The 55,512-nt window shown below is 60.9% G+C and carries 58 protein-coding genes, 1 tRNA gene and 1 pseudogene (1 of these 60 only partly in view); 34 read left to right on the top strand and 26 right to left on the bottom strand.

The features are described from left to right. From AWB82_RS23640 to AWB82_RS23630, 3 genes are all read left to right on the top strand, one after another. Positions 1-703: the 3' portion of a shikimate dehydrogenase family protein gene (locus AWB82_RS23640; RefSeq protein ID WP_086971529.1), read on the top strand. The gene continues 134 nt to the left of window position 1, outside the view; the window shows 703 of its 837 coding nt (coding positions 135-837); its start codon lies off the left edge, out of view; the stop codon is at positions 701-703. A 124-nt stretch (positions 704-827) separates the two neighbouring features. Continuing rightward, positions 828-2,753, top strand: a complete 1,926-nt coding sequence (locus AWB82_RS23635) for a potassium transporter Kup (protein WP_086971528.1) — start codon at positions 828-830, stop codon at positions 2,751-2,753. 96 nt (positions 2,754-2,849) lie between these two features. Then, positions 2,850-4,850 carry an acyl CoA:acetate/3-ketoacid CoA transferase gene (locus AWB82_RS23630; protein WP_086971526.1) on the top strand — a complete coding sequence of 667 codons (2,001 nt, stop codon included), beginning with the start codon at positions 2,850-2,852 and terminating at the stop codon, positions 4,848-4,850. A gap of 34 nt (positions 4,851-4,884) precedes the next feature. On the opposite strand, the gene AWB82_RS23625 is transcribed toward AWB82_RS23630, so the two are convergent. After that, on the bottom strand, positions 4,885-6,393 hold the full coding sequence (locus AWB82_RS23625) for an amino acid permease (protein ID WP_086971524.1): 1,509 nt from the start codon (positions 6,391-6,393) through the stop codon (positions 4,885-4,887). A 430-nt stretch (positions 6,394-6,823) separates the two neighbouring features. On the opposite strand from AWB82_RS23625, the gene AWB82_RS23620 reads away from it, so the two are divergent. Further along, positions 6,824-7,480: a peroxiredoxin gene (locus AWB82_RS23620; protein ID WP_086971521.1), complete on the top strand. Its 657-nt coding sequence runs from the start codon at positions 6,824-6,826 to the stop codon at positions 7,478-7,480. 70 nt (positions 7,481-7,550) lie between these two features. On the opposite strand, the gene AWB82_RS23615 is transcribed toward AWB82_RS23620, so the two are convergent. Next, positions 7,551-8,024, bottom strand: coding sequence for a ferritin-like domain-containing protein (locus tag AWB82_RS23615; protein WP_086971518.1), 474 nt, complete (start codon positions 8,022-8,024; stop codon positions 7,551-7,553). A gap of 213 nt (positions 8,025-8,237) precedes the next feature. Beyond that, positions 8,238-8,948: a FadR/GntR family transcriptional regulator gene (locus tag AWB82_RS23610; RefSeq protein ID WP_086971516.1), complete on the bottom strand. Its 711-nt coding sequence runs from the start codon at positions 8,946-8,948 to the stop codon at positions 8,238-8,240. A 477-nt stretch (positions 8,949-9,425) separates the two neighbouring features. On the opposite strand from AWB82_RS23610, the gene AWB82_RS23605 reads away from it, so the two are divergent. The 3 genes from AWB82_RS23605 to AWB82_RS23595 all read left to right on the top strand — a co-directional run bounded on the left by AWB82_RS23605 (position 9,426) and on the right by AWB82_RS23595 (position 11,235). After that, positions 9,426-10,319 carry a ketopantoate reductase family protein gene (locus tag AWB82_RS23605; protein WP_086971514.1) on the top strand — a complete coding sequence of 298 codons (894 nt, stop codon included), beginning with the start codon at positions 9,426-9,428 and terminating at the stop codon, positions 10,317-10,319. A 102-nt stretch (positions 10,320-10,421) separates the two neighbouring features. Further along, entirely contained in the window at positions 10,422-10,754 is a 333-nt protein-coding gene (locus tag AWB82_RS23600) for a DUF4148 domain-containing protein (protein WP_086971512.1), read from the top strand. A 103-nt stretch (positions 10,755-10,857) separates the two neighbouring features. Continuing rightward, the gene (locus AWB82_RS23595; protein WP_086971511.1) at positions 10,858-11,235 is read left to right on the top strand and encodes a DUF427 domain-containing protein; all 378 of its coding nucleotides are present in this window, start codon (positions 10,858-10,860) and stop codon (positions 11,233-11,235) included. A 3-nt stretch (positions 11,236-11,238) separates the two neighbouring features. Here the strand turns inward: AWB82_RS23595 and AWB82_RS23590 are convergent, their stop codons facing one another. Next, entirely contained in the window at positions 11,239-12,078 is an 840-nt protein-coding gene (locus tag AWB82_RS23590) for a LysR family transcriptional regulator ArgP (RefSeq protein ID WP_086971572.1), read from the bottom strand. Between AWB82_RS23590 and AWB82_RS23585 the strand changes: the two genes are divergently transcribed. Beyond that, on the top strand, positions 12,031-12,303 hold the full coding sequence (locus tag AWB82_RS23585; RefSeq protein WP_407643037.1) for a hypothetical protein: 273 nt from the start codon (positions 12,031-12,033) through the stop codon (positions 12,301-12,303). The genes AWB82_RS23590 and AWB82_RS23585 overlap by 48 nt on opposite strands. On the opposite strand, the gene msrA is transcribed toward AWB82_RS23585, so the two are convergent. Genes msrA through msrB form a run of 3 tightly spaced genes read right to left on the bottom strand, consistent with a single transcriptional unit; the run spans position 12,267 to position 15,368 of the window. Continuing rightward, the gene (gene msrA / locus AWB82_RS23580) at positions 12,267-12,980 is read right to left on the bottom strand and encodes a peptide-methionine (S)-S-oxide reductase MsrA (RefSeq protein ID WP_235023412.1); all 714 of its coding nucleotides are present in this window, start codon (positions 12,978-12,980) and stop codon (positions 12,267-12,269) included. The genes AWB82_RS23585 and msrA overlap by 37 nt on opposite strands. A 23-nt stretch (positions 12,981-13,003) precedes the next feature. Next, on the bottom strand, positions 13,004-14,815 hold the full coding sequence (locus AWB82_RS23575) for a cytochrome c biogenesis protein DipZ (RefSeq protein WP_086971509.1): 1,812 nt from the start codon (positions 14,813-14,815) through the stop codon (positions 13,004-13,006). A 40-nt stretch (positions 14,816-14,855) separates the two neighbouring features. Next, the gene (gene msrB, locus AWB82_RS23570) at positions 14,856-15,368 is read right to left on the bottom strand and encodes a peptide-methionine (R)-S-oxide reductase MsrB (protein WP_086971507.1); all 513 of its coding nucleotides are present in this window, start codon (positions 15,366-15,368) and stop codon (positions 14,856-14,858) included. A 185-nt stretch (positions 15,369-15,553) separates the two neighbouring features. Here msrB and AWB82_RS23565 point away from each other — a divergent pair, with 185 nt between their 5' ends. From AWB82_RS23565 to AWB82_RS23555, 3 genes are all read left to right on the top strand, one after another. After that, positions 15,554-16,285 carry a response regulator transcription factor gene (locus AWB82_RS23565; protein ID WP_086971505.1) on the top strand — a complete coding sequence of 244 codons (732 nt, stop codon included), beginning with the start codon at positions 15,554-15,556 and terminating at the stop codon, positions 16,283-16,285. Beyond that, positions 16,282-17,811 carry a sensor histidine kinase gene (locus AWB82_RS23560; RefSeq protein ID WP_086971503.1) on the top strand — a complete coding sequence of 510 codons (1,530 nt, stop codon included), beginning with the start codon at positions 16,282-16,284 and terminating at the stop codon, positions 17,809-17,811. Before AWB82_RS23565 ends, AWB82_RS23560 begins: the two co-directional genes overlap by 4 nt. Positions 17,812-18,816: 1,005 nt before the next feature. Continuing rightward, positions 18,817-19,212, top strand: a complete 396-nt coding sequence (locus tag AWB82_RS23555; RefSeq protein ID WP_086971568.1) for a hypothetical protein — start codon at positions 18,817-18,819, stop codon at positions 19,210-19,212. A 1-nt stretch (position 19,213) separates the two neighbouring features. Here the strand turns inward: AWB82_RS23555 and AWB82_RS23550 are convergent, their stop codons facing one another. Next, positions 19,214-20,131, bottom strand: coding sequence for a LysR substrate-binding domain-containing protein (locus AWB82_RS23550; protein ID WP_086971501.1), 918 nt, complete (start codon positions 20,129-20,131; stop codon positions 19,214-19,216). Between the two features lie 120 nt (positions 20,132-20,251). Here AWB82_RS23550 and AWB82_RS23545 point away from each other — a divergent pair, with 120 nt between their 5' ends. Further along, positions 20,252-21,565, top strand: a complete 1,314-nt coding sequence (locus AWB82_RS23545; RefSeq protein WP_086971500.1) for an MFS transporter — start codon at positions 20,252-20,254, stop codon at positions 21,563-21,565. Positions 21,566-21,642: 77 nt separating this feature from the next. On the opposite strand, the gene AWB82_RS23540 is transcribed toward AWB82_RS23545, so the two are convergent. Next, the gene (locus AWB82_RS23540) at positions 21,643-22,335 is read right to left on the bottom strand and encodes a GntR family transcriptional regulator (protein WP_086971498.1); all 693 of its coding nucleotides are present in this window, start codon (positions 22,333-22,335) and stop codon (positions 21,643-21,645) included. 222 nt (positions 22,336-22,557) lie between these two features. Between AWB82_RS23540 and AWB82_RS23535 the strand changes: the two genes are divergently transcribed. The 5 genes from AWB82_RS23535 (at position 22,558) to AWB82_RS23515 (ending at position 28,547) form a co-directional block, all read left to right on the top strand. Then, a complete protein-coding gene (locus AWB82_RS23535) occupies positions 22,558-24,102 on the top strand; it encodes a Rieske 2Fe-2S domain-containing protein (protein ID WP_086971497.1) in 1,545 nt (514 codons plus the stop codon). Positions 24,103-24,167: 65 nt separating this feature from the next. Then, on the top strand, positions 24,168-25,166 hold the full coding sequence (locus tag AWB82_RS23530; protein WP_086971495.1) for a PDR/VanB family oxidoreductase: 999 nt from the start codon (positions 24,168-24,170) through the stop codon (positions 25,164-25,166). Positions 25,167-25,463: 297 nt separating this feature from the next. Further along, on the top strand, positions 25,464-27,269 hold the full coding sequence (locus tag AWB82_RS23525) for an alpha/beta fold hydrolase (RefSeq protein ID WP_086971493.1): 1,806 nt from the start codon (positions 25,464-25,466) through the stop codon (positions 27,267-27,269). A gap of 183 nt (positions 27,270-27,452) precedes the next feature. Further along, positions 27,453-27,878, top strand: coding sequence for an organic hydroperoxide resistance protein (locus AWB82_RS23520; RefSeq protein ID WP_035501996.1), 426 nt, complete (start codon positions 27,453-27,455; stop codon positions 27,876-27,878). Between the two features lie 267 nt (positions 27,879-28,145). Then, the gene (locus AWB82_RS23515; RefSeq protein WP_235023411.1) at positions 28,146-28,547 is read left to right on the top strand and encodes a VOC family protein; all 402 of its coding nucleotides are present in this window, start codon (positions 28,146-28,148) and stop codon (positions 28,545-28,547) included. Positions 28,548-28,613: 66 nt separating this feature from the next. On the opposite strand, the gene AWB82_RS23510 is transcribed toward AWB82_RS23515, so the two are convergent. Next, entirely contained in the window at positions 28,614-29,111 is a 498-nt protein-coding gene (locus AWB82_RS23510; protein WP_086971491.1) for an H-NS family nucleoid-associated regulatory protein, read from the bottom strand. 413 nt (positions 29,112-29,524) lie between these two features. Between AWB82_RS23510 and AWB82_RS38050 the strand changes: the two genes are divergently transcribed. Then, positions 29,525-29,665, top strand: a complete 141-nt coding sequence (locus AWB82_RS38050; RefSeq protein WP_200818194.1) for a hypothetical protein — start codon at positions 29,525-29,527, stop codon at positions 29,663-29,665. Here AWB82_RS38050 and AWB82_RS36810 read toward each other — a convergent pair. Genes AWB82_RS36810 through AWB82_RS23495 form a run of 4 tightly spaced genes read right to left on the bottom strand, consistent with a single transcriptional unit; the run spans position 29,625 to position 32,089 of the window. Then, entirely contained in the window at positions 29,625-29,807 is a 183-nt protein-coding gene (locus AWB82_RS36810; protein WP_235023410.1) for a helix-turn-helix domain-containing protein, read from the bottom strand. The two genes, AWB82_RS38050 and AWB82_RS36810, sit on opposite strands and share 41 nt — an antisense overlap. Positions 29,808-29,853: 46 nt before the next feature. Continuing rightward, positions 29,854-30,192 (bottom strand): hydroxyisourate hydrolase, encoded by a 339-nt coding sequence (uraH, locus tag AWB82_RS23505; protein WP_086971489.1) that lies wholly within the window; start codon positions 30,190-30,192, stop codon positions 29,854-29,856. A gap of 39 nt (positions 30,193-30,231) precedes the next feature. Next, entirely contained in the window at positions 30,232-30,747 is a 516-nt protein-coding gene (locus AWB82_RS23500) for a hydroxyisourate hydrolase (protein WP_086971487.1), read from the bottom strand. 1 nt (position 30,748) lies between these two features. Continuing rightward, positions 30,749-32,089: an MFS transporter gene (locus tag AWB82_RS23495; RefSeq protein WP_086971485.1), complete on the bottom strand. Its 1,341-nt coding sequence runs from the start codon at positions 32,087-32,089 to the stop codon at positions 30,749-30,751. Positions 32,090-32,377: 288 nt separating this feature from the next. On the opposite strand from AWB82_RS23495, the gene AWB82_RS23490 reads away from it, so the two are divergent. Continuing rightward, positions 32,378-33,325: a LysR family transcriptional regulator gene (locus AWB82_RS23490; protein ID WP_086971484.1), complete on the top strand. Its 948-nt coding sequence runs from the start codon at positions 32,378-32,380 to the stop codon at positions 33,323-33,325. A 110-nt stretch (positions 33,326-33,435) separates the two neighbouring features. Beyond that, the gene (gene uraD, locus AWB82_RS23485) at positions 33,436-33,960 is read left to right on the top strand and encodes a 2-oxo-4-hydroxy-4-carboxy-5-ureidoimidazoline decarboxylase (protein ID WP_086971482.1); all 525 of its coding nucleotides are present in this window, start codon (positions 33,436-33,438) and stop codon (positions 33,958-33,960) included. A gap of 10 nt (positions 33,961-33,970) precedes the next feature. On the opposite strand, the gene AWB82_RS23480 is transcribed toward uraD, so the two are convergent. Together AWB82_RS23480 and hpaC are read right to left on the bottom strand one after the other, a co-directional pair. Further along, a complete protein-coding gene (locus tag AWB82_RS23480; RefSeq protein WP_235023409.1) occupies positions 33,971-34,396 on the bottom strand; it encodes a YybH family protein in 426 nt (141 codons plus the stop codon). A 204-nt stretch (positions 34,397-34,600) separates the two neighbouring features. Then, positions 34,601-35,137 carry a 4-hydroxyphenylacetate 3-monooxygenase, reductase component gene (gene hpaC / locus AWB82_RS23475; protein WP_086971480.1) on the bottom strand — a complete coding sequence of 179 codons (537 nt, stop codon included), beginning with the start codon at positions 35,135-35,137 and terminating at the stop codon, positions 34,601-34,603. A gap of 291 nt (positions 35,138-35,428) precedes the next feature. Here hpaC and AWB82_RS23470 point away from each other — a divergent pair, with 291 nt between their 5' ends. After that, complete coding sequence (locus AWB82_RS23470) at positions 35,429-36,061, top strand: response regulator transcription factor (RefSeq protein WP_086971479.1); 633 nt, start codon at positions 35,429-35,431, stop codon at positions 36,059-36,061. An 8-nt stretch (positions 36,062-36,069) separates the two neighbouring features. Here the strand turns inward: AWB82_RS23470 and AWB82_RS23465 are convergent, their stop codons facing one another. The 5 genes and pseudogenes from AWB82_RS23465 to AWB82_RS23445 form a co-directional block, all read right to left on the bottom strand. Next, positions 36,070-36,813 carry an SDR family NAD(P)-dependent oxidoreductase gene (locus AWB82_RS23465; protein WP_086971477.1) on the bottom strand — a complete coding sequence of 248 codons (744 nt, stop codon included), beginning with the start codon at positions 36,811-36,813 and terminating at the stop codon, positions 36,070-36,072. Between the two features lie 12 nt (positions 36,814-36,825). Next, a pseudogene (locus tag AWB82_RS23460) lies at positions 36,826-37,963 on the bottom strand (amidase). Beyond that, a complete protein-coding gene (locus AWB82_RS23455) occupies positions 37,960-38,478 on the bottom strand; it encodes a nuclear transport factor 2 family protein (protein WP_086971475.1) in 519 nt (172 codons plus the stop codon). Before AWB82_RS23455 ends, AWB82_RS23460 begins: the two are co-directional and overlap by 4 nt. A gap of 4 nt (positions 38,479-38,482) precedes the next feature. After that, on the bottom strand, positions 38,483-38,860 hold the full coding sequence (locus tag AWB82_RS23450; RefSeq protein WP_086971474.1) for a hypothetical protein: 378 nt from the start codon (positions 38,858-38,860) through the stop codon (positions 38,483-38,485). Positions 38,861-38,896: 36 nt separating this feature from the next. Next, positions 38,897-40,072 (bottom strand): acyl-CoA dehydrogenase family protein, encoded by a 1,176-nt coding sequence (locus AWB82_RS23445; protein WP_086971472.1) that lies wholly within the window; start codon positions 40,070-40,072, stop codon positions 38,897-38,899. Positions 40,073-40,296: 224 nt separating this feature from the next. Between AWB82_RS23445 and AWB82_RS23440 the strand changes: the two genes are divergently transcribed. Further along, positions 40,297-41,766, top strand: a complete 1,470-nt coding sequence (locus AWB82_RS23440; protein WP_086971470.1) for a sensor histidine kinase — start codon at positions 40,297-40,299, stop codon at positions 41,764-41,766. 14 nt (positions 41,767-41,780) lie between these two features. Here AWB82_RS23440 and AWB82_RS23435 read toward each other — a convergent pair whose 3' ends face one another. Then, positions 41,781-42,281 (bottom strand): aromatic-ring-hydroxylating dioxygenase subunit beta, encoded by a 501-nt coding sequence (locus tag AWB82_RS23435; protein ID WP_086971467.1) that lies wholly within the window; start codon positions 42,279-42,281, stop codon positions 41,781-41,783. Further along, entirely contained in the window at positions 42,278-43,561 is a 1,284-nt protein-coding gene (locus AWB82_RS23430; RefSeq protein WP_086971466.1) for an aromatic ring-hydroxylating oxygenase subunit alpha, read from the bottom strand. The genes AWB82_RS23435 and AWB82_RS23430 overlap by 4 nt, the downstream gene beginning before the upstream one ends. Positions 43,562-43,721: 160 nt before the next feature. Here AWB82_RS23430 and AWB82_RS23425 point away from each other — a divergent pair, with 160 nt between their 5' ends. Next, positions 43,722-44,642 carry a LysR family transcriptional regulator gene (locus AWB82_RS23425; protein ID WP_086971464.1) on the top strand — a complete coding sequence of 307 codons (921 nt, stop codon included), beginning with the start codon at positions 43,722-43,724 and terminating at the stop codon, positions 44,640-44,642. Between the two features lie 2 nt (positions 44,643-44,644). Here AWB82_RS23425 and AWB82_RS23420 read toward each other — a convergent pair whose 3' ends face one another. Next, positions 44,645-45,613, bottom strand: a complete 969-nt coding sequence (locus AWB82_RS23420) for a PDR/VanB family oxidoreductase (RefSeq protein ID WP_086971462.1) — start codon at positions 45,611-45,613, stop codon at positions 44,645-44,647. Positions 45,614-46,128: 515 nt separating this feature from the next. Here AWB82_RS23420 and AWB82_RS23415 point away from each other — a divergent pair. The 11 genes from AWB82_RS23415 to AWB82_RS23365 all read left to right on the top strand — a co-directional run bounded on the left by AWB82_RS23415 (position 46,129) and on the right by AWB82_RS23365 (position 55,108). Further along, positions 46,129-47,070 carry a helix-turn-helix domain-containing protein gene (locus AWB82_RS23415; RefSeq protein WP_086971461.1) on the top strand — a complete coding sequence of 314 codons (942 nt, stop codon included), beginning with the start codon at positions 46,129-46,131 and terminating at the stop codon, positions 47,068-47,070. Positions 47,071-47,323: 253 nt separating this feature from the next. Continuing rightward, positions 47,324-48,454, top strand: a complete 1,131-nt coding sequence (locus AWB82_RS23410; RefSeq protein WP_235023408.1) for an amine dehydrogenase large subunit — start codon at positions 47,324-47,326, stop codon at positions 48,452-48,454. Positions 48,455-48,463: 9 nt separating this feature from the next. Beyond that, positions 48,464-49,021 carry a MauE/DoxX family redox-associated membrane protein gene (locus tag AWB82_RS23405; protein WP_086971457.1) on the top strand — a complete coding sequence of 186 codons (558 nt, stop codon included), beginning with the start codon at positions 48,464-48,466 and terminating at the stop codon, positions 49,019-49,021. Beyond that, positions 49,018-49,662, top strand: coding sequence for a methylamine dehydrogenase accessory protein MauD (mauD, locus tag AWB82_RS23400; protein WP_086971455.1), 645 nt, complete (start codon positions 49,018-49,020; stop codon positions 49,660-49,662). Before AWB82_RS23405 ends, mauD begins: the two co-directional genes overlap by 4 nt. A 39-nt stretch (positions 49,663-49,701) precedes the next feature. Beyond that, positions 49,702-50,223, top strand: a complete 522-nt coding sequence (locus AWB82_RS23395; protein ID WP_086971453.1) for a methylamine dehydrogenase light chain — start codon at positions 49,702-49,704, stop codon at positions 50,221-50,223. Then, entirely contained in the window at positions 50,220-50,705 is a 486-nt protein-coding gene (locus tag AWB82_RS23390) for a c-type cytochrome (protein ID WP_086971451.1), read from the top strand. Before AWB82_RS23395 ends, AWB82_RS23390 begins: the two co-directional genes overlap by 4 nt. Beyond that, complete coding sequence (locus AWB82_RS23385; RefSeq protein ID WP_086971450.1) at positions 50,702-51,160, top strand: c-type cytochrome; 459 nt, start codon at positions 50,702-50,704, stop codon at positions 51,158-51,160. The genes AWB82_RS23390 and AWB82_RS23385 overlap by 4 nt, the downstream gene beginning before the upstream one ends. 11 nt (positions 51,161-51,171) lie before the next feature. After that, positions 51,172-52,677 carry an aldehyde dehydrogenase family protein gene (locus AWB82_RS23380; RefSeq protein ID WP_086971448.1) on the top strand — a complete coding sequence of 502 codons (1,506 nt, stop codon included), beginning with the start codon at positions 51,172-51,174 and terminating at the stop codon, positions 52,675-52,677. 10 nt (positions 52,678-52,687) lie between these two features. Further along, entirely contained in the window at positions 52,688-53,902 is a 1,215-nt protein-coding gene (locus AWB82_RS23375; protein WP_200818192.1) for a porin, read from the top strand. 108 nt (positions 53,903-54,010) lie between these two features. Beyond that, the gene (locus AWB82_RS23370) at positions 54,011-54,751 is read left to right on the top strand and encodes a DUF429 domain-containing protein (RefSeq protein WP_086971446.1); all 741 of its coding nucleotides are present in this window, start codon (positions 54,011-54,013) and stop codon (positions 54,749-54,751) included. Between the two features lie 138 nt (positions 54,752-54,889). Then, entirely contained in the window at positions 54,890-55,108 is a 219-nt protein-coding gene (locus tag AWB82_RS23365; RefSeq protein ID WP_033536141.1) for a hypothetical protein, read from the top strand. Positions 55,109-55,191: 83 nt separating this feature from the next. Here the strand turns inward: AWB82_RS23365 and AWB82_RS23360 are convergent. Both AWB82_RS23360 and AWB82_RS38470 read right to left on the bottom strand, forming a co-directional pair. Next, a tRNA-Val gene (locus AWB82_RS23360) sits at positions 55,192-55,268 on the bottom strand. Continuing rightward, positions 55,233-55,512: hypothetical protein (locus tag AWB82_RS38470; protein ID WP_235023407.1), on the bottom strand; the 280-nt coding region annotated here is incomplete at its 5' end. The genes AWB82_RS23360 and AWB82_RS38470, both read right to left, overlap by 36 nt.

The raw sequence follows: 55,512 nt of genomic DNA, 5'->3' as shown, positions 1-55,512 counted from the left end.
CGAGGATTACGTCGCGTTCCTGCCGCATCTGTTCAAACTCACCAACACCCGCGGCGCGCTCGTCACGATGCCGCACAAGATCACGACCGTCGGCCTGATGGACGAAGTGAGTCCGACCGCGCGCATCGCCGGAGCGTGCAACGCGATACTGAAGCGCGAAGACGGCACGCTCGTCGGCGATCAGTTCGACGGCGCGGGCTTCGTGCGCGGCGTCGAGCGCAAAGGCCGCAAGCTCGCGGGCGCGCGCGTGCTCGTGCTCGGCAGCGGCGGCGTCGGCTCGCCGATCGCGGCATCGCTCGCCGCGGCGGGCGTCGCGGAACTCGCGGTCTTCGATACGAACACGGCTTCGGTGGAAGGGCTCGCGTCGCGTTTGCGCGAGCACTATTCCAGGCTCGTAGTAAGAACGGATACGAAAGATCCCGACGGCTTCGATGTGATCGTGAACGCGACGCCACTCGGCATGAAGGAGACCGACCCGTTGCCGTTCGATATCGGCCGCATTGCGCCGAACACGTTCGTCGGCGAAGTGGTGATGAAGTCGGAGTACACGCCGCTCTTGCGCGCGGCGAAGGACAAGGGCTGCGCCGTGCAGGTCGGCACGGACATGCTGTTCGAAATGATCCCGGCTTATCTGGAGTTCTTCGGCTACGGCACCGCTACCGCCGACGATCTGCGCGCGGTCGCGCAGATCAAGTACGCATAAGAGAGCTTGCGCGCACATAAGCGCGCTTCGTTCCTATACTTTTATCGACACAGCAACGCAGACGCTCATCCTCTGACAAATAGGCCGCTTCAATGCGCGGCCTGGAAAAACGCAGGGAGGAATCATGGGATCGACTGCACCCGGCTTTCCGGCCGATAACAACCACGCGCCGGAACCGCACGGCCATCCGGCGATGCTGGGGCTTTCGCTCGCGGCGCTCGGCGTCGTCTACGGCGATATCGGCACGAGCCCGCTCTACACGCTCAAGACCGTGTTCGATCCGTCGACTGGCCTGCCGTTGCAGCCCGCGAACGTCATCGGCATCGTGTCGCTGATCTTCTGGTCGCTCACGATCATCGTCTCGCTCAAGTACGTGACGCTGATCCTGCGCGCCAACAATCACGGCGAAGGCGGCATCATGGCGTTGCTCGCGCTGGCGGCGTCGTCGGTGGAATCGAAGAAGCGGCTGAAGCACGTGCTCTTGCTCGTCGGTGTGATGGGCGCGGCGCTCTTTTACGGCGATGGCGTCATCACGCCGGCCATTTCCGTGCTGAGCGCGGTCGAAGGCCTCGAAGTGGCCGCGCCCGGCCTTCAACCTTATGTCGTGCCCGTGACGCTCGTCGCGCTGGTCGCGCTCTTCGTGATGCAGAAGCACGGCACATCGGGCATCGGCGCGGTGTTCGGGCCCGTGATGGTGTTGTGGTTCATCGTGCTGGCCGTGTCGGGTCTCGTCAACATCAAGGATTCGCCGCAGATTCTCGCGGCGCTCAATCCGCTTGAGGGGCTCGAATTCTGCCTGCGGCACCGCTGGCTCGCCTTCGTTGCGCTGGGCGCGGTCGTGCTGTCGCTGACGGGCGCCGAGGCGCTCTATGCCGACATGGGGCACTTCGGCTCGCGGCCGATCCGCCTCACGTGGTTTGCGATCGTCTTTCCCGCGCTCGCGCTCAACTATCTCGGCCAGGGCGCGCTCCTGATCGCGGATCCCGCCGCGCTGCAAAACCCGTTCTACCGCCTTTTTCCGTCGTGGATGCTCTATCCGATGGTCGTGCTCTCGACCATCGCGACGGTCATCGCGTCGCAGGCCGTGATCTCCGGCACCTATTCGATGACCAAGCAGGCTATGCAACTCGGCTTTCTGCCGCGCATGAGCGTCGTGTACACATCGGCGAGAGAGATCGGGCAGATCTATGTGCCGGGCATCAACTGGACGCTCCTGCTCGCGGTGGTGGCCGCCGTGATCGGCTTCGGCTCGTCGACCGCGCTCGGCTCCGCATACGGCATCGCCGTCACGGGCACGATGCTCATCACCACGATGCTGACCTTCTTCGTGATCCGCTACGCGTGGCGTTACAACTGGGCGCTGTGTATCTTCTCGACGGCGTTCTTCTTCGTGATCGACGCGCTGTTCTTCTCGGCGAATTGCCTGAAGATTGCGGAAGGCGGCTGGTTCCCGGTGGCGATCGGCCTCGTGATGTTCACGATCATGGCGACGTGGGGACGCGGCGCGCAGATGATGGTCCAGGAAGCACGCGTGCGCGCCGGAGCGATGCCGCTCAAGCCCTTCCTCGCGAACCTGCTCGCGCGTGCGCCGGCGCGCGTGGAAGGCACCGCGATCTTTATGTCGAACGATCCCAGCGGCGTGCCGCATTCATTGCTCAACAATCTTATGCATAACCGCGTCTTGCACGAACACACGGTCTTTCTCACGGTCGCGACCGAGCCGGTTCCGTGGATCGACGAAGCGCGCCGCGTGTCGCTGGAGTCGCTCGGCAACGGCTGCTTTCAGGTGACGGTGAACTACGGTTTCAAGGACGAGGTCGATCTTCCCGCCGCGCTGGAAAAGTGCCGCGGAGCGGGACTCAAGTTCGATCGCGCGACGATTTCGTATTTCATGTCGCGCGCGACCGTCGTGCCGACGCCCGGCGCCGGCATGGCCTTATGGCGCGAACGGCTCTTCGCGATCATGCTGCACAATGTGGGCAACGTCGCGGCTTATTTGCGATTACCGGCCGATCGCGTGATCGAGCTCGGCGCGCGTGTCGAAATATGACGGCGCAAATGAGCTGATATACGTGCATTCGAAGCAAGCAGGCGGCAATAAATCGCGCGAGACTCACCATAAGAAATGCGGCAGACAGGAGACGCCATGACCGCCAGCAGCACGCCGACTCGCCATCCGTTTCCATCGACCGCGCGCCTCGTCGAGCGCGGCAAGATTTCGTCCGCGCGCGAAGCCGTGCGCCTCATTCGCTCGGGTGACACGATCGCGACGAGCGGCTTCGTCGGCATCGGCTTTGCGGAGGAAGTGGCGATCGCGCTCGAAGAACGCTTCGTCGAAGGCGACGATCCTATCGCGGATCTCACGCTCGTGTATGCGGCGGGTCAGGGCGACGGCCGCGGCAAGGGCCTCAATCATCTGGCGCGCGAAGGTCTGATCAAACGCGTGATCGGCGGGCATTGGGGACTCGTGCCGGGCCTGCAGAAGATGGCGATAGAGGATCGCATCGAAGCCTATAACCTGCCGCAAGGCGTGATCTCGCAACTCTTTCGCGATATCGCCGCGCATCGGCCCGGGCAGCTCTCGACGGTCGGACTCGGCACGTTCGTCGATCCACGCAACGGCGGCGGCAAGCTCAATGCGCGCACGACTGAAGATCTCGTGCGGGTCATGCCCATCGACGGCACGGATTATCTCTACTACAAGACCTTTCCGATCGATGTCGCGATCGTGCGCGGCACCACCGCCGATCTCAACGGCAACGTCACGATGGAAAAGGAAGCGCTGACGCTCGAAGCGTTGTCCATCGCGATGGCCGCGCGCAATTCGGGCGGCATCGTGATCGTGCAGGTCGAGCGGCTCGCGGAATCGAACACGCTCAACTCGCGCCAAGTAAAGATTCCCGGCGTGATGGTGGATTGCGTCGTGCTCGCGAAACCCGACAATCACTGGCAGACCTTCGGCGAGCAATACAGCGCGGCATTTTCGAGCGAGTTGCGCGTGGCCGCAAGCTCCGTGGCGCCGATGTCGCTCACGGAGCGCAAGATCATCGCGCGACGAGCGGCCTTCGAGTTGATGGCCAACAGCGTCGTGAACCTTGGCATCGGCATGCCGGAAGGCATTGCGAGCGTCGCGAACGAGGAGCAGGTGATCGACCTCTTCACGATGACGACGGAGCCCGGCGTGATCGGCGGCATTCCGGCGGGCGGCCTCAACTTCGGCGCGGCGACGAACACGCAGGCGATCATCGATCAGCCGTATCAGTTCGATTTCTACGACGGCGGCGGCCTCGACATCGCGTTCCTCGGTCTCGCGCAAGCGGACAGCGAGGGCAACCTCAACGTGAGCAAGTTCGGGCCGAAGCTCGCCGGCGCGGGCGGCTTCATCAACATCAGCCAGGCTGCGAAGAAGGTCGTGTTCGTAGGCACCTTCAACGCGGGCAAGCTGGATGTCGCGATCGACGAAGGCAAGCTCGCGATTCGCCGCGAAGGCGATTGCCGCAAGTTCGTCGATGCGGTCGAGCATCGCACGTTCAGTGGACGTTATGCAGCCGAGCGCGGGCAAACCGTGGTCTACATTACCGAGCGCTGCGTGTTCGAACTCACGGACAAGGGACTCGCGTTGACAGAAGTGGCGCCGGGCGTCGATATCGAGCGGGACATCATCGCGCAAATGGGTTTCGCGCCGATCATGGACACACCGCCGCGCCTCATGGACGAACGCATTTTCCGCGACGCGCCGATGGGCCTGCGCAATATCCTGTTACGGCTCGATCTTTCCGAGCGCTTCAGCTACGACGCGGAAAAGAATCTCTTCTTCATCAACTTCGAAGGGCATGAAGTGAAGAGCCTGAGCGATGTCGAGGCGATCCGCCGCGAAGTCGAAAAGCAATTGGCGGGCGTAACAACGAAGCCGCATGCAATCGTGAATTACGATAACTTTTCGATTCGCCCGGAGATGCTCGACGCTTATTCGGAAATGGTCACGAAACTCGTCAATGGCCACTACGACCGCGTGACGCGCTATACGACGAGCAGCTTCCTGCGGCTCAAACTCGGCGACGCGTTGAAGCGTCGCGGCGTCGCGCCGTATATCTACGAAAGCCCGGAAGAAGCGCGCGAGCATGAATCGAAACGCGCGCCGGAATAACGAAAGGGCCGCAATTCAAGCGGCCTCGTGCATATCATCCGCGTGCGGGGCGACCCGGCGCGGCCTCGCGCTGGTTTCGAAGCCTGCTATGGCGTATGCCATATCCGAAGTAGATGACCACGCCGATCGCCATCCATACGATCAGGCGTATCCACGTATCGGCGGGCAGGCCGGCCATCAGAAAGAGCGATGACAGCGCGCCGAGCGGCGCGACGACATACACCGCGGGCGTCTTGAATGCGCGTTCGAGATTCGGTTGCGTGATGCGCAATACGAGCACGCCGATGCACACCACCATGAACGCGAAGAGCGTGCCGATACTCACGAGCTCGCCGACGAGCCCGATAGGCAAGAGCCCCGCAAGAATCATTACGATGATGCCGGTGATGATCGTCGTGATGTAGGGCGTATGAAAACGTGCGTGGATCTTCGATGCGAACGGCGGCAACAAACCGTCCTTCGCCATCGAATAGAAGATGCGCGGCTGTGATAACAACAGCACGAGAATCACCGACGTCAGGCCGAAAATCGCGCCCAGTTTCACGATGGGCGAAAGCCAGCGCATGCCGATAGCATCGACGCCGACCGCGATCGGGTCGGACACGTTCAGCTTGTCGTAAGACACGATGCCTGTCAGCACATACGAGACGAGCACATACAGAATCGTGCATATCGTGAGCGAACCGAGCAGACCTATCGGCATGTCGCGTCTCGGATTGCGCGTCTCTTGCGCAACGCACGATACCGAATCGAAACCGATATAGGCAAAGAACACGACCGCCGCGCCGCGCAGCACGCCACTCATGCCGAACACGCCCGATTCGCCGGTATTCGGCGGAATGAACGCGCCGGCCGGATTTTGCGCAGTGACCCAGTGGCTCTTATCGACAAAGGCGATGCCGGCGATGATGAACGCGAGCACGATCAACACCTTGATGACGACGATAAAGCTGTTCACGCGCGCCGACTCGCGTATGCCGATAACGAGCAGCATCGTGATGAGTCCAACGATCACCATCGCGGGCACGTTGAGGATCGCGCCGACATGACTCCAGCCGTGACCGGGATCGTAAGCGAAGGGCGCTTTCGCAAGCTGTTCGGGTATGTCGATGCCGAGCGAATGCAGAAAGCTCACCACATAACCCGACCAGCCGATCGCGACCGTCGTCGCGCCGACGGCATATTCGAGTATCAGATCCCAGCCGATGAGCCACGCGATCAATTCGCCCATCGTCGCATAGGCGTAGGTGTAAGCACTGCCCGAGACGGGCACGGTGGAAGCCATCTCGGCATAACACAGGCCGGCGAGCGCACAAACGATCGCGCCCAGCACGAAGGAAAGGATGATCGCGGGACCGGCGTTGGTCGCGGCCGCGTGGCCGGTCAGCACGAAAATCCCCGCACCGATAATGCAACCGACGCCGAGCATCACGACATCGAGTGCGGTGAGCGAACGTTTCAGCGCGTGGCCGCCCGCTTCCTGAAGCACTTCGTCGCTTTCGGCCGCTTCGTTTTGCAGCGCAGCGACAGACTTTCTTTGCATGACGCTCACGATCGCCTCCTGTGCGGCGGCAGCGTGGCCGCGCCCCGTGGCGCGGCGAAGTCTGTCGCCCGTTCAAGTGCGGGATGATCTGCTTCGCTGCTGCTTCACACCTGCACATTCGTTCTGACGTATTGTCGTTTCGTGATAGCAGATTTTGTCGGGTTATTCGAGCGCGGCGTTTGCACGGATTGATTTCGAATATGCTTATTCGCGGCGTGCGGGGTAGCAGCAGGAAACATGCCGCGGCCCCTTGCTGCTTCGTTTTGCGTCGCGACGCAAGACCCCACGCTGGTCAAGGAAATACGCGAACTGCTCCAGTCACCGATGCATCGCGCACTATAATCAGTTTCTAATTTGCGATTTTCAACCCGGAAACCGTTCTTTCAGCACGCGGAACGTTCACCGGACTTTCCTCACGTGGAGATTTGATATGGCTATACGCATTGGTGATGAAGCTCCCGATTTCACGGCAGAGACGACCGAGGGCACGATTCGCTTTCACGAGTGGATCGGCGACAAGTGGGTGATCCTGTTCTCGCATCCGAAGGACTTCACGCCTGTCTGCACGACCGAGCTCGGTTACATGGCCAAGCTCAAGCCCGAGTTCGACAAGCGCGGCACGAAGGTGATCGGCCTCTCGATCGATCCGGTGACGAATCACTCGCAGTGGGCGAAGGATATCGAGGAAACGCAGGGCACGGCGGTCAACTATCCGATGATCGGCGACGCGGATCTCAACGTCGCGAAGCTCTACGACATGATCCACCCGAACGCGAGCGGCGCGAATCCGCGCACGGCGAACGACAACGCGACGATTCGCGCGGTGTTCATCGTCGGCCCGGACAAGAAGGTGAAGGCCACGTTCACGTATCCGATGAGCGCGGGCCGTAACTTCGACGAAGTGCTGCGTCTGCTCGATGCGTTGCAACTGAACGCGAAGCACACGGTCGCGACGCCGGTGAACTGGAAACCGGGCGACGACGTGATCATTCCGACGTCCGTGTCGGATGAGGACGCGAAGAAGAAGTATCCGGAAGGCTTCAAGACGCTGAAGCCTTATCTGCGCACGGTGGCGCAGCCGAAGTAACGCACGGACGTTGCTTTGAGCGTGGAAGCGCCGGTCTCGCGCAATGCGAACCGGCGCTTTTTATTTCGGCTCAGTTAGGACCTGTGCGACGCTCGGGCGATGTCTCGACTTCGCCGGGCCGGCGCAACATCTTGTCCACTTCGCCCGCGTGCATCTCCTCGACATGGATCATCTGCCGCGCATATTCCTCCAGCGCGACGGAGCGATCTTCGACCACCTTCAGCAAATCGCGATAAAGATCGAGCGCGACGTTTTCCGCCTGCAGCGATTCGCGCAGGATCGTTGCGATGTCGAAAGTGTGATTGTCGAGCAGCGGGCCTATTTGAAGCGACGGATACGCCCCGAGCGTGGTGATCCATTCGCCGGCCTGATGCGCGTGCAGAAGGGATTCATCGGCCTGTGCGCGCAGCCACGACACGATGGGAATGCGTCCGAAACCGAAGACGAGAAACGAATAGTGCGTGTAACGCACGACGCCCGCCAGTTCGGATTCGAGAATCTTGTTCAGGACGCCGACGACCTTTTCCTTTTCGATCTCTGCCATTCTTGCCTCCGTTTTTTCAACGCCAGGCGCTCCGTGAGCCGGAGAGGCCATGACTCCACGCATGCGCAGGCATGACTCATTGTAGTCACGCGAGCGGCGCATGCGAGGCGAAACTGCGGCGTCGGAGCGTGCAAGATCCGCTCCCGGAGGACCATGGAGGCGATGCAGGCGGCCTCGCGGCCGCGCGCCGGACTCATGGCGGCGAACCCGCGTTCAGGCGATTTCCTCGATCCAGAGCGAGGCCGTGCGCGTGAGCACTTGCGACATGGCCGTCCGTGCGCCGTTGCCGTCGGCGGTTTCGATCGCGCGCACGAGCCGGCCGTAATCGCCGAGTTGCGAATCGGGCACGCGGGGCAGCGCATGCGGTTGCGCCCGTAATGCGGCCTTCATGGTGCGAATGCCCACGCGCACGACGCTGCCCATCTGCCGCAATACTTCGTCGCCGCTTGCATCCACGATGGCGGCCTGCAGCGCCTCTTCGGCAGCGGATTGCAAAGGCTCGGACGGACTTGCATGCAGGAGCCGCTGATAAGCCGCGTTGATGGCGATGCGCTGATGGCGGTTCGCTTGCGTCGCGGCGAGCGCGGCCGCCGGCGGATCGACGAGCGCGCGGAACTCCATCAGCCTGCGGAAGCAGTCGGGGTCGTGCAGCGCGCGCATGCGCCACTCGGCGACCTCGGGGTCCATGATGAGCCACTCGCGCGCGGGCTTGATGCGCGTGCCCGTCTTGGGCCGGACGTCGAGCATGCGGCGCGAGATGAGTATGCTCAGCGCCTCGCGCATGATGGTCCGGCTCACGCCGTGCTTCTTCGAAAGAATGACCTGTGGCGGAAGCACGTTGTCCTGGTATTCGCCGCTCACGATGCCCGCGACGAGTTGATTCACCACGCGCTTGACGAGCGATGCTTCATATCCATGATTCATGTTTTTGTTCTCGTGATAACGCCCACGCTTGTGGCTTCTCGCTACTCGTCGCCGAGTGGCAAGGCCAGCGCCTGTCTAAGTTCACAGCGCCTCGGTGCGCCGCGCGGCCGAATACTCGCGCGAAGCGCTTCCCCCCCGGCACGCCATGTATTTGGTCCCCGGATTCAGCTACCCGATGCGGCCTTGGCCGCTCACCCCGCAGCGGTCGGCATTGTTTGGACAGCATCGTCGATCCGCTGAAGGAAGCGTATTGTGCGTGGCCTCTTTTAACAATATGGTGCGCCGCGAATTCGACTGACTATCGTGCGTCCGACCACAAAATCTCGCGGGCACGGAGCGAGGCGTGAATCCGTGCGAAGTCCGCAAGCGTTTGCGCAACATCTGTCATGCGAAGGGCCGGCGGTATCGCTGTGTTACCTTTGCGAGCCATAGCAACGCAACATCGCAACACAACATCGCAACGAGGAGAAGCGAAACATGAAAGTCGCCGTCATGGGTGCGGGCGCGGTCGGTTGTTACTACGGCGGCATGCTTGCGCGCGCGGGTCACGAGGTCGTGCTGATCGCACGGCCGCAGCATGTCGAGGCGATTCAACGCGACGGCTTGCGGCTCGACACGCAGCATTTCGACGAGCGAGTGCGCGTGGCCGCGAGCACGGATGCGAGCGCGGTGAAGGGCGCGCAACTCGTGCTCTTTTGCGTGAAGTCCACCGACACCGACAGCGCGGCGAAGGCCCTCGCGCCCTGGCTCGAACGCGATGCACTCCTGCTCTCGCTGCAAAACGGCGTGGAAAACGCCGAGCGGCTGCGCGAACTGTTGCCGCAAGAAGCGGCGGCCGCGGTCGTGTACGTCGCGACCGAGATGGCGGGCCCCGGGCACGTTAAGCACAACGGGCGCGGCGAACTCGTGATCGAGCCATCGACTAAGAGCGAGGACATCGCGCGTGCGTTCGTCGCGGCGGGCGTGCCGACCGAAATCTCCGACAACGTGCGCGGCGCGCTATGGGCGAAGCTCGTGCTGAATTGCGCTTACAACGCGCTGTCCGCGATCACGCAGTTGCCTTATGGAAAGCTCGTGCAGGGCGAGGGCATCACGCGGACGATGCGCGATGTCGTCGATGAATGCCTCGCGGTCGCGAAGGCCGACAACGTGACGATTCCCGGCGATGTCGATGCGGCCGTGCGCCGTATCGCCGAGACGATGCAGAATCAATACTCGTCGACGGCGCAGGATCTCGCGCGCGGCAAGACGAGCGAAATCGATCATCTGAACGGGTTGATCGTGCGGCGTGGCGAAGCGCTCGGCGTGCCGACGCCGGCGAATCGCGTGCTGCATGCGCTCGTCAAGGCAATCGAGAGTAAGGCTTCGTAGGCGCGATGGAAGGTGAACGAGATCGCGGGCGGGCACGGCCGATGCTGAATTGAAGCACGCACAGAAAACACCGTGCGCAGCCCAACATACCGGAGATTCACCATGAAATCGTTCGTCAAGGCCGTGGCCGTCGCCGCTCTAGTGGTGGCGCCGGCGCTGTCATTCGCGCAAACCGATTCGTCGCTCACACGTGATCAGGTGAAGCAGGATTTGAGGCAGGTCGAAGCCGCGGGCTATGATCCGTCGCGCTCGGACCAGACTTCGTATCCCTCGGATATCCAGGCTGCCGAGACCCGCGCATCGCGTCAGGGCAATGCCTCTAACGCCGATGTGAACGCTTACGGTGGCGCGGTCAGCGGCAGGTCGGCTGCGGGCATGCGCGCAATGCCGCCGATGGACAACGACGGCACGAAGCCCGTTTATTTCGGCCGTTGATGTTCGTTGATGTTGTTTGGGCCGGGTTCTGCGTGTTTCGCGCAACGGCGTTACCATCGGTTCTTCCGTTCGCCCTGGCGCGTTCGTTCGCAGGAAGACACTCATGGATAAAGTCGTCAAGATTCCCGGCCCCGATCATCCGATCACAATCGAGCGCAGTCCGTCGCGCGTGGTCGTCAAAGTGGGCGCACGCGTAATTGTCGATACGACGGCGGCGCTTTCGTTGCGCGAGGCATCGTATCCCGAGGTGCTATATGTGCCGTGCAAGGACGTGGACATGTCGCAACTCGAACGCACGTCGCACATGACATACTGCCCTTACAAAGGCGAATGCAGCTATTACAGCATCCCGTCCGGTGGACAAAAGTCGGCCAACGCAGTGTGGTCTTACGAGTCTCCTTACGAAGCCGTTGCGTCGATAAAAGATCATCTGGCGTTCTATCGCGATCGCGTGGATTCGTTCGAAACCCGCGACGCATAGTTCTCAATCGAGAAACGATTTGGCGCGGTGCTTCAGCATCGCGCTGAAATCGTCGAGCCAGCCGAGCGAAAGACGCCAGCTCTGCCAGTAAAGATCGACGTCGAGGCGCGACCCGGACGATACTTCCACGAGTTCGCCGCTTTCGAGCTGCCGCGCGATGAGCCGTTGCGGACACATTCCCCACGCAAGCCCCGACGTGCACGCGCGCACGAAACCCTCGCCATGCGGTACGACGTGCGCGGGCGGCTCGATTTCCGCGCGGCTCACGCGCTTGATAAAGCGCTTCTGCAATTCATCTTTCTCGTTGAAATTGACGCAGGGCGCGCGGCGCAGTGCCTCGCGTGTGAGGCCGTCGGCGAAATGACGCGCGAAGTATGCAGGCGAACATACTGCGCGATAACGCATGCGTCCGAGCTTCATCGAACGCCAGCCCGGAACGGGGTCGGCTTGCGTGGTGATCGCGCCTTGCACATCGCCTTCGCGAATGCGTTGCGCAGTGTGATCCTGATCGTCCACGACGACATCGAGCAGCAGTTCGCGTTCGATGCAGAAGTCCGCCGCGGCGTCGATGAACCAGGTGCTCATGCTGTCGTCGTTCACCGCAATGCGAAGCTTTGCGCGCCGCTCGCTCGGCATGCCCGGCAACGTCGGCATGCGCCCGCCGAGTTCTGCTTCAAGCAACTGGACGCGTTCGGTGTGACGACACAACAGCGCGCCGGATGCGGTCGCCTCGCATGGCTGACCGCTCTTGACGAGCAGGCTGCCCACGCGCTCTTCCAGAAGCTTTACCTGCGCGTGCTCGACGGATTCTTCGCGCGTCATGCGGATCGCTTCGAGTGGCATCGTCCGCGCGCGGGCACCATCGGCTTCGTGCGACTGAAGCGCGAAAGCGCCGCGCAGTTCTGCGCCGAACTTCTCGAACGCACGGGCGTGCTGCTGCTGCCCTCGACGCTCATCGATCATGGCGACGCGCACGTTCGCCTCGGTTTCGGCAGGCGCAACATGCCCGAAGTGCTCGCGATCCTCGATGCCTATTTGGCGGCGACCGTCACAAGCACCGCATCCTGACGATACGCATCCGGATACATCTGCTTCAAGTTCGCCACTTTCGGCAGATCGTTGACGGCGATATACGGGCTTTCCGGATGCTCCGTCAGATAATTCTGGTGATAACCCTCGGCCGGATAGAAGCCCTTGTAGTCCTCGATCTTCGTGACGATCTTGCCGCCGTACACGTGCGCCTTGTCGAGCTGCGCGATATACGTATTGACGATATCGCGCTGCGCCGGGTTCGTCGGGAATACCGCCGAACGGTATTGCGTGCCGTGATCGGGGCCCTGATAGTTCAGCTCGGTCGGATTGTGCGCGACGGAGAAAAAGATCTGCAGGAGCTTGCCATACGAAACCTGTGCCGGATCATAAGTGATCCGAACCGATTCGGCATGGCCGGTATCGCCTTCGCTCACGCGATCGTATTGCGCGGTGTTTGCCGCGCCGCCCGCATAGCCCGACATCACTTCTTTCACGCCGCGCACGTGCTGAAACACGCCTTGCACGCCCCAGAAGCAGCCGCCCGCGAACACGGCCGTTTCCGTATGCATGGCCCCCGCGCTTTCGTCGTGCGCGGGCGGCGGAATCTTCACGGTGTCCTCGCTCGAATGCGCGGCGCGCTGCAGTGCGAACGCGCCCGCGAACAGCACGGCCACGCTCGCCGCCTTGAATGTCATGCTTTTGGTCTTGAACATGTCTGCTCCTCAAGATGTCTCGTTCAACCGAACGTGAAGGCGTACGCTTCGACGCCCGGGTCGAGAAATTCGATCGTGAACGTGCGATCCGCGACCGAACCCGTTTGCCGCACGAGTTGATAAAGGCGCTGTTCGGTCACGGTTCCACTTCCATCTGCCTGAATGTCACTGCCATGCGATGCGCCCGGCGCCGCGCCGTCGATGCTCACGCGAAAGCGCACCGGCTTGCCGTCCTTCGACGGCCCGAGCACGAGATGCAAATCGCGTGCATGAAAGCGATACACGATGCGGCCCGTCGCGCCTTCGAGCGTTGCGTGCTCCGCGCCGACCTTCCACGCGCCCGCGAGCGCCCAGTCGTTGACATCGAGCGCTTTGGGCGCGGCGTAGTCGTGAATCCGGTCCTGCGTTTCGCCGCCGGGCGACATGAACTGCTCCGCGCGCTCGTAGCCGATATACGTTTCAGGCGAGCGCATGTCCGCATTGTCGGCCTGCATCAGCGCGCCCTGGCCCATATCATCGCTCTTGTTCTTCGCGGTCATCGCCATGGCCGGCGCCGCGCCGTGACCCGCTTCGGCGAGCAGTTCCTGGATCACCTGCTCGGAATGCGCATAGTCGCCTTCGCCGAAATGGTGATAGCGGATGTCGCCCTTCGCGTCGATGAAATAATGCGCCGGCCAGTACTGGTTGTTCAGCGCGCGCCAGATCGCATAGTTGTTGTCGACGGCAACGGGATAGTCGATACCGAGATCATGAACGGCCTTCTTCACGTTGTCGACGTTGCGCTCGAATGCGAACTCCGGCGCGTGCACACCGATCACGACGAGCCCCTGATCGCGATACTTCTGCGCCCAGGTCTTCAGATACGGCAGCGTGCGCAGGCAGTTGATGCACGAGTACGTCCATACATCGACGAGCACGACCTTGCCGCGCAATGCTTCCTTCGTGAGCGGCGGCGAGTTGATCCACTGCACCGCGCCGTCGAGCGCCGGCAGCGTGCCTTCCACGGGCAGCGGCGCGGGGGCCGGCGTCTTCGGCGGCTCGGTGCTCGCGCGCATCATCGCGGCGCCATTGTTGCCGGTGTTCGCGGACATCATCATCGCGCCATTGTTCTTGTTCGAGAGCTTGTCGACTAGCTGCTGTTCGATGCCCGCGGTCGCGACCGTCGACACGCGAGCGAGCACGCCGGTGTCCAGCCCGAGCGCGATCGCGACGACGCCGAGCAGCATGGCCGCGCCGATGCCGCGCCGCACCCATTCGCCCGCGCCGAGTGAGCGCTTCATCGCGCCGAACACGCGTCCGCCGATCAGCAAGGCGACCGCGAGCGACGTCGCCGCGCCGGCTGCATAGGCGATCAGCAGCAGCGTAGTGCCGACGCTCGCGCCGTTGAGCGCCGCGCCCGTCAATACGAGGCCGAGAATCGGGCCGGCGCACGGCGCCCACAGCAGACCCGTCGCGATGCCCAGCACGAACGATCCGCCGAAGCTCGGCTTGCCATCGTCGCGTTGCGCGAACGCGGTGAGACGATTGCCCGCGCTGACGAGCGGATGCATCACGCGTTCCGCAAGACTTGGCAGAAGCAGCGTGAGGCCGAACACCGCGAGCAGCACGATGGCGGCCCAGCGGCCGTATTGATTGGCCTGCGTGACCCAGCCGCCGCCGACGGCCGCGAGCGTCGCGACCGCGGCGAAGGTCAGGCCCATGCCCGCGAGCAAGGGCAGGCCGCTTTTCACGAACGGCTGATCCGCGCGCGAGAACACGAAGGGAAGCACGGGCAGGATGCACGGACTGAGAATCGTCAGCGCGCCGCCGAGATAGGCAAGAACGATGAGCAGCATGATGGTGTCGGGTCGAAGTTGATCGGAGTGAGAGCGCGCTTCAGGCCGCGCCCGGCGTGAAATTCATCGCGACGCCGTTCATGCAGTAGCGCAGGCCCGTGGGCTTGGGACCGTCGTCGAAGACGTGGCCCAGATGACCGCCGCAGCGACGGCAATGCACTTCGGTGCGCTCGACGCCGAACGAGCCGTCGATACGCGTCGCGACCGCATGATCGAGCGGTGCCCAGAAGCTCGGCCAGCCGGTGTGACTGTCGAACTTGGTGCGCGACGAGAACACCGCCAGCCTGCAGCCCGCGCAACTGAAGGCGCCTGCGCGATGCTCGTCGTTCAGCGGGCTCGTATAAGGGCGTTCGGTGCCTTCCCGGCGCAACACGTCGAATTGCACGGGATTCAGCAGACGACGCCATTCATCGTCGCTATGAACGATTTCGAAGTGCTCCTGAGATGGCGCTTGCGGCGCCGAACCGGCCGCGAGCGCGCGCAGGCGTCCGCTTAGGGCGAAGGCGGCGGCGGCCGCGGTGCCTGTCAGGAGAAAGCGGCGGCGGGTTTGCATGATGCGCTCCTCGTGTTCGAGTGGTGTAGCGGCATCGTAGTCGCGCGCGCATCCCCGAGTCCTCACCGAAAGTTAAATTAAATGTGATACTTGGCCGCGCACTTTTCTGCACAATGGCACAGACGCTCGTCATTGTTATGCGGATTGGGCGCGCGTGTTTTCCCTTGTGCCGATTACCTTCGCTCATGGATCATCCGAAACGCATTCTTATCGTCGAAGACGACATGCACATCGCCGATGTGCTGAGCCTCAATCTGCGCGACGAGCGCTACGAAGTCGTGCACAGCGCCGATGGCGCCGAAGGGCTGCGCCTGCTCGAACAAGGCGGCTGGGATGCGCTGATTCTCGATCTCATGTTGCCCGGCGTCGACGGCCTCGAAATCTGCCGGCGCGCGCGTGCGATGACGCGCTATACGCCGATCATCATCACGAGTGCGCGCTCCAGTGAGGTGCATCGCATACTCGGGCTCGAACTCGGGGCGGACGACTACCTCGCGAAGCCGTTCTCCGTGCTGGAACTGGTCGCGCGCGTGAAGGCGTTGCTGCGCCGCGTCGATGCCGTCGCGAAGGACTCGCGGCTCGAAACGGGGCGTATCGAAGTGGCCGGCATCGCGATCGATCCGCTCGCGCGCGAAGCATGGGTCGATGGCGCGCGCATCGAACTCACGCCGCGCGAATTCGATCTGCTGTATCACTTCGCGCGTCATCCGGGCAAAGTGTTCTCGCGCATGGATCTGCTCAATGCCGTGTGGGGTTATCGGCACGAAGGTTATGAGCACACGGTGAATACGCATATCAACCGGTTGCGCGCGAAAGTAGAGAAAGATGCGGCCGATCCGAAGCGCATTCTTACGGTATGGGGCCACGGCTACAAGCTCGCGTTGCAATCGGCCGACGGAAAGGACGGCGCGCCGTGAAGCTCACGCTGTCACAACGTCTTTTCGCGGTGTTCTGCGTGCTGCTGCTCGCGTGCTGCGGTGCATCGGCGTGGCTGCAGATCCGCGCGAGCGATCTGCGCGAGAAAGAAGTCATTCAAAGTCTTTCGCGCGGGCTCGCGACGCATATCGCGCATGACGGCGCGCTCGCCGATGCAGCCGATATAAATGCGCCCGCCGTGCGCCGGCTCTTCAGCCAGTTGATGGTCGTGAACCCGAGCGTCGAAGTCTATCTGCTCGATAACACGGGACGCGTGCGTGCCGACGATGCGCCGCCTGGCCACCTCAAGCGCGATCATGTCGATCTCGCGCCGGTGCGCCAGTTCCTCGACGGTGCCGCGTTGCCGATTCTCGGCGACGATCCGCGCAGCGCCGACAAGCGCAAGGTCTTCAGCGCCGCGCCGCTCGCCGCGCCGGGCAAGCCGCCGTTCGGCTATGTCTATGTCGTGCTGCTCGGCGAGGAGCACGATGCACTGGCCGCGAAGGCATCGGCGAGCGCGGTGTTGCGCACCACACTCGCGTCGATGGGCCTCGTCACATTGCTCGGACTCGTCGCGGGCGTGGTCGCGTTCGGGCTCGTCACGCGGCCGCTGCGCCGGCTTACTGAAGCAATGCGCAAGTTCGACGCGCGCGGCGTGCCCGCGCCACCGCCGGCGCTCGCCCGAATCGATTCCCCCGATGCCCGGGCGAACGAACGCGACGAGATTATCGTGCTCGAAAGCGCGTTCGCGCAGATGGCGGAGCGCATCGGCGAGCAATGGCGCGCGCTGGGTCAGCAGGATCGCGAGCGTCGCGAGATGGTCGCGAATATCTCGCACGATCTGCGCACGCCGTTGTCGTCGCTGCATGGTTATCTGGAGACGCTGTCGCTCAAGTCCGACACGCTGCCCGATATCGATCGGCGTCGCTATCTGTCGATCGCGCTCACGCAGAGCGCGAAGGTGGGTCATCTCGCGCAGTCCTTGTTCGAACTGGCGAAGCTCGAACATGGCATGGTCGCGCCCGAAGCCGAGCCGTTCTCACTCGCCGATCTGGTGCAGGACGTATTCGAAAAGTTCGAACTGTCCGCGCAATCGCGCGGCGTGCGCCTGAATGCGCAGATCGCGCCGCGCTTGCCGAGCGTCGTGGCGGACCTGGGCATGATCGAGCGCGTGCTCACGAATCTGCTCGACAACGCGATTCGTCACACGCCTGCGCAAGGCACGGTGGACGTGACGCTCGCGCTAGCTCGCGAGATGCCCGATCGTGTCGAAGTCACGATCAGCGACACCGGCGCGGGCATACCGCCCGCAATTCGGGACGCGCTCTTCATGCGTCCGTTCGCATCGGGCGGCGCGCATCGCGGAGGGCTCGGTTTGCTTATCGTGCAACGCATGCTGCAATTGCACGGCAGCCAGATTCGCCTGATCGATTCGCAGACCACGGGCACCACGTTTCGTTTCGACTTGCCCGCCGCCGTTGCGCAGACCGGCAACGGCGCACCGCATGCGCGCGGATGGCGTAATTAAAAAAAAGCCCGGCATTGCTGCCGGGCTGAATGGGATGGTCGTCGCCTGCGCCTGATCGCGCTGTTGGGTTGCGCGTGCGGCGTTGCCCGGTCAGACCATCCGCGTGGACGTTCGAGAGAAAGCCGATACGAGATAACGCAGCGAACTGCAAGGAACCGGCATCGAGCCGCTATCTTGCCTTCGTCTTATGACGTTTTAGTCTCTCAGGCTTAAACCAGTCTTAAGGGCTGCGCCGGGATGCGAGGCGCGCGCGCGAACGAAGCAGGGCGCTCGAACTTGCGTGCAATCCGCTTAACGCGTTGGCTTAAAGCGCATTAACTGGTTTGTATAGCACTTGCGTCTCGCGGCATTGCGATTTAGCGTCCCGCAAAACAGCCAGCAACGATGAAGAAATGCGCCGGAAGACGGCCGCGTGAAAGCGCGAAGCGTTCTTCCATGTGGAAAACTTTCCTTGGATTCTTGCAATATGTTTGCTAGCATGTAATCGAGTCGCAGCCGCCGCGCGAAGTTTCGGTCAAAAATTACGGTGCTGTGACGTGGCAATCAATAAGCCCCTTCGAAGTCGAAATTAAGCGAAGCGCACACAAGCCTCGCTTCGCGCTGCATCGCTTGCTCATATGGTTTCGCAAATTCACTACTGCACCCGGCAGCAGTGCGGATTGGTGCGCAGTGTCGCGGTTTTATCGTGAAAGATCCATTGAGCATAGATGTTTATCGCATTTCGTATTCTTCGTTATCGGCGCTCTTTCTTTCAGAGCATGAAATAGAAGTGTGTGGTTCTTTAAAACATGCTTAGTTGAATCTTCGTAGAACGTTTTCTTTAACGTGGCTGCATCACGTTGCACTTTTATAGCGATGGGCGCAAAGCGACGTGGCGCAATGGCGTGCGTCGCGCATATTCCTGGCGTGGCAGGTGATTGCAGGAAACGGGGCGCCGTCTTCGTTATTCGAATGACGGTGAAATGTCAAACTCATACGATCCGCGCAACCATGCGGGAGGAAAACGTGGAAACGGAACTCAGTCAACGGCTCGCGAAAGTGTTATGGCGGTGCGCATCGCACGGACAGGTGCTGCCCTATCAGCGCTTTCATGCGCTATGCGACAAGGCAGTGCCGCTGCCCCAGCGTTATGCCGCCCTCGAATCCGCGATCAAGACACTCGGGGACCTGGGCGACATCGACTACGGGGTGCTCATGGCGCTCGACAGCGGTTTGCCCGGCGCCGAATTTTTCCAGCGTTATCTGCGTCATCGACATGGTGAATACGTGACGCAGATGGGCGATCCGAAATATCAACGACAGACGCTTGCACGCAAGCGCACGCTCGTCGCGCGCGAACGCGATCGCGTGTACGCCCATGCACGCATGATGGAGGAAGAGCGGGCGAAACAGGCGGCGTGATTCAGCCGCGCGGTTCGACTTCGGTTATGTCGTCGAGTCCGGCCTTCGCCAGCACCCAGTCACAGAAACATTTCACTTTTTCGACATTGCGTTCATTCACGCGATAGGAGAGAAAGTGGGTCTCCCTTTCGAGCGGCGCGAACGCACCCGCGCCCAACTCGACCAGATCGCCGCGCGCGAGTTCGCGCTCGGCGAGGCGCGTCGTTTCCAGCGCGACGCCCATGCCATCCACAGCCGCCGATATCGCGAGCGCCGCACGGTCGAACGAAGGGCGCGGCCCGCGCGGCATTTCGAGTCCGTTGAGCGCGAACCAGCCGGGCCATGTCACGCGGCTCAATTGCGAGTCGATCAGCGTCATCCTGCCGATCTGCACCGATGCCGGCACACCTTCCTGCAACAACGATGGCGAGCACATCGGGATGATGTGCTCCGTGCCTAGCGCGCGCGAGACGACGCCGGGGCGATCGTGCGCGTATCCATATGAAATGGCGACATCGACTTCGCGCGCGCGGGCGAGATCGGCGGGCTCCGCGTCCGACGACAGACGGATCGTCACGTTCGGATGTGCCTGCATGAATTCGGGCAGACGCGGCCCGAGCCATTTCACGGCGAAACTCGGCGCGCAGTGAACCGCGAGCACTTGCGCGAGCGGATCGAGCGTGACCTCGGCGCATGCGGCTTCGATAACATCGAACACACGTCCAATACTTTCGTGCAGGCGACGGCCTTCGGATGTCGTCTCCACGCGCCGGTTGCGTCGATGAAAAAGCGGCCTGCCAAAATACTGTTCCAGTTCCTTGACCTGGTGACTGATCGCGGATTGCGTGAGATGAAGCTCGCTTGCGGCAAGGGTGAAGCTCTCCAGACGCGCGGCCGCTTCGAAAGCGCGAAGGAGTACGAAGTTCGGAATACGCCTCATGGAAACACCTTATGCATGAGCGCCTGTCATGGTTCGATGAACAGGCATCGTTTGTCTTTCTCGTCTGGGATGGTGAACATGTGATCGATCAAGACGCACAACATAACCAGGAGACAGAGCATGAGTTCCCACAGTCCGGTTGCGTATCTGGCGGGCGATGAATCGTCCATGTATGCGAAGGTGACATGGCGTCTGCTGCCATTTCTCTTCGTGTGTTATCTCTGCGCGTATCTCGACCGTATCAACGTGAGCTTCGCGAAGCTGCAGATGCTCAGCGACCTGCGTTTCAGCGAAACCGTGTATGGAGCGGGCGCGGGCGTGTTCTTTATCGGCTATCTCCTGTTTGAAGTGCCGAGCAATCTCATCTTGCTGCGTGTGGGCGCGCGGCGCTGGATTGCGCGCATCATGGTGACATGGGGCGTGATCTCCGCAACGATGATGTTCGTCACCACGCCGACGAGTTTCTACGTCATGCGCTTCATGCTCGGCGTGGCCGAGGCGGGCTTCATCCCCGCGATTCTGCTCTATCTCACGTACTGGTTTCCCGCGTCGCGCAGAAGTAAAGTCACCGCGCTCTTCATGACGGGCATTCCGATGTCCGGCGTCGTCGGCGGTCCGCTGTCCGGCTGGATCATGACGCATATGGGCGGCGCTCACGGCATTGCGGGATGGCAATGGCTCTTCCTGCTCGAAGGCATTCCGACGGCGATCCTGGGCGTGATTGCATACTTCTATCTCGACGACAAGGTTGCCGATGCGAAGTGGCTCAGCGACTCGCAAAAGACCCTGCTCGAAGCCAATCTGCGCGACGAAAAGCCCGCGCATGCGCTGCATTCCGTGAAAGACGGATTGCTGCATCCGAAGGTTCTGCTGCTCTGCGTGACTTACTTCTTCTTCACGATGGGACTCTACGGCGTGAGCTTCTGGCTGCCGACGCTGGTGAAGGCGAGCGGCGTGACCGATCCGCTCGATATCGGCCTGCTCTCGGCGATTCCGTATGCCGCGGGCGCCATCGCGATGCTCGCGGTCGGTCATAGCTCGGACAAGCGCGGCGAGCGACGCTGGCATCTGGCGGGAGCGGGTTTGGTTGGCGCGATCGGCCTGTATCTCAGCGTGCTCTACGCGCACTCCACGTTCTTCGGCATGATTGGCCTCACGCTCGCGACGATGGGCGTCGTCACGACCATCTCGCAGTTCTGGGTCCTGCCGCCCGCGATTCTCAGCGGCGGCGCGGCGGCCGCGGGCCTCGCGCTCGCGAATTCCGTCGGTAGCATCTCGGGCGTCGTGAGCCCTTGGCTCATCGGCGTGATCCAGACGCATTCGGGCTCGACGGGCAACGGCGTGCTGGGCCTCGCGGTGAGTTGCGTGATCGGCAGCCTGCTCGTTTTCACGGTGCCCGCCGCGCTCGTGAACAACCGCCGTCGCAACGACTGACGAACGCGCATCGAGCGCAACGGCCACTCGAAAGAGAGGTCGTTGCCGTTGCTGCCAGCCGAAGCTCGAATCCGAGATCACGTGGCTTCCGATTGCCGTTCGCGTTGCTCGCTCAGCACGAGGCCGAGCCGTTCGACGAGGTTCTTGCGCGCGTTCGCCGTATGCAGATCGGTGAGCTCGGCGGCGCGCTGACCGTCGCGTTCGGCGATAGCCGCCGCTATCGCAGCGTGTTCGTCCCAGATCGATTTGCGTTGTCCCGATGCCTGCAGCACGGCACCCATCACGCGGCGCAGATGGACCCAGTGCATCTGCGCGCTCTCGGCGATCAGCGGATTGCCCGATGCCGTATAGATCGCGTTGTGGAAGGCCATGTCGGCATCGATCATCGCCTTGACGTCGTCGCTCTTCGAGGCACGCCTGCCGTTGGCGATGATCGCTTTGTCAATCTTCGCGCCACGTTGGGCGGCGAGACGTGCGGCGAGCGAATCCAGCGCGCCGCGAACCTCATAGAGGTGGCTGATCCACGCAGGATCGAGCGGGGTAACGAGCAAGCCGCGTCCGGGCGCATCGACGACGAGGCCGTCCTTCTTGAGAAGACGCAGCGCCTGCAAAACGGGCGAGCGCGAGACCGCGAGTTGCTCGGCGATTTCTTCCTGCGTAATGCGGGTGCCAGGGGCGAGCGAGCCGGAGCTGATGGCGTCGAGCAGCACCTTGTAGACCTCGTCCACGTAGTCGGTGCGGGCCTGGAGCTTGAGAAGTTTGGCGGGCATGATTTCGGCCGTAATTTCTGGATACAGAATACGGCAAGGGTACAGCGCACCGGCGCCACGCGTCAACGCACAGTCATTCGTGCCTGCTCACGTTCAGGTTTACCCATAGAGACAAGGCCATTACTCGACGTTAATCTTTGTATACAGAGTTCGGAGTTCAGAAGGCGGAATTCAGGTCTCAGGCGTCGATCCATTCAACCCCACTCGAAAGCAGGATTTCCCATGACCATCAAATCGGACAAGCTGGAAGGGCAAAAGAGCAGCGGTGGCGCAGCCACGACAGTCAAGAAGCTCGTGCCTTACGGGGGCTACTACGTGAACAAGGTGCCGGGACACGACCCGGAACTGACGGAAACGGGACCAGGCACGCCGATGGGTGAATACATGCGCGCCTTCTGGCATCCGGTCTGCATGTCGATCGAACTGACCGACACGCCGCGCTTTCTGAAGATCCTCAACGAAGAACTGGTGGCGTTTCGCGACGGCAGCGGGCGCGTGGGCGTGCTGCATGCGCATTGCGCGCATCGCGGCGCATCGCTCGAATACGGCGCGGTTCAGGAGCGCGGCATCATGTGCTGCTATCACGGCATGGTCTTCGACGTGGACGGCGCGTGCCTGCACGTGCCGTTTCCGAAGGGCGAAGAGCAAGAGGCCGAAAAGTACGCATGTTCCATTCGTCAGGGTGCGTATAAAGCGGTCGAGCGTCACGGCCTCGTATTCGCCTACATGGGACCGCCCGAAAACGAGCCGCCGTTTCCGGAATGGGAAGGCGACTACACCGTGATGCCGGGCGACGAACTCGTGCCCTACAGCAACTTCCAGCATTGCAACTGGTTGCAGGTACAGGACAACGCCGCCGATAACTTCCATCCGACCGCATTGCATGCCGCGAAGAATGTGGTGAAAGGGCAATTCCAGGGCACGACGTTCGATGAAGTCGGCGCAGCGTCGATGGAAGTCGCGCCGGACATGCATTTTCAGCCGGTTCAGCAAGGCCGAAGCCTCGCGTGCGCGGGTGCGCGCCGCGTGAATAAAGATCGCCTGTTCGTGCGCGTTCAGCATCAGGTGCTGCCGAATCTAAGCCTGCATGCCTATACATCGGAAGATGGTTCGAAGAAAAAGCTCTTTAGCCGCTTCCATATCATTCGCTGGACGGTTCCCGTCGACGACGAGAACAGCAAGATGATCGGCTGGCGCGTGATGGGACCCGGCATCGACACGCGCGGCATCGGCAAGAAAGAACTGGTGGGTTACGAGTCGATCGACTTTCTCGACGGTCAGGTCGCGATGCGTCGTCCCGAGCGCTTCGGCGACTACACGATAGAAGACATCGTGCCGATTCCGCCGAATCATCGCGAGCGCGCGAATTACAAGCAGGCGCAATACGCGCCCGGCGACTATGAGGCGATCATCAGCCAGCGGCCGATCGCGGTGCATTCGCTGGAAAATCCGACGAAATTCGACGCTGGCGTGTTCCTGTTCCGCAAGATGCTGCGCGACGCATTGCGCGGTTCGAATCCGGCCGCGTCGGCACATAACTTCGCGGAATGGTTTCGGGAGAACGCTGGCGCGCCGAATAGCTTCTGCGCGGGCAACGTGTTCGAGATTCCGGAAGGCGAAACTGTCGAGGAAGAAGTGGTGCGACGTCGCAAGGTGACGAAACAGATCGTCGCCATTCTCGCGCAAAGCGAAAAGCTGAAGGGCGATGCACGTGACGCATTCGTGCGCGAACGCTTCGAGGAACTCGAGCACGCGATGAAGCAATAAGGCGGCCGACGCGAGGGCGCATCGCGCTCTCGCGAGGCCGGATCATCGATTCGAGGAAATCGACCATGTCCACACAACCCATCTCGACCGAGGCGCAGAAGCAGACTTTGAATCTGCTCGTGCGTCAGGTCCGCTTCGAAGGCCGGGGCATCAATTCATACGAACTCGTCGATCCCGACGGTGCGCCATTGCCGCCTTTCACGGCGGGCGCGCATATCGACATTTATCTCGCGGGCGGCGTCGTGCGGCAGTATTCGATCAGCAATGCGCCGCGCGAGCGACACCGCTATGTGATAGCCGTATTGCGCGATGAGCGCGGGCGCGGTGGCTCGAAGGCGCTTCACGAGCAATTGCGCGTGCAGGACATCGTGCGCGTAAGCCGGCCGCGCAATAACTTTCATCTCGTCGACGGCGCGCGCCGCGTGTTGCTGATCGCGGGCGGCATCGGCGTCACGCCTTTGAAAGCGATGGCGCATGAACTCGACGACGCAGGCATCGATTACGAAATGCATTACTGCGCGAAAGATGCACGCAGCGCCGCGTTCGCCGACGAGTTCGAACACATGCTCGCAAGCGGACGTCTGCATTTTCATTTCGATGGCGGCGACCCTTCTGCGGGTCTCGATATCCGTGACTTGCTGAACGCGCCCGGTGAAGGCGAGCACGTCTATTACTGCGGTCCGGGCGGCTTCATGAACGCGTGCGCGGAAGCGGCGCGGCACTGGCCGACCGGCACGGTGCACTTCGAGCATTTCAAGGCGCCGGAGCGCAGCGCCGGCGAGCAGGCCGCCAACGATGCCAACGACAGCTTCATCGTGCGCATCGCGAGCACGGGACAGGAAATCGAAGTCACGAAGGAAGAGAGCATCGCCGATGCGCTGGCGGGAGCGGGCGTGACGATGGAAACATCGTGCTGCGCGGGCCTGTGCGGTACGTGCAAGGTGCGCTATCTGGAAGGCGAGGTCGAGCACAACGACTGCATCATGAGCGACGAAGAAAAGGCTCAATATCTGACCGCATGCGTCTCGCGTGCGACGAGCAAGCTACTTGTACTGGATCTCTGATTCGGGAATCGATCTTCCTTATTTGCATATAGGCAGGCGAGGCAACTCGTCTGTCTGATTTCTTTCAAGCCTTCCATGAAGAAATGAGCGGTGGATAACACAGGCTATGCGTTATGCGCCAATAGATAGCTCGTTAGCACCTATTCGCCCGTGCGAGCCGTGTTACGAAGAGGACGCTTAATATAATCGTCTCAATGCCTCGCGATCCCGTATTCGACGGGACGTTGACGGCCAGGCATCGCAAGACGAGACTAAAAGTTATCGGTCCTTGCGCGCCAAAGAGAGGACGAGATCGAAATGAGACCGGTTGTATTCGGGAACCGCTTCGGATGGCTGCACCCGGGAAGCGGCACGCGCGGCGTGGTGCTCTGCAACACGTATGGGCATGAATACGTGTGGACTTACGGCGGCATGCGCCATCTCGCCGATGCGTTGTCTGCGCGCGGCATCTGGGTGCTGCGTTTCGACTATCGAGGCACGGGTGATTCGGCCGGCGCCGATCTCGCACCCGATCAATTCGAATCATCTGTCGACGACGTCGGTGCGGCTATCGACTGGCTCAAGACATCGACAGGCATAGAGCATGTCACGTTATGCGGCTTTAGAGTGGGCGCCGCGTTCGCACTCGCGGCGGCACTGCGCCAACCTGTGGACGAGCTCGTATTGCTCGCGCCCGTTGCAAGCGGCCGCGTGTATCTGCGTGAGCTCGGCATCGTGCGCAAGACATGGCTCGAACTGCTTGCACCGCCTTTGCGCGAGAAGCAGCAAGACGATGCGCGGCTCAATGTACTGGGCCAGGTTTATAGCGATGAATTCAAGGAATCGCTGCGGGCGATCGATCTCGTTGCAAGCGTGAAAGGTGCTTCAACTGTGCCCGCACGCCGCGCATTGATCATGAACGTGAAGGCGGGTGGCACGGATCCATTGTGCGACGCACTCGTCGAGAAGGGCGTTGAAGGAGAGACGCGTCCGTTTGAAGATCTGACAGGCTTCCTTCAGGAAACCGCGTTCAACGCAGTGCCGCGCGCCGCGTTCGCCGCGGTCGTGGAGTGGATTGCGGGCAGCGCTTCATCGACTCCGAAAGCCGCATCCACATGCGATGTCGATGACTGGTCCGCGTTAAAGATCCACACGCCCGAAGCGACCGAACTTCCGGTATGCATCGGCGACGAAAAGCTTTTCGGCATTCTATGCGAGCCGCGCACGGGCGCTGCCCGAGGTCCGGTGTTCCTGATCGCGAATACGTCGGCGAGCGCGCGCGTCGGCGACAGCAGGTTATCAGTACGCATTGCACGCGAGCTTGCGCGGCGCGGCATCGCATCGCTGCGTTTCGATGCACGCGGCCGAGGCGACAGTCCGGCGGCACCGGGCGAAGTGCAATCCGATACGGCGTTCGGCCGCATCTATAACCAGATCGCAACCGATGACACCGCAGCCGCCGCACGCTGGCTCGCGCGACAGGGCTATAAGTCGATCTTCGCATTCGGCGTCTGCTCGGGCGCATATCATGCGCTGAAGGCGGCGGTCGCCGAGCACGCGATCAATGGCGTCATCACGGTGAATCTGCCGACATTCAAAAGGCCGGCCGACGTCGCGCCCGATGGCTTGCGTCAATCGACGCGCAATTCCATGGCAGGTTATGCGTTTTCGATGCTCGATCCGCAGAAATGGAAAGCTATTCTGCGCGGCGAAAAGCAGTTGATGCGTGTATTGCGTTTCGTGCTCGGTTATATGGCGACGCGTGCGCGTTCACGTATCGTCGATGTATTGAGGCTCGATCGCCTGAGCGGAATGCCGCCCGAACTGGCGACGGAGCCCGGGCCGATCATTCGCGCGCTCGATGCCAAAGGCGTGAAGACGGTGCTCGTCTACGGCGCATACGATGCGGGCATGGATCTGATCGCCGCGCATTTCGGCAAGCAGGGCGCGCGTCTGTCGCGCTATCCATCCGTGCGAATGGCAATCTTTTCCGACCTCGATCACGCGCTCTTCATGACGACCGGTTCGGCACACGTGGTCGCGCTGTGCGAACGCATCGCGAAGGAAACCACTTCGCGCGTTGCCGATCCGGTCTTTCCAGGCAGAGAACCTGTCGTGTCGTGATCGAAGTGAGTGCGCTTCGCCCCGTCGCTCATGCGTCAGCACGCTCGCCGTGTCTTGAGTATCCTTCGATATTGGAACGCGCCCCATGCGGGGCGGTGTCCCATCGCGAATCCATGTCAGCGGACTTTCTCCGGCGCTTTCGCGCTGCGAGAGCCGCTCAACACAATGCACAGGAGTCTGACGATGTCGATTGAAAAGGTTCTATACCGTGCGCATGCTCATGTCACGGGCGGCCGCGACGGCCGCGCCACCGTGCCGGAAAGCAATCTGGATCTAAGGCTGACAACCCCGAAAGAACTTGGAGGCGGCGGCGGAGATGGCACCAATCCCGAGCAACTCTTCGCCGCAGGTTATAGCGCATGCTTCATTGGCGCGATCAAGTTCGTGGCCGCTCGCGACAAGATCACGCTGCCGAAAGATGTCGCAGTCGACGGCAGCGTGGGCATTGGTCAAATCCCGAACGGTTTCGGCATCGAAGTCGAATTGAAGATCTCGCTGCCGGGCATGGATCGCAGCGAGGCACAGGCGCTGGTCGACAAAGCGCATATCGTGTGTCCGTATTCGAATGCAACGCGCAATAACATCGACGTCAAATTGACGCTCGCATAAGCGTGTCGAACATTCGAGCGTTCCCTTCTTATGGGCGCTCGAATGTCGCTCACCACGTTTCGCGCATCACTATAAGGCGCGCTTCGGTCATGTCCTGGATTGCATAGCGAATGCCTTCGCGGCCTATTTCCGAATCCTTCACGCCGCCGTAAGGCATGTTGTCGACGCACGCGCTGACGAGCACCGACCGTGTAATGGGATAGCATGCCAGCGGAATCGAACGAGGCGTGAAACCACGCTTTTTATGTCCGACATGTGGAGGAAACGATGCTGACATCTGGAATCGATCACGTAGGTCTCACCGTGCGCAATCTCGACGCAACACGGGACTTCTTCGTTCAATGTCTCGGCTGGCAGATCGTGGGCGAGCGCTCCGAGTATCCGGCCGTGTTCGTATCGGACGGAAAGCTGCTGGTTACGTTATGGCAGGTAAAGGACGAATCGGCGCCAATAGCATTCGACCGGCGCAAGAATATCGGGCTTCATCATCTCGCCTTTCGCGCAGCGGATGAAGCCGCACTCGCGACGATTCTCGAGCGGGTGTCGACATGGCCCGGGGTGACGGTGGAATTCGTGCCGGAACTGCTAGGCACCGGTCCGAAACGCCATATGATGATTTATGAGCCGGGTGGCATACGGATCGAATTCGATTTCGATCCGCGCATTTAGATTGAAACGGAACCGCAAAAAGAATGGCGGAGTCGTGAACGAACTCCGCCATATGTAGATTCATTGTCAGGCGATCAGAAACGGTGTCCGGTCTTCGACGGATATGAGCCATGCAGGTGCGCGGCCGCGACCGCTCCACGTTGCACCGCTTACCGGATCGCGATAAAGCGCGGGTTGAGGACCGCGCGGTTGTCCCTTTCCTTTGCGCTTGACCGCGGCGCGCGTCTTTTCTTTAGCCTTGGTCCCTTGCGTGCTTGCGCCAACTGCGAACTTGCTACGATCTTTTGCACTGGCGATCCAGCCCGGCGCACGTCCGCGGCCGCTCCAGGTCGCACCGGTTTTGGGATCCTGATAGGCGACCGTGCCCGGCTTTTTTGCAGCGCTCGAACCGCGTGTCTTCTTGCCTGAACCGGAATAGTGTTCGATGTCCGAGATGGTCAATCCATGGCTCGACATCAAATGGTGAATCTTTTGCAGCGCACTTTCAGATTCTTTGGCGATGAGCGCATCGGCTTTCGCTTGAAGTGCTTCGATACGTGACTGAATACTTTCCAGCGTTGACATGACTTACCTCTAATAGATTGTCGTTTGCACTATGCCATGCACATTCGCAATGCGCTAGAGGGGATTCGTGTAAATACGTTGCAAATAAGATTCTAGAAAATCTCTATAAAACGGTAAGTGGTGGGGCGCACATTTCGAATTCAGATTCATCCGGTCCAAACCGGAAATAGAAACTTGCTTTTGACAACTTTGTTTCAGCGCCCGCGCATTCTTTCTTCCGCGAGCATGCCGGCTATCTCCGGTCCCAAACTCGTTGCGGTGTGTGCGAATGCCGGCGCGATGGACGCAATCGGCGAGCTGAGGCTGTCGGCGCTCACGCCGCGTCGCTGAATTCACGAAACGAGAGCGCTCACGGACAAGTGCTGCGGGGAAAACGGAAGATGCTTTCGCTTGTCTACGCGGGAGCTTGGGGCGTGGATAACATCGATCGCGTCATGCCGGACGCGGAGCGCGTGGGCGCGCTTACTAAAGCTCTGGCGTTCGAGATGGAAGAAGCATTGCCGCTTCGTTTGGCTACAGCGCACGAACGATTGCCGGCTGGATGCGCACCGTGACACTCGACCGAACATTGCGCACTTTCTGCGCCGCGGCGGTGAAGCTGCCCGTTTCCGCCACGGCGCAGAAGCTTTTCAAGCGTCGCAATGCCACCGATCTAGCCCTTCGATCATGACGGGCGACGAAGCACCACAGTTTCATTCCCGTCGATGATAAAAGGCGTGTGGAGCGATTCCGTATTTTCGGTTCAACTTCCCCGATAAGTGCCGAAACTCCACGGCGAGCAGAGCAGCGGCACATGATAGTGCTGCGCGGCATCGGCGAGCGTGAAGCGTACCGGAACGACATCGGCGAACACATCGGGCGTCTTGAAGTAATCGGCCACCCAGAAACGCAATTCGAAACTGCCCGCGCGCGCTTGCGTGGCTGGCAGGATAGGCGAGTCGGTGCGTCCGTCGCGATTGGTGCGCGTGCGTGCGAGCAGCGTGGGCGGCTGAGTGCCGATATCGAACAGTTCGATCTGCATCCCGGCGGCGGGCTTGCCGAGCGCGACGTCAAGTACATGCGTGGTGATGCCTGCGGCCATGATGTTGTCTCCTGATCTCGCGTTTCGTTTGTTTCCGGCTCAACTGCCGCGGTAGTAGTTATAGCTCCACGGTCCGAACAGCACAGGTAGATGAATGCGCTGGTTGGCGTCGGTAATGCGAAAGCGCAGCGGGATCTTCGAAAGGAACATCGGCTGCGGCAGATCCGCCTTGCGCGCAGCGAAGTATTCGTCCGCATGCAGCAACAACTCATAGGTCCCCGCGCGATACGTCTCGCCGATCAAGAGCGGCGGCTCGCTGCGACCGCTCGCTGCAAGCGTGATCGTCTGCAGGAGCTTCGAACGTCCATCTTCGATTGCGAACAGATCGACGCGCATGCCCGCCGCAGGCGTCCCGTGCCACGTGTCGAGTCCATGCATCGTGAGGCGCGGGCTCAGGCCCTCCTGTTGCACTGGGCCCGTCGTCTGGTTCGGGGCCGGCGCATCGGCGGATAGCGCTGCTTTCGCCATCAGCATGCTGCCGCCGAGCGCCACGGATTGCAGGGCAAAGCGACGGCGACTCACGTCGAAAGCCGAAGAGGTGTTTTTGTCGCGCATGTCAGACCTCCTGTTTGTTGCCGAGCTTGCGGATGCCGACGATCACGAGCACCGCGGCCAGAACTTCGATCACCGCCACGAGATACAGGCCGGTCGTCACTTTGCCCGTCGCGTTCTTGATGAGTCCCATGACATAGGGCGCGCCGAAGCCAGCGAGATTGGAAACGGAGTTGATGAGCGCCACGCCGATTGCCGCTGCACTGCCCGCGAGATAGCGGTTGGGCAACTGCCAGAACACGGGAATCGCGCTCATGGTGCCGACGAGCGATGCAGTCATGGCCAGCAGCGCGATAACTGGCGAGATCTTGTCCAAACCCATCAGCACCGCGAGCGCGACCATGGATACGCCACCGACGATTGCCGCGCCGCTGAAGTGCCAGCGCACTTCGTTGTTACGGTCCGAGTGCGCACCGTTGATGATCATGCCCGCCGCACCGCACAAATAAGCGACCGCCGCGATCCAGCCGACCGCCATCGGCGTGCTCACGCCCATATCTTTGATAACCGTGGGAATCCAGAAGGTAAGCGTTGAATTCGCGCACAGCAGGCAGAAGAAGATCGCGATCAGCAACCACACCTTGCGGTTCCTGAAGAGCGAGCGCCAGTCGTGACCACGTTCGCCCATCGCGACATTGTCGCGTTGCAATGCGTCGAGCACGACGCGCTTTTCATCGTCGGAGAGCCAGCGCGCCTGCTCGGGTTTGTCGGTCATGTAGAAGTATGCGAACACGCCGGCGAGCACAGACGGAATGCCTTCGATCACGAAAAGCCACTGCCATCCATGCATGCCGTGCACGCCGCCCATCGACGTCATGATCCAGCCTGCCAGAGGACCACCGAGCACGCCCGCGATTGCGGAAGCCGACATGAACGTGCCGAAGGCGCGAGCTCGCCGCTGGGACGGGTACCAGTACGTGAGATAGAGAATGACGCCGGGATAAAAGCCCGCTTCGAACGCGCCGAGCAGAAAGCGCAGGACATAGAACTGCGTGGGCGTGGTGACATGCGTTTGCAACATGCAGATGATGCCCCAGCAAATCGTGATACGCATGATCGTCTTTTTCGCGCCGATCTTCTGCAGCAGCATGTTCGACGGTACTTCGAACAGGAAGTAGCCAATGAAGAAAATGCCCGCGCCGAGACCGTATACCGCTTCGCTGAAATGCAGCGAGTCCAGCATCTGCAGCTTGGCGAAGCCGATATTCACGCGATCGAGCCATGCGAGCACCCACAGCACGCCGAGAAACGGCAACAAGCGCCATGAGACTTTGCGATAGACGCTTGCTTCGGCGCTTTCGGCCTCGCTCGCGAAGACCGGCATCTCCTGTTTGATGAGCGACATGGTTTCTCCTTTCCAGTCGGTTTGCTTCGCGCGGACACGGCCGTGCGTTCGGTTGGAAGCAAGTATAGAAACGGCCGGAAAATCGGGAACGGGGGACGGGCCAATAAGCCCCATAGCAACACGTATATGGGTTTCGAAGCCTTGTGTGATGCGGCTTTGCGCGTTTTCTTCGCGCGCTTTTCACGACCTATGGATTACCCTAGCGAGCCTTGCATGAAGCGGTTCCTGCGATCCCGGCTGGCAAAATAGCGGCGCAGCCACGTGAACAATAGAGACACGGAACTCATCATGAATCGCACCGACGATCCATTCGATACCTATCTGCTGCGCGTGCTATGTACGTTGATCGGCGAGCGCAGCGTGTCGCGTACGGCGATTCGTATGAACCAGTCTCAGCCGGCTATCAGCTCGGCGCTCAAGCGGCTGCGCGCCATCTTCAACGACCCCTTGCTCACGCGCGAAAAGAACGTGATGGTGCCGACCGAGCGCGCGATCCAGCTTGCGCAGAGTGCCCAGGCCGCATTGAGTGCGCTCGATAACCTGCTCGTATCCGATGACCATTTCGACCCCGCGACAACCGAGCAAAGCTTTACCGTGGGAATGCCCGACTATCTGGCGCCGCCTTTCTTTGCGCATGTCGTGCGCGAATTCACGCGTGCCGCGCCCCATGCGCGCCTCGTCGCGGTGCCGCTCTCGGCTTCGTTCAACTACGAACAGGGGCTCTCCGAAGGCTCGCCGGATATCGTGATCGGCAACTGGCCCAATCCGCCCGAGCATCTGCACTTGTCCGTGTTGCTGGAGGACGAGGTCGTGTGCGTCGTCGCGCGGGATAGCGTGTACGCGCAATCAGGCAAGTTCGATGCCCAGGACTATCTGAGTGCTTCGCATATCGTGCCCACGCCGTATTCGCGCGATCAGCGCGGCGTCGTCGATACGGGGCTCAGCACCATGCGCGTGCATCGCGATAACCGCGTGAGTTGCCCGTACTTCAATCTCGCACCGAGCCTGATTCCAGGCACCGATCTGATTCTCACGACGGGCAGGCACTTCGCGAACTATCACGCGCAGCATCTTCCGCTCGCCGTGCTCGAAGCGCCGATCGAATTTCCGTTCATGCGCTTCTATCAGTTGTGGCACCCGTCGCGGCATCGCTCGGCATCGCACGTCTGGCTGCGCGGCATGCTGACGGCGGCCGCTCAGGAATTGCGCTCGCTGCGCGACATGTATCGCACTTAGCGCTATCGCATTCTGTTATGCGGTCAATAAGATCGGCTGTCTCGCCGCCCGGTCGCGCGGTTCCTATACTCGGCACGAATCGTCATCGACACGCTATAGGAGAGCCGTTCATGTCACAGTCGATCAATCTGGAGCCGGTCAACTCGCTGGATCACACAGCTTTCGTCGGTGCGTTTGCAAGCGTGTTCGAGCATTTTCCGCAAGCGGCGGAGGGCGCGTGGAGCGTGCGGCCGTTCGCTTCCGCCTCCGCTTTGCATGACGCGATGATGGATGTTATCCGCAATCTGGACAACAAACGCCAGCGCGCGTTTCTGAACCTTCATCCGCTCTTATCCGGCGCGAACATTCGTTCGGGAACGATGACGGCGGATTCGGATGCCGAGCAAAAGAGCGCCGGGCTGGATGCCATGTCGATCGATCAGGAGGCATCGCTCGATCGTCTTAATGCGGCTTATCTGGAGCGGCATGGCTTTCCGTTCATCATCTGCGTGCGGCACTACACGCGCGAAGGCATTTTCAGCGCGCTGGAACGTCGCATCGGACGCAGTACGCAGCAGGAACTCGACGAGGCGCTCGCGCAGATCGCGGCGATCACGCGGGCGCGTCTGAATGCGCGTATTTGCGCGCTGAATTGAGGGAACAAGGTCATTGCGCCGCGTTCCAGGTGTGCGCGGTCGTGCGCCACTTGCCGTCCGCGCCTTTGACCATAACCTTGAGCAACACGCCCTTATAGGGCGTTTTCTTGCCGTCTTTTTCCGCCACGGCGGTCCAGTTCGCGGTTTCGTACATCACGTTACCAACGTGCCTGGCGCTAACGACGTCGATCGTGTGATCGTGTACGCCCGCATCGAAATAACTTTTGAATAGCTTCTCGATCTCGGCGCGGCCCTGAATGGTCTTTCCATTGCCGGGCGATACGACGGCCTTCTCGTCGTACAGAGCAATGAGCCCGGGCACGTCCCCCTTGTTGAACGCCGCGTTCCAAGTGGCGTTCGCGTCGTCGACTGCCTTGTCATGCTGCGCGAAGGCCGGTTGCGACGCGGCGAGCGCGAACAGCACGCACGCACGCACTCAATTGCCTTGAATATTTGTTCATCACGTATCTCCAAGTGGCGAATATTCAGACCTGGGCGATGCATGACCGCGTGCGAGTGATGCAAAACAAGAGCGCCGTTTGTCGGGGCCATGATTCGATTTATTTCTCGCCCGTCTGCGCGTCGAGTATAGATAACGGGCCTTGCTGTAATCAATTAACGCACAGACGGTAATGACACGTCACGGCGCGGTGCACACGCGCGGCACGCGATGAAAGTTGCGATCGAAATAAATCAGGCTGTCGCCATCGTCGCGCACGCGGATCGCGGTGGTTTCAACGAACATGACCGAGTGCGATCCCACGTCCTTCGCCTCGACGATGGTCCCTTGCAGGCTCGCGAGCGCGTCGCGCAACACCGGCACGCCGTTCGAGCCTTCGTCCCACACGGGTAGTGAAAAGCGCTCTTCCATCGACAATTGCGTAAGTCCGGCGAAGTGCCGGGCGATCTGTTCGAGATGACCCGGCAACACGTTCACGCATACATTGCGGTTGTTCACGAATGCGGCATGCATCGCGCTCGAACGGTTGATGCAGACGAGCAGCGTCGGCGGTGCGTCCGTAACCGAGCACACCGCGCTCGCGGTAATTCCGCAGCGACCATGTATTCCTGTCGTCGTGATGACGTTCACCGCAGCGCCTAGATGAGCCATTGCCTGGCGAAACAGCTTGCGGACCTGATCGATGTCGAAAAGGTCGGGACGGGGCAGCGCGGACATGGGAGCGTCTCCTGTTCGTTTCATGTTCAGGTTGTGTATAGCAAATGGCGGATCAAGCGTACGCGTTGAACCGCACAAAGAACATCGGCACGATCAGCCAGCTTGCCCGGCGCTGTTACCGAGCGCACTAAAGCTTTTACCTATCACTAGTAATCGAAGTAAAGAAAGGACTTTCGCGGTGGTTTTCGGCTGGTTATTATTGGCGCAACAAAAAAGCGAGACCCTGCGATGAGACAGCCGAGTTCCCAGGCGCGCACGGTCGTTGAAGCACGTATCGAAAGAGCAATTCCAATGAATACTTCCGTTCCTTTAATCTATATCGTCGACGATGACGACGGCATGCGCACCTCGCTTGCGTGGCTGCTCGATTCGGTCGGTGTGAAGTCGGAGGGATTCGCTAACGCTGCCGATTTTCTGCGTGCGTTCGATGTGAGCCGCGCCGCGTGCCTCGTGCTCGACGTGCGCATGCCGGAGTCGAGCGGCTTCGACGTGCAGGCCGAACTGAATCGCCGTGGCGTGAACTTGCCGATCATCTTCGTGAGCGGTCACGGCGATATCCCGATGTCCGTTCGCGCGCTTCAGCATGGCGCGATCGACTTCGTCGAAAAGCCCTATAACTCCCAGCAAATGCTCGATCGCGTGCAACGTGCAATGAAGCTCGCGACGCAGCGTCACGCGAAACATGAGCGGCAACGCGAATTGCGCGAGCGGGTCGAATCGCTGACCGCGCGTGAGAAGGAAGTCTTGCGCGGCGTGATCGAGGGCAAGGCGAGCAAGCGCATCGCAGCCGATCTGTCTATCAGCGTCAAGACTGTCGACGTGCATCGCGCGAGCATCAAGGACAAGCTCGGCGCGACGTCCATCGCGACGCTCGTGCGCGACGTGCTCGAAGTATGGAGCCCGCCCGGCGACGAACGAGCCTGACTCGCAGGCTAACGCATGTACAGGCCGCCGTTTACGTCCCAGCATGCGCCATTGGCGAAATACGCATCGGGCGACGCGAGCAGCACGGCGACATCGGCGATGTAATCAGCCGAGCCCAAACGCCCCACGGGAATGCCCGCGATCACCTTGTCGAGCTTGTCGGCGGGCACGCTCTCATGCACGATCGGAAGATCGAGCGGGCCGGGCGAGATCGCGTTGACGGTCACGCCGTGCGCGGCGAGATCGCGCGCGAATACCTTGGTCAAGGTTATCGCACCGCCCTTTGCGGCCGCGTAATGCGCGCCGGTGGCCGAGCCGCCGTTCTGTCCCGCGAGCGATGTGATATTGACGATACGCCCGGCGCCGCGATCCGCGAAGTAGCGGCCAAATATCTGGCAGCCGAAGAGCACGCTGCGCAGATTGATATCGATAACCTGATCGAATTGCTCGGCGCTGATTTCCATCACGGGGACGACTTTGGATGCGCCCGCGTTGTTGACGAGCACATCGATACGACCCCAGCGTTCATGCACGGCATCGCGCGCGTGTTCGAAGTCCGTCTTCGACGTGACATCCAGCTTGATAGCTAGTGCGCTGCGCTGGTCCGCACTCAACTCGCGTGCGAGTGCTTGCGTTGCTTCGGTTGCGATATCGGCCAGCGCCACCTTGTAGCCGGCGGCATGAAAGCGGCGCGCGAGCACGGCGCCGAGGCCGCGCGCGGCGCCCGTCACGAGCGCGATTCTGTTCGACATATCTGGTTCCTTTTATTGAGTGAGTGCGGCTGCAACGTGCGCGGCGACTGCGCAGACGTTTTCATCCGCGCCCTTGCGTCCGACGATCTGCAATCCGGCCTTGAGCGATGAGCCTTCGACCGGAAGAGGAAGGCTTAGCGCAGGATGTCCACTGAGGTTGAATGGCCTGATCAACGACGACATCGCAATTACCGATGTACCCGCGCGCGCTGCTTCGAGCGTGATAGGAAAACCCGGGCAGCGTCGGGAGTGCGAGCACGTCGACATCATCGAGCAGGCGGTCCACCGTGGCCGAGAAAATCCGCCTCACGTTCTCAGCGGCTTCGAGATCGGCGGTGGTGGTTTTCGATGCCATACGCAGACGTGCATCGAGATCCGCGCCGATTTTTCCTGTCTCGATGAGATGACCGAACGCATGCCATGTCTCCGCGTTGATGATCGCGAGACCGGCGGAGAACGCATCTGTCAGCGACGCCAACTCGACGCTCCGTGATGCGAATCCCGCGCGATGTACGACATTCTCTACAGCCTGGCTGATAGTTGCATCTGCAACTACCGAGACGATGCCAACGCGCACCGTCGATACTTCGCGTCGCGCGATCATCGCGTCGAACGATGGATCGATCGCGGTCATGACATCGATCAGCACGTGCATTTCCCGTGCGAACGGGCCGACGCAATCGAGTGTGCTTTCAACCGGCGCGACTCCTCGACGCGAGACGCGACCAAACGTCGGCTTCAATCCGATCACGCCGCAACATGCGGCAGGGCCGCGCACCGAGCCGCCCGTATCGGTGCCGAGGGCGGCATCGACGAGCCCGAAACCGACCGCCGAAGCAGATCCACTCGACGAGCCGCCGGGAATGCGCGTGGCATCTTGCGGATTCTGCGGCGTGCCGGTGAAGTCGTTGATGCCAGTCATGCCGAACGCAAGCTCATGCATGTTGGTCTTGCCCTTGATGCGCCAGCCTGCATCGAGCAGCCGCTGGACGACCTCGGCATGATCTGCGGCCGCGCACGCATCGGCGAGCGCGCGGCTCGCCGCCGTGGTCGGATAACCTGCAATATCGATGCTGTCCTTGATCGCGATGGTCGGACCATCGGCATCGTCGTGTACGCGCAGATCGAACTCGCTGATGAATGCGCTCATGCACTCGTCTCCTTGCGAACGTTCACTTGCCAGGGCGCGTCGAAGAGACGCTCCGTGCGGAAATGCCGGATCAGCCATGCATGCTTTCCCTGACATAGCGACGATGCGAAATCGACTTCCAGTCGCGCGGCGATGATCTCAGCCTTTGCATCGACATAGCCCGATGCCTGCACCATGATCCATCGGCCCCTGGCGAAATCGCCGTGAACATTGATGTGTTCCGACGTCAGGAAATGCACGTTGGTGGCGAAGTGCGGCGAGGGCGGCAGATATTGCTGCAGCATGTCGACGATAGCCGCGCGTCCTTGCAGACGCCCGAACTTCTGCGCGTATTGCGGGCCGATGCCTTCCCATACGGCGTCATCGGTGAATAGCGCGGCGAGCGATTCGCCTTCGAGCGGCGCGCAAGGTACATCGCATAGCGCCATATAACGAGCGATGGACTGACGCACTTCGTTCTGTGCTTCGAGCATTTCTATGCGCGCGAGCAACGCTTCGATGGTGGTTTGCGTCATGGCGTCATGTGGTTTTCGCTACGGCGGGCGGAACGGTCAATGCGCGTCCGACGCGCGCTTCGATCTTTCCATAACGCCACAGGTTGTACTCGCCGACGGGCGTCGTGCGATAGAGATTGCACACCGCGACGGCCGTGTCGAAGTCGGCGACATCGGCCATGATGTAGAACGTCCACGGCGCGCCATCGGACTGTCCGACGACGAGACGGTCGTCGTCCATCACGCCCAGCACGCGCACGTTCTCCATTGCTTCGACGGCGGCGAGCGTCGTGCCGTAGGCTTGCCATACTTCGCCGATCTTCTCGCGCGGCAAATCGAAGAAGTTCTGCGTTACGCCGCAGCAAAACAGCACGCGCAAAGGCAAGTTTAGGTTATCGGTCATTAAGCGTTATTCCTCTTGTTATGCGATGAAAGTGGATCAGAGATAGCCGGGAATGGGCGGCACACCGACAAACACCGCGCCCGCGCCGTCGTAATTCCCTTCGCCGAGGAATGCGTGTTGCGTGACGACCATCGCGTCGCGCATCAGGCGTTGCAACGGATGCGTGCGATAGATCGCCATCGTGCCGCCGAGTCGATAGGCGCGATTCACGACGTCGGCGCCTTCACGGGCGATCTGCGTTGCACACAGGCGCAGCAGGCTAACCTGTTCCGGCGTAACTTCGTTGCCCGCGAGAATCGACTGCCATACGCTGTCGGTCGATTCGTAGAAGAACGCGCGCGCAGAGCGCAACTGCGCCTCGGCTTTTGCAAGCTCTATTCGGTAATAAGCGCGATCGGCGAGTGGCGGTGCGCCGGTCGTCGTCCTGCGGCCTCCGGCCATATTATTAGCGACATCGAGTGCCGCGCGCGCAAGACCGAGATTCACGACGGCGAGCACTTGCGCCGCGTAAGCGATGGTCGGATAGAGATAGAGCGGTTCATCGACCGTCGACGCGCCGCCGCGGACGAAGGTCCAGTCTTCTCCGACGAACTGATCCGCCACGCGCAAGTCGTGACTGCCCGTGCCCTGCATGCCGACCACGTTCCAGTTCTCGACGATCTCGACCTGCGCGGGCCGAAACACTGCGGTGCGCGGCTTGCCTGGCGCCTCGCCCGGCTTGCCCGTGCCGATGCCGACGCCGAGCCAGTCCGCGCCCTTGCAACCGCTTGCGAACTTCCAGGTGCCGTTCACGCGATAGCCGCCCGGCGCGGGTCGCGCGTTCTGCACAGGGAAGAGCCCGCCTGCAAAGACCTGATCGGGACCGTCCGCGTAGATTTCCGCTTGCGTCGCGAGCGGCAACGCGGCGAGATAAAGATTCGCGGAGCCGAAACTCGCGACCCATGCGGCGGAGCCGTCGGCGACCGCGATACGCTCGATCATATCGAGGAATTCGCCGGGCGCGCGCGCGTCGCCGCCGAAACGCTTTGGCGTAGCCGCACGGTAGATGCCGGCGCGTTTCAGCTTTTCGACGACATCGCGCGGCACGTGCGACAGCCGGTCGAATTCTTCGCGACGCTGGGCGATTTCGGCGATGACATCGTCGAGCGTCACGGCATCGATTTGATTGGGCAGATCTTCGCTAAGTGCGACGGCAATCGCGGATGCTGACATGAAGACGTCTCCTTTTCGTTTATGTGGCTCATGGGGATGAACGGGAATGCTTTCGAGCCGCACAGATTGATGCCAGTCTAGAAACGCAAAAAGGCTGAAACAATTGGGACGGCTAGCTTGCGACTCAGTGAAGCATCCCGGTCGGATAAAGAAATCTTTAGGGACGTGCGAGGGGCACCGATGCTATGGTTAGCGTTGCAACCAGGTTCTCCGCGTGCTCCGACATGAACTTCCCCGCTGAAGACGATTTCCGCCGCCTGCTCGACGCGTTGACGCAATGCGTGCTGCTGCACGACGCCCGGACGAAGGCCATCCTGTGGGCGAATCGCGCGGCGTGCATCGCACTCGGCTTTTCGGTGGAGGAACTGCGTCCACTCAAGGCGCACGATATGACGCGCGACGACATCAGATATCGCCGCGAAATTGCGGTGAATGCGATGGACCGCTCGATTACCGATGGCCCGCAAAGTTATGAATGGTGTTATCGATCGCGGGCGGGAATGGACATGTTGTCCGAGGCTATCGCCACCTATGTGCCGCTCTCCGGCGGCGCAGTCGTGATGGTGCAGTTTCGCGATATAAGCGCAGAAGAAGCGATGCGCCAGAAGTTGCGGCGCTATGAAGCGCGCTTGCGCGAATACATGCAGGATCTGGGCGAGGGCGTCGCCGTGCTGACGCCGCGCGGCAAAGTGAGTTTCATCAGCGAGTCCGGACGGCGCGTGCTTGGTGTCGCGAGCGATGCGCCGCTCGGTGTCGCGCTCGACTATTGCACGAGAGAGGATCGCGACCGGCTCGTCGCCCAGTTGCGCAGCGCGACGCGCCAGCATTCGACGCCCGCGCAACGCTATGCGATCACGCGCCGCGACGGCGCCAAACGATGGCTGCGCATTACGTGCAGACGCATCGATATCGATGACGGAACGCTCGTGCATTTCCGCGATATCACGGAAGAAATGGCGACAGAGGAAGCGCGCCGCAACGAAGCGCGCATGCTCGAATACGCGGGGCGCTACAACGCGATGGGCGAAATGGCGACGGCGATCGCGCATGAGTTGAGCCAGCCGCTCGCCGCCGTGCGCAACTTCATCGAGGGCGCGGTTCAGCGGCTCGCCCAGCCGGATTCCGTCGATAGCGCGATCTGGGGCCTGCGCGCGGCGGACCGGCAAGCCGAGCACGCGGCGCATATCATCAAGAGCGTGCGCGAGTTCATCGTGAAGCGGGAGCCTGCCGAAGTTCAAGCCGATCTTCGCGACGTGCTCGCGGATGTCGCGTACTTCGTTCAATTGCGCGCGAGAGACGAAGGCGTGACGATCAGGATCGAACCATCGCGCGAGCCGTTGCCGATACGTTGCGAGCGCGTACTCATCGGTCAGGTGATCCTCAATCTGGCATTCAATGCCGTCGAAGCGTTGAGCGGCGCGAGACACCCGACGGGCACCGTCACGCTTGTCACGAGGATGAACGGCGAGTCGGCCGAGCTGCATGTGATCGACAACGGACCCGGTGTGCCCGACGACGCGCTCGATCGCCTGTTCGACGGCTTCTCTTCGGCGAAGGCGGGCGGAAACGGCATCGGCCTGTCGTTGTGCAAGAACATCGTGTCGCGTCACGAAGGGCGTATCTGGGCGCAACGCGCAGCAAGCGGCGGACTCGATTGCTGTTTCGCGTTGCCTTTGTCCCATCGCCCGGATTGACACGACGTTCGCAATCAAAGCAGGAAGCCGATGGCGCTCAGCGCTTCGGTTGAATCGATCAATCGAACGACCTTCTCCACGATCCTCGGCTCGCCGCTCGCCATGCTGATCTTGTGCGTGAGGTCTGCGGCGAAGATCGTCGATACGCTGCGCTTGTATGCGACGATAACTTGCGCCGATTTTACTTCCACCACATCGGCGCTATCGCCCGATAAGGTGAAGCGCGAAACGGTGCGCACGGTGCGCGCGGCGTCGGATGCGGATGCGGAATAACCCGAGGTCATGCGCTGCACGCGCGATTCGCGCATGTGCCGATCATCGTATGCGTAGTTCAAGGTGGCGGCGAAGTCGGTCGCGTTCGGATCGATCGGCACCACATAGAAACCTTCAGGGTCCCACAATTCGAGCCACGCACGATAATCACGACCGTCAAGCAATTCAGCTTCACGCCAGATGAATTCGATCGCGCCCGCGAAGGTCCGTTGAGAGAAGAGTGCGTTGCGATCGTCCATCATGCCTGCTCCATCATTGCGCGCCATTGCTTGTACGCTTCACGCATGCCGGTTTCATCCGTGGCATGCGCGGTCTTTTCTCCGTTCGGTGCGGTCGTTTCGCGATTCAGCCCGCGATTCACGAGAATGGGCACTTCGGGTCCAGCATGCGAGCCGCGTTGCACGCGTTCCCATGCTTCCGCATCGTCGGGGCTGCCGAAACCGAACGGACCCTGAAAGTGTTCGTGAATGCGCAGACGCACGCGATTCGCTTCCTCCGGTCCGCCGTCCATCGCGAGTGCGACGTGGCGAATCTCCGTTTCCTCGGCGGAAATGGGCCGCAAGACACGGAAGAACGCCATCGAGAGCGCGAGATTCGGGAATAGATTCAGATTGAAGCCGACGCCCATCAGCGAGCGCACGATGCGACGGACTTCTTCCGGCGTATGTTTCCCGGCGAGTTTCGCGGCCAGATCGTTGAAACGTTCCGGCAGAGGCGCGCCGTCGTCCTTGTCGAGGTCGACGATTTCTGGAACCAGCACCGCAAGGCTATGGCCGTTGCCGAGCGAGCGGCAGAATGCATCGTCGCTCGTCATGAAGCTCGTGATGGCCGCTGCGGCTTCATCGTCGATCGACTTCATCCACGATTTGTGCACGACCGGGAAGTGATAAAGATCGGTTGTGTTTTCGAGCTGGATTTTCCAGTTGCCCTTGAACTTGAACTTATGCTCGCCGTTCGCTTTGATCGGATAGCCTGCGCCTTGCTTCATGAAAAGATCGATCCAGGGCTTGGCGCCGCCGAGAAAATCTTCAAGCGGCCCGATAGCTTCGTTGAAGCTCGCGAATATCAAGCCCTGGTAAATCCCGACGCGCAGTTTCTTCAGCGGGAGATCGCCTTTCTCGCAGACGCCTTCATAGCCGTCGCCATAAGGCAGGGCGCGCAGCGTGCCGTCGAGCGCATACGACCAACTGTGATACGGACACGTGAAGCCTTTGGCATTGCCCTTGTGCTCTTCGCACACGGTGGCGCCGCGATGACGGCAGCGGTTTTGCAGCACGTGCACCGCGCCCGTCTTGTCCCGCACGACGATAACCGGCTGCCGGCCGATGGTCGTCGTGACGAAATCGCCAGGCTTCGGCAATTCACTTTCATGCGCGACCCATATCCACGTCTTATAGAAAATGCGTTCGAGCTCGGCTTCGAACAGATCGGGATCGTAATAGAGCGACGGCGCGATGCGGTCCGCTTGCGCGCGACGGGCAAGCGCGCTCGTGTCGATGATTTGGGTTGTCGGTGTACTCATCGGTTCGATGTGGAGTGAGGTTGATCGGCTAACACGAAGACGGCGATGATGATCCGCACATCCTCTCGTTGACATCAGTCTCGCTTTGCGAAGATCATGCGTCAAATCGATTAAAAAATGGGTGATGGATAAATTTGATGGATATCTCGCGAGTTACCCAATGACATCTCTCGACCATGTCGATCTGAATCTTCTGCGCGTCTTTCAGGCGATTGTCGAAGAGCGCAGCCTCACGAAAGCCGGCGAACGGCTCGCGCTCTCGCAGCCGGCCGTGAGCTATTCGCTAGGCCGTCTGCGAACGCTCTTTGACGACCCGCTCTTCATCCGGACGCGTGCGGGCATGCAGCCGACGCCCGTTGCGCTGGAACTCGCCGAGATCGTCGGACGTGCGCTCGATACCGTGCGCGAAGCATTGCGCTTCACCGAGCGCTTCGATGCATCGACGAGCAATCGCACGTTTCGACTGTCTCTTTCGGATGCAGGGGAAATGGCGTATTTGCCCGCGATCTGCCAGGCGCTACATGAAGCCGCGCCGCGCGTGAAATTGCTCGTCGAGCCTTCGCCGGTGGAGGACATCGAGGAAGCAATGCGTTCGAGCCGGCTCGACTTCGCAATCGGCAATCTGCCTTCGCTATTGCCGCGCACGCGTCACGCGTTGCTCTTCGAGGAAGCGTATGTGTGCATGACGAGAAAGCGTAAAGGCGTGCCCGGGGGAGCGACCTTGAGTCTCGATCAGTTTCTCTCGGCGTCGCACGTACAAGTGCGCTCACTCGAACATAGCCACCACGCGCTCGACGATGCCCTGCGCGCGCAAGGTGTGGGGCGCAATATCGCGCTCGCGTTGCCGCATTTCGTCGCCGTGCCCGGCGTGCTCGCGGTCACGGATCTCTTCGCTACATTGCCCGAGCGACTCGCGCATATCCTCAATCGCAACGATGCGTTTCGTATCTATGCGTTGCCCGTTCGATTACCGAAGGCAGCCGTGACGATGCACTGGCACGAGCATTTTCATGAAGATGAAGGCATAGCCTGGATGCGCGGCCTGATGACCGACATCCTCGCGGGCTTCGAAAAGCTATAAGGTCAGAGGTCGAGGACGAGCACCGGCGAACGCGAACGGGACACGCAGCAGCAGATCACGCTGTTGCTCGCGCGCTCGGCCGTGCTCAGGCAGTGGTCGCGATGCTCGGGTTCTCCGCTCACGACATCGACCATGCAGGTTCCGCATACGCCTTCGCCGCACGACGTGTCCACTTCGATGCCGATAGAAGCGAGCGCGTCGACGATGGACGTCGAAGCATCGACGCGCACGGTTTGCCCGTTGCTCGCGAGTTGAACATCGAAGTTATCGAGCGATGCTTTCACTTCGATGTGCGGCTCGGCCTTGAAGCGTTCGAGATGAACGGCGTCGGCTGGCAGATGCTTACGAGCGGTATTCACCACGACATCCATGAATGGCGCGGGGCCGCAGGTATAGACGTGCGCCTGCTTGTCGGCGTTACGCAGAGAGGCGTCGAGTTCATCGAAGATGGCTTCACGCTCGACGCCGACGTGCAACCTGACATGTTTATCGAACGGCGCGCGTGCCAGAAGCGGGAGAAATGCCGCATGCGTTTCGCTGCGCGCGAAGTAATGCAGCGTGAAGGGCGCATTGATCGCGACGAGACGATACGCCATCGAAAGCAAGGGCGTAATGCCGATGCCCGCACCGATAAGAATATGTTCGCTCGCGCCTTCTTCGAGGCGGAACAGATTGCGCGGTGCGCCGATGGACAACTCGCTGCCGATGCCGACTTCGTCATGCAGCGAACGCGAGCCGCCACGCGACTGTTCTTCCTTTTTCACGGCGAAGAGATGCGAGTCGCGGCACGACGGGTCGCCGCACAGCGAGTATTGCCGCGTGATGCCCGATGGACTCGTCACATCGATATGCGCGCCGGGCTCGTAGGCATCGAAGGGTAAGCCATCGAGACGCGAGACGCTGAACGAACGCACGCCGTGAGCTTCCTCGCGCAGAGCGTTGACGCGAACTTTGAAGGTTTGAGCTTGCATGATGCTGCCTTTCCGGTGTGTTCAGAGGACGATGAGTCGAGCGTAGCGTTCTTTACCGGATAAGCAAAATAGATTGAAAAGCACGACTCATATCAACGCGGCTAATAACTTTACGCCGTCACGTTATCAGGGCGGCGACTATGAAACGGCATCAGCGGGCTTTATCGATGAATGCGGTTTTGACTGATTTGCACCCCGGAACGCTGAACGCAGACTTCGGGTACGCGAGGCTATTCCCAGTCACGTCATAAGATACGCGATGCAATATCGGGGCTCGATCGGTGCAGGCTATTAGCGTTCGAAGAGAGTGGGCAAGGATCGGCATCGTTAAAGTAATTTATGAAGTATCCGCGAGCGCGTGTTCACCTACGCATGCTCGCACGCGTTTTTCAATCGTGCATTCCTAGAATTGCGCAACAAGCGACTGAAGAGAAGAATTGAAAAGCTTGACGCCAAAAAAATTGAAAGCCTATAAGCAGTCGCGTCGATGGCGACGCAAGTAGCGGGAGCAGGGCATGTACGCCAACTATGAAAACTTCGAGGACGCCGACCACCACGCGCATGCGCTGGCAGGCTGGGAACAGCGCTACGATCAGGTAGGCGAGGGCGCATTCCGCAGCACGGTGAAGCAGGTTTCAGTAGCGGGCGTGCAGGTCTTTCAGGAATCCGCGAACGTTCGTATCGTTCAGCGCGGGCAATTGCCGGCGGGATTCATCACGTTCGGGCTCGCGCTCGGCGGCGGGGCCCCGTTCTCGTTTCAGGGCGTGCGAGTGGACGAAAACGCGCTTGTCGTCGCGTCCGGCGACAGGGAATTCCTGCTGCATTCGCCACCGGATATGTCGATGCTCGGCGTCGCTATCGATTCGCAATTGCTCACATCGGCAGCGGATGCGGCGGGCGTCGATGTCCAGGACGAGATCTTCAATCGACACGTGCTGAGCATTCCCGGCGCGGCCGGCGCGCGTGCGGGAAAGCGCATTATCGCGGCCGTCGAGGCCGTGCTGGCGGACCCCGATCCGTTCTTGTCGGACGGTGGCGCGCATCGCTTCACGCACACGGTCACGGAAAGCATTCTGGATCTGCTGACGTTTCATGTGCCGACGCGTGAGGACCGCCTCACTTACGCATGCCGGGCCGATGTCGTGCGGCGCGCCCATGACCTCGTGCTTGCGCGTCCCGAGCAGCCTATATCCGTGCTCGACTTATGCGAGAAGTTGCGCGTGAGCCGCCGCACCATTCAAAACAGCTTTCAGTCGGTCACGCAGATGAATCCGATAAGCTATCTGCGAGCCGTGCGCCTGGCGCAAGTGAGGCGGCTCCTCACGACGTCATCGCAAAGCGAAATTCCGGTTCGCGAAGCCGCAATGCGTTGGGGCTTTTCCAATCTCGGCCACTTCGCGAGCGATTACAAAAGCCTGTTCGGCGAACTCCCCTCTCAAACGTTGCGTGTCCGCTGAATAGGGCGTAGCGCATTCCTCTCTTGCCGATAACAAGCCGCATCGCCCCGGCTTGTTATCGGCATTTTCCTTTCCAAAGCACGGCCTGAAAACGGCGGTTTCGGCGCTTCTCTGTCGGCTCCCTTTCGAATGCTCCATTTCGGCACGCACGCTCTGCCGGTTCCGAAGTGCTCTTTTTTATTGTCGTCTTTAGAGTCGTTTCGACGATAAACAAGGAGACGCAAAGATGGAGATGAGACGGCTAGCCACCGCCATGGGGGCTTTACTGTATGGACTGCTTGCGTGTCAGCCGCACGCAGGCGCGGCCGAAAAGCCGGAAGAACTGACGGTAGCGAAAGTTCCCCCCTATAGCCCGCATCGCGTGTTCGTGACGGATGTCTCGTTCGCGAGCATGACCGATGCGCGTGTCCATGTGTTCGACAGCGACACGAAACGCTTCGTCGGCGAGATCGACGCGGGCTTCGCGCCGGGCTTTACGATCTCGCCCGATCACAAGACGAGCTATGTCGCGACGACGTATTTCGCGCGCGGCAGTCACGGCGCGCGCACGGATGTGGTCGAGATCATCGATAACGCGACGCTCGACGTGACCGGTGAAATCGAGATTCCGGCCAAGCACGGTCAGACCGTGCCGACGCCCTACAGCACGATTCTTTCGGAAGACGGCAGCCGCTTGTATGTGTCGAACATCACGCCGTCGACCTCGGTCACGGTTATCGATACGGCCGCGAAGAAGGTGCTCGGCGAGATCGAGACGGATGCCTGCGTGCTCGCGTATCCGAGCGGGAATGACCGCTTCTCCGCGCTGTGCGAAAGCGGCAAGGCGCTCACCGTCAAGCTCGATGCAGCCGGCAAGGAAACGAGCCGAAAGCTCTCCGACGCGTTCATCGACGTTGACCACGACCCCGCGTTCATCAACGCGGTGCGCGACGGCAACAAGTATGTCTTCACCACTTTCCACGGCAATGTGCGCACCGCCGACTTCTCGGGCGATGCACCGGTGTTCGGCACATCGTGGTCCTTGCTGAGCGATCAGGAGCGCAAGGCGGGCTGGCGTCCGGGCGGTTTGCAGCAGACCGCGCTCAATACCGCCGCTCATCGTCTTTACGTGGCCATGCACAAAGGCGTGGACGGTTCGCATAAAGAGCCGGGCACGGAGATCTGGGTCTTCGACACGGAAAGCAAAAAGCGCGTGGCGCGCTGGGATCTCGCGAAGCAGAAGATCGATCCGCTTCTCGCAATTCAGGTCAGCACCGACGACAAGCCGCTCTTCTATGGCCTCACGCCGACTTCCGATCTCGTCGTGATGGACGCAACGACAGGCAAACGTCAGCACGTCGAGAAGCAGCTCGGCACGACGTCGACGTTGCTGCTCAACCCCTGAGGTGACGCGATGATCGATCCCGTCATTGTCATGGTGTGCATCGCGAGCGCGACGATCATCGCGCTCGCAAGCACGGCGCCGAAGTGGCGCGAACCTGCGCGCTTTCGTGCGTCGCTCGAAGCGTTTGCGTTGCTGCCGTCGTTCGCGGTGACGCCGTTGTCGTTCGCGTTTCCCGCGCTGGAAACGGCTGGCGCAATCGGCTTGTTGTTCGCCGATACGCGAATGATCAGCGCCGTCGTGCTGGCCGCGCTCTTCGTGCTCTTCGCGGCGGCGCTCGCGATCAACGTGCTGCGCGGTCATACCGACATCGATTGCGGTTGCTCGGGCTTCATCGCAGCAAGCTCCTCGAAGCGCACGCCGAAGTCGATCGGCTGGTGGCACGTCGCGCGCGCCCTGATGCTGGCCGCGCTCGCAGCCGCCGCGCTTGTTCCCGCAACCGGCCGGGCGCTCATGTGGTTCGACTATGTGAGCGCAGGCGCCTGCGCGCTGTTCGCCGTCGCCGCGTGGTTCACGCTCGACGTGCTGCTGGTCAATCTTCCCAAGCTCGACTCTCTAAGGAATTCATGATGCAAACCGCCCTGATGATTTCGGCCGCACTGTCGTGGGCCGCTTTGCTCGCGCTCGGCGCGATCTGTCTCGCACTCGTTCGCCAAGTCGGCATTCTTTATGAACGCATGATGCCGGCGGGCGCGCTCATGATCGACAAGGGTCCGGCCGTCGGCGCCATTGCACCGATGTTCGAACTCGGCGATATCGCGGGCCGCGCGGTGAAGGTTGGCGGATTGTCGAACTCGAAGCGCAACACGCTCGTCTTCTTCCTGTCGCCGACGTGCCCCGTATGCAAGAAGCTATTGCCCTTGCTCCCGTCGATCCAGGCGCGCGAAGGCGCGGTCGATATTGTGCTCGCGAGCGATGGCGAATTCGAAGAACATGCCGCGTTCTATCGCAAGTCCGGTCTTTCGCAATACCCGTATGTGTTGTCGCAGGAACTCGGTCTTTCTTATCAGATCGGCAAGCTGCCTTATGCGGTGTTGCTCGATGAAGAAGGCAAGGTCCGCGCGAAGGGTCTTGTGAACACGCGTGAACATCTGGAAAGCCTGTTCGAAGCAAAAGAACGGGGTGTCGCGTCGCTGCAGGAGTTCGTGCACGGCAAGCACGACGACCACCCGCATCACGACCATGAAGGGCAAGTCGGGCAGCACGCCTGAAGACGCCGATAAATCATTCATTCCTACAGGTGAGCGTCCATGAAATGGCTGGATTCATTCTTCGAACATAAGGCGCGCGGCGTCGCGCAGCGCAGCTCGCGGCGCAGTGCGATGGCGAAGCTCGGGAAGGTGCTGGTCGGATCGGCAATGGTGCCGTTGTTGCCCGTGGATCGCACCGCTTATGCGGCCGAGCCGAAGAAGCCGGGTTCATCGACGAGCGATGATCCGACGAGTTGCGACTACTGGAAGTATTGCGCGATCGACGGCTGGCTCTGCAGTTGCTGCGGCGGCACGTCAAGCAGTTGCCCGCCGGGCACGACGCCTTCGCCGATTACCTGGATCGGCACGTGCCGCAATCCGCACGACGGCTCGGACTACATCGTGTCGTACAACGATTGCTGCGGCAAGACGAGTTGCGGTCGCTGCTTCTGCAATCGCAACGAACGCGAAAAGCCGCTCTACAAGTTATCGCTCAATAACGACATCAACTGGTGTATGGCGAACGGCAATTCGAACTACCACTGCTCGGTATCGGTTCTGTTGGGAGCGGCAACGCAATGAAGACTGCAAGTGTTTTGATGGCGGCGCTCGCCGCCTGCGCAATGAGCTTTGCTTGTGGCGCATTCGCACAGACGGTGCATTACCCGGGCGGCAAATCGACATTCGATGGCAAATGCGCGGTCTGTCATCAGGCGGGCGGCAAGGGCATGGATGGACTCGCGCCGCCGCTTGTCGAGTATCCCGGCAAATATGCGGGCTCGCCCGATGGCCGCGCGCAATTGGGGCATACCGTGCTCTATGGCATGTTCGGCCCGATCAAGGTCAAGGAGAAAAGTTATAACTTCAAGATGCCGAGCTTCGCATCGCTCTCTGATGAAGAGATCGCCGACGTGCTGAACTATGTCGTGTTCGATCTGAACGCGCAGCACGGTGAGGCCAAGCCCTTCGACGTCGCCGAAGTCAAGGCATGGCGCGCGGGGCCGCTCGATCAGACGGCCGTGCATCAGCATCGAGAGGCGGTCGTTAAGGGCCTCGGGCTATGAAGCCGCGCGCGGTGCTCGCCGCTGCGACGGTGGCCGCGCTCTCGATGGCGGCAGCCTCGCAGACGCAGGCGTACGACGCGACGCGCGCGCGCCAGGACTGGGTGCTCAATTGCATGGGATGCCACACCGCCGATGGCTCGGGCATTCCAGGCAAGGTGCCCGCGTTGCGCAACTCGCTCGGCCATTTCGTCTCGCTTCCCGAGGGACGCCAGTTCGTGATGCGCGTGCCGGGCGCGGCCAATTCCGCATTGAACGACGCCGAGCTCGCGAACGTCCTGAACTGGCTGCTCGCGACGATGAACGAGCAATCGCGACCCGCGTCGTTCAAGCCTTATACGGCGGAAGAAATCGCGGCGCATCGCAGGCCCGCGCTCACCGATGTCGCGCGTACCCGCATGAAGCTCGTGAAGGAACTGCAGGAGAACGGCGTGAACGCCGTCCCTGAACATTACTAGGAGACACCTCGATGAATAACAGTCAGCATCCCGCGATGCTCGATTCGACGCGCGCATTTCTCGCGTCGGAGAAGAAAATGCTGATCGATGGCGCATGGGTGCAGAGCGCGAGCGGCGCGACACTCGACGTGATCGATCCCGCCGATGGAGAACTGCTCGCACGCGTGCCCAGCGCCGACGAAACCGACGTGGATCGTGCTGTGCAAGCAGCGCGCCGCGCATTCGACGACTCCGCATGGTCGCGCATGAAGCCGACCGATCGCGAACGCCTCTTGTTGCGCGTAGCCGATCTTATCGAAGCGAACGCGCGTGAGCTCGCGGAAATCGAATCGCTCGACAATGGCAAGCCGGTCACGATCGCGCAAGGTCTCGATGTATCGATGGCCGCGCAATGCTTTCGCTATATGGCCGGCTGGGCGACGAAGATCGAAGGCAGCACGCTCGAAGCATCGATTCCGTATAGCCCGTCGAATGATTTCTTCGGCTATACCCGAAAGGAAGCAGTAGGCGTCGTCGGCGCGATCATTCCGTGGAATTTCCCGTTGCTGATGGCATCGTGGAAACTCGCGCCCGCGCTTGCAACGGGCTGCACCGTCGTGCTGAAGCCGGCGGAAGACACGCCGCTCTCCGCATTGCGCCTCGCGATGCTGCTCGAAGAGGCGGGCATCGAGAAGGGCGTCGTGAACGTCGTCACCGGGCTCGGCCGCACGGCGGGCGCAGCGCTCGCGCGTCATCCCGGCATCGACAAGATTGCGTTCACCGGTTCGACGCCGACCGGTAAAGCTATCGGTCGCGCGGCGCTCGATAACATGACGCGCATGTCGCTCGAACTCGGCGGTAAGTCGCCGGTAATCGTGCTGCCCGATGTCGATATCGATAAAGCAGCGGAAGGCGTCGCCAACGCGATCTTCTTCAACTCGGGACAAGTGTGCACCGCGGGTTCGCGCGTATACGTGCACGAGAAAGTATTCGATCGCGTGATGGAACGTGTCGCGGCTATCGCGCAATCCTTGCCGATGGGACCGGGCCTCGATCCATCGACACAGATAGGCCCGCTCGTTTCCGCACGGCAGATGGATCGCGTGCTGAGCTATATCGAAGCGGGCCGCGATGAAGGCGCGCGCGCGATTGCGGGCGGTGCGCGCAAGCAAGGCGCGGGTTTCTTCGTGAAGCCGACCGTGCTCGTCGATACCGATCATTCGATGAAGGTCGTGCGCGAAGAGATCTTCGGACCGGTGCTCGTCGCGATGCCGTTCGACGATATCGACAGCGTGGTCGCGAAAGCAAACGACACGCCTTATGGACTCGGCGCGAGCATCTGGTCGAACGACCTTTCGGCGATTCACAAGCTCGTTCCGCGTATCAAGGCGGGCACGGTGTGGGTCAATTGCCACTCGCTGCTCGATAACGCGATGCCGTTCGGCGGCTTCAAGCAATCGGGCTTCGGGCGCGAACTGGGACGCGCGGTGATCGACATGTACACCGAAACCAAGTCGGTGCTGATCAACTACGCGTGAGGACGCTTGCATGACGACCAAAACGATCGCGCGGCAACTCGTCTCGACAGCGGCGCTCGCCGTGTGCGCGAGCGCATCCGCGCAAAGCAACGTCACGCTGTACGGGACCGTCGATGCAGGGCTGACCTATACGAGCAATCAGCAAGTCACTAATGCGGACGGGAGCGTAAGTTCGGGGCATAACTTTGCATTTTCAGGCGGCAATCTCGTGCCTTCGCGCTTCGGTTTGCTAGGCGTGGAAGATCTCGGCGGCGGCTTGCAAGCGAAGTTCAACGTGGAGAACAGCTTCTATACGGGAACGGGAAGCCTGGTGCAGGGCGGGGCGCTATTCAACCGTCAGGCCTGGGTGGGCCTGGCGCACGAGCAGTTCGGCACACTGTCCTTTGGGCGTCAATACGATTCGTATTCCGACTTCCTCGGTCCTTATGTGTCGAGCAATTCATGGGCGACGCTCTACGGTTCTCATATCGGGGACGTCGACAACCTGAACGAAGCGTTCAACTTCAACAACGCGATCAAGTACACGAGCCCGGACTGGAACGGTTTCTCGGTAGGCGGCACGTACAGCCTGGGCGGTGTGGCAGGCGACTTCGGGCAACGGCGCGGCTATTCGCTCGCTGCTGCTTATACGCGCTTGCCGGTTTCGATCAGCGCGGGTTATCTGAACCTGCACAATCCGCTCGATGCTGCTTTGGGCGGTGCAAACGGCTATATCGGCGATTTCGCATGTTCGAATCCGTCCGCGCTTTATTGTCAGTTGCAGAACGCGGAAGCGTTGAAGGCGTATGGCGCAGGCGCATCTTATGCAATCGGGCCCGCGACCATCGCGCTCACTTATACGCATAGCCTTCTGGAGCATAGCCAGTACTTCGCCGACAGCGCCAATCCCCAAGGCCGTAACATCGCGTTCGATAGCGGGGAAGTGAATCTGACCTATGCCGCCACGCCGTTCCTGCAACTGGGGCTCGCCTATATCTATAACAATGCGAAGCCGGACGGCGGTTCATCGACGCGCTTTCATCAAGTGAACCTCGGCGCGAACTACGCGCTGTCCAAGCGCACCGCGCTGTATGGCGTCGCGATCATGCAAAAGGCGGTGGGAGCCGGACTCGGCGTCGATCCTGCAACGGGCGGGCCGGCGAATTACGCGCAAATTCCCAACCTGCCTAATTCGAATAGCGATCGCCAGTTGTCGGTGACGCTCGGCATACGGCATAACTTCTAAGTAGTTTTAAAGCGTGTTTTGGCCCGGCGGAGATGATTCCCCGCCGGGTTTTCTCTTGCGGCGACGGAGAGAGACGCACGAGTTCGCGATCGTTGATACGATCGCGACATGAACAACAAGCGCGATGTACATCCCGATCTGTTCGGAGTCGATGGCTGCAGGGCGGGTTGGTTCGTCGTGAAGCAATGCGGTTGCACCGGAGCGATTACGACGAAGGTTATCGGTCGATTCGAAGACTTGCTCGACTGGACACGCGCGAACGCCATCGTGGCCGTGGATATGCCGATCGGTCTTTCATCGAATGGCCTTCGCACGTGCGACACACTTGCTCGCAAAAAGCTCGGGCGCCCTCGCGGAAGTTCTGTTTTCTCTCCACCGATACGCGCGGCACTATCTGCATCGAACTACGGAGAAGCGTGCGCGGTCAATCACGCGGCTGCCGGAAAGCGAATCTCCATTCAGGCTTTTCATATTCGCAACAAGATCGCGGAAGTCGATGACGTGATGCGCACGCGCGCCGCTGCTGCAACGCGCGTCTTCGAAGTGCATCCCGAGTTGAGCTTCATGCATCTGCGAATGGAGCAGGGTGGTCCGGCGCACGGCCTGCGCGAAACCAAGGCGCATGCATCGGGATTCGCATTGCGTCACGCGTTGCTCGTATGGTGCTTCGGCGGCGCAATCGACACGGCGCTGGCCGCGCGCGCGCCCGCGCAAGCTTCGCGAGACGACGTGCTCGACGCGTTCGCGGTGCTATGGACCGCGCGTCGCATCGTTTCGGGGAACGCATTCCATTTGCCCGAAGAGATCGAGATCGATGAGGCGGGTATCCCCATGGCGATTCATTGCTGAGCACGCGACGCGCCTGTCTGCGGGACCGTCACGCCGATCTTCACGGGCCGTTTCGTCGAAAGAAATCCAGCTACGGCGACGGGCCGAGCGGTATAAAATTGAAGCGTATTTGTCTCGCGCTCGAATGCGCCCGCTGCCATGGAAACTCCTTCGGGCAAAGAAGCCTCCCGCAAGCGTATGACGCCGCGCACGCTCAACGTGCTGACGGCGCTCATCGGCCTTGCCACACTCGCGTTGGGCGTGGCCTGGCTGATCTATACGTGGATCGTTCATCTCGAAGTGCCGTACTTCGCGATTCCGCTCGTGCTGACGGTGCCGGTGATCGTCGCGGTGGCGTTCCGCAACTGCTGGGACTGACGCGCGCCTGATTGGTGATTGAACTGCGCGCAAATGAAAACGCACCGTGGCGATACGATCGCGACGGTGCGTCTGAATGTCGTTGGTAGGCTCGATTGGACTCGAACCAACGACCCCCACCATGTCAAGGTGGTGCTCTAACCAGCTGAGCTACGAGCCTACGGAAGCCGCGAATTATAGGGGAAAGTTTCGCGTTGTGGGTTTTTTCAGGCGAAATTTTTTGATTGGGGATTTCGAGGCGGGGGTATTGGAGCGGCTTGACGTTTGGGGTGCTGACGCCATTCGAATTCCGATAGTTGACATAACATAAATTATCAATATTTTTGTTGTCAGAGCTTTTTAGTAATGTCCGGTTTGGGGGTGCGGCGGAATTCTTGGACTGGTTTATGTCGTCAGCCCCAGAC

This window comes from Caballeronia glebae (assembly GCF_001545035.1).
Classification (GTDB): Bacteria; Pseudomonadota; Gammaproteobacteria; order Burkholderiales; family Burkholderiaceae; genus Caballeronia; species Caballeronia glebae.
Note: the sequence above shows the minus strand (reverse complement) of the source record. Positions and strands in the feature narration are given on the sequence as shown.

Coding starts and splice junctions, on each gene's coding strand:
- AWB82_RS23545 (WP_086971500.1), top strand. CDS start 20,252: ATGAGTTCCCACAGTCCGGTTGCGTATCTGGCGGGCGATGAATCGTCC.
- mauD (WP_086971455.1), top strand. CDS start 49,018: ATGATGCAAACCGCCCTGATGATTTCGGCCGCACTGTCGTGGGCCGCT.
- AWB82_RS23410 (WP_235023408.1), top strand. CDS start 47,324: ATGGGGGCTTTACTGTATGGACTGCTTGCGTGTCAGCCGCACGCAGGC.
- msrB (WP_086971507.1), bottom strand. CDS start 15,368: ATGCAAACCCGCCGCCGCTTTCTCCTGACAGGCACCGCGGCCGCCGCC.
- AWB82_RS23620 (WP_086971521.1), top strand. CDS start 6,824: ATGGCTATACGCATTGGTGATGAAGCTCCCGATTTCACGGCAGAGACG.
- AWB82_RS36810 (WP_235023410.1), bottom strand. CDS start 29,807: ATGAAACTGTGGTGCTTCGTCGCCCGTCATGATCGAAGGGCTAGATCG.
- AWB82_RS23525 (WP_086971493.1), top strand. CDS start 25,464: ATGAGACCGGTTGTATTCGGGAACCGCTTCGGATGGCTGCACCCGGGA.
- AWB82_RS23605 (WP_086971514.1), top strand. CDS start 9,426: ATGAAAGTCGCCGTCATGGGTGCGGGCGCGGTCGGTTGTTACTACGGC.
- AWB82_RS23595 (WP_086971511.1), top strand. CDS start 10,858: ATGGATAAAGTCGTCAAGATTCCCGGCCCCGATCATCCGATCACAATC.
- AWB82_RS23415 (WP_086971461.1), top strand. CDS start 46,129: ATGTACGCCAACTATGAAAACTTCGAGGACGCCGACCACCACGCGCAT.
- AWB82_RS23495 (WP_086971485.1), bottom strand. CDS start 32,089: ATGTCGCTCATCAAACAGGAGATGCCGGTCTTCGCGAGCGAGGCCGAA.
- hpaC (WP_086971480.1), bottom strand. CDS start 35,137: ATGTCCGCGCTGCCCCGTCCCGACCTTTTCGACATCGATCAGGTCCGC.
- AWB82_RS23535 (WP_086971497.1), top strand. CDS start 22,558: ATGACCATCAAATCGGACAAGCTGGAAGGGCAAAAGAGCAGCGGTGGC.
- AWB82_RS23470 (WP_086971479.1), top strand. CDS start 35,429: ATGAATACTTCCGTTCCTTTAATCTATATCGTCGACGATGACGACGGC.
- AWB82_RS23440 (WP_086971470.1), top strand. CDS start 40,297: ATGAACTTCCCCGCTGAAGACGATTTCCGCCGCCTGCTCGACGCGTTG.
- AWB82_RS23375 (WP_200818192.1), top strand. CDS start 52,688: ATGACGACCAAAACGATCGCGCGGCAACTCGTCTCGACAGCGGCGCTC.
- uraH (WP_086971489.1), bottom strand. CDS start 30,192: ATGGCCGCAGGCATCACCACGCATGTACTTGACGTCGCGCTCGGCAAG.
- msrA (WP_235023412.1), bottom strand. CDS start 12,980: ATGTTCAAGACCAAAAGCATGACATTCAAGGCGGCGAGCGTGGCCGTG.
- AWB82_RS23395 (WP_086971453.1), top strand. CDS start 49,702: ATGAAATGGCTGGATTCATTCTTCGAACATAAGGCGCGCGGCGTCGCG.
- AWB82_RS23500 (WP_086971487.1), bottom strand. CDS start 30,747: ATGCGCGACAAAAACACCTCTTCGGCTTTCGACGTGAGTCGCCGTCGC.
- AWB82_RS23365 (WP_033536141.1), top strand. CDS start 54,890: ATGGAAACTCCTTCGGGCAAAGAAGCCTCCCGCAAGCGTATGACGCCG.
- AWB82_RS23615 (WP_086971518.1), bottom strand. CDS start 8,024: ATGGCAGAGATCGAAAAGGAAAAGGTCGTCGGCGTCCTGAACAAGATT.
- AWB82_RS23540 (WP_086971498.1), bottom strand. CDS start 22,335: ATGCCCGCCAAACTTCTCAAGCTCCAGGCCCGCACCGACTACGTGGAC.
- AWB82_RS23625 (WP_086971524.1), bottom strand. CDS start 6,393: ATGCAAAGAAAGTCTGTCGCTGCGCTGCAAAACGAAGCGGCCGAAAGC.
- AWB82_RS23445 (WP_086971472.1), bottom strand. CDS start 40,072: ATGTCAGCATCCGCGATTGCCGTCGCACTTAGCGAAGATCTGCCCAAT.
- AWB82_RS23600 (WP_086971512.1), top strand. CDS start 10,422: ATGAAATCGTTCGTCAAGGCCGTGGCCGTCGCCGCTCTAGTGGTGGCG.
- AWB82_RS23425 (WP_086971464.1), top strand. CDS start 43,722: ATGACATCTCTCGACCATGTCGATCTGAATCTTCTGCGCGTCTTTCAG.
- AWB82_RS23435 (WP_086971467.1), bottom strand. CDS start 42,281: ATGATGGACGATCGCAACGCACTCTTCTCTCAACGGACCTTCGCGGGC.
- AWB82_RS23455 (WP_086971475.1), bottom strand. CDS start 38,478: ATGACGCAAACCACCATCGAAGCGTTGCTCGCGCGCATAGAAATGCTC.
- AWB82_RS23390 (WP_086971451.1), top strand. CDS start 50,220: ATGAAGACTGCAAGTGTTTTGATGGCGGCGCTCGCCGCCTGCGCAATG.
- uraD (WP_086971482.1), top strand. CDS start 33,436: ATGTCACAGTCGATCAATCTGGAGCCGGTCAACTCGCTGGATCACACA.
- AWB82_RS23635 (WP_086971528.1), top strand. CDS start 828: ATGGGATCGACTGCACCCGGCTTTCCGGCCGATAACAACCACGCGCCG.
- AWB82_RS23515 (WP_235023411.1), top strand. CDS start 28,146: ATGCTGACATCTGGAATCGATCACGTAGGTCTCACCGTGCGCAATCTC.
- AWB82_RS23370 (WP_086971446.1), top strand. CDS start 54,011: ATGAACAACAAGCGCGATGTACATCCCGATCTGTTCGGAGTCGATGGC.
- AWB82_RS23380 (WP_086971448.1), top strand. CDS start 51,172: ATGAATAACAGTCAGCATCCCGCGATGCTCGATTCGACGCGCGCATTT.
- AWB82_RS23385 (WP_086971450.1), top strand. CDS start 50,702: ATGAAGCCGCGCGCGGTGCTCGCCGCTGCGACGGTGGCCGCGCTCTCG.
- AWB82_RS23430 (WP_086971466.1), bottom strand. CDS start 43,561: ATGAGTACACCGACAACCCAAATCATCGACACGAGCGCGCTTGCCCGT.
- AWB82_RS23565 (WP_086971505.1), top strand. CDS start 15,554: ATGGATCATCCGAAACGCATTCTTATCGTCGAAGACGACATGCACATC.
- AWB82_RS23510 (WP_086971491.1), bottom strand. CDS start 29,111: ATGTCAACGCTGGAAAGTATTCAGTCACGTATCGAAGCACTTCAAGCG.
- AWB82_RS23465 (WP_086971477.1), bottom strand. CDS start 36,813: ATGTCGAACAGAATCGCGCTCGTGACGGGCGCCGCGCGCGGCCTCGGC.
- AWB82_RS23610 (WP_086971516.1), bottom strand. CDS start 8,948: ATGAATCATGGATATGAAGCATCGCTCGTCAAGCGCGTGGTGAATCAA.
- AWB82_RS23590 (WP_086971572.1), bottom strand. CDS start 12,078: ATGCCACTCGAAGCGATCCGCATGACGCGCGAAGAATCCGTCGAGCAC.
- AWB82_RS23420 (WP_086971462.1), bottom strand. CDS start 45,613: ATGCAAGCTCAAACCTTCAAAGTTCGCGTCAACGCTCTGCGCGAGGAA.
- AWB82_RS23550 (WP_086971501.1), bottom strand. CDS start 20,131: ATGAGGCGTATTCCGAACTTCGTACTCCTTCGCGCTTTCGAAGCGGCC.
- AWB82_RS23450 (WP_086971474.1), bottom strand. CDS start 38,860: ATGACCGATAACCTAAACTTGCCTTTGCGCGTGCTGTTTTGCTGCGGC.
- AWB82_RS23405 (WP_086971457.1), top strand. CDS start 48,464: ATGATCGATCCCGTCATTGTCATGGTGTGCATCGCGAGCGCGACGATC.
- AWB82_RS23630 (WP_086971526.1), top strand. CDS start 2,850: ATGACCGCCAGCAGCACGCCGACTCGCCATCCGTTTCCATCGACCGCG.
- AWB82_RS23490 (WP_086971484.1), top strand. CDS start 32,378: ATGAATCGCACCGACGATCCATTCGATACCTATCTGCTGCGCGTGCTA.
- AWB82_RS23520 (WP_035501996.1), top strand. CDS start 27,453: ATGTCGATTGAAAAGGTTCTATACCGTGCGCATGCTCATGTCACGGGC.
- AWB82_RS23575 (WP_086971509.1), bottom strand. CDS start 14,815: ATGCTGCTCATCGTTCTTGCCTATCTCGGCGGCGCGCTGACGATTCTC.
- AWB82_RS23530 (WP_086971495.1), top strand. CDS start 24,168: ATGTCCACACAACCCATCTCGACCGAGGCGCAGAAGCAGACTTTGAAT.